The sequence below is a fragment of the Acinetobacter bereziniae LMG 1003 = CIP 70.12 genome, assembly GCF_000368925.1.
Taxonomy (GTDB): Bacteria; Pseudomonadota; Gammaproteobacteria; order Pseudomonadales; family Moraxellaceae; genus Acinetobacter; species Acinetobacter bereziniae.
The window spans coordinates 2,119,350-2,177,020 of the sequence record NZ_KB849756.1; the positions used below are offsets into that span (position 1 = coordinate 2,119,350).

Annotated in this window: 57 protein-coding genes and 1 pseudogene (1 of these 58 only partly in view); 24 read left to right on the forward strand and 34 right to left on the reverse strand. The window is 38.3% G+C overall.

Annotated elements, in window-relative coordinates:
- The 5 genes from F938_RS19725 to F938_RS19745 form a co-directional block, all read left to right on the forward strand.
- On the forward strand, nt 1–287 hold the 3' portion of the coding sequence (locus tag F938_RS19725) for an MFS transporter (protein WP_005034553.1). The gene continues 958 nt to the left of window position 1, outside the view; only the last 287 of its 1,245 coding nucleotides appear in the window; the start codon falls outside the window, past its left edge; the stop codon is at nt 285–287.
- A gap of 11 nt (nt 288–298) precedes the next feature.
- The gene (locus F938_RS19730; RefSeq protein WP_005034555.1) at nt 299–1,045 is read left to right on the forward strand and encodes a helix-turn-helix domain-containing protein; all 747 of its coding nucleotides are present in this window, start codon (nt 299–301) and stop codon (nt 1,043–1,045) included.
- A gap of 183 nt (nt 1,046–1,228) precedes the next feature.
- Nucleotides 1,229–1,753 carry a hypothetical protein gene (locus F938_RS19735; RefSeq protein WP_005034558.1) on the forward strand — a complete coding sequence of 175 codons (525 nt, stop codon included), beginning with the start codon at nt 1,229–1,231 and terminating at the stop codon, nt 1,751–1,753.
- 153 nt (nt 1,754–1,906) lie between these two features.
- On the forward strand, nt 1,907–2,452 hold the full coding sequence (locus F938_RS19740) for a glutathione peroxidase (RefSeq protein WP_004831969.1): 546 nt from the start codon (nt 1,907–1,909) through the stop codon (nt 2,450–2,452).
- A gap of 261 nt (nt 2,453–2,713) precedes the next feature.
- Nucleotides 2,714–3,322: a hypothetical protein gene (locus F938_RS19745; protein ID WP_005034561.1), complete on the forward strand. Its 609-nt coding sequence runs from the start codon at nt 2,714–2,716 to the stop codon at nt 3,320–3,322.
- Between the two features lie 21 nt (nt 3,323–3,343).
- Here the strand turns inward: F938_RS19745 and F938_RS19750 are convergent, their stop codons facing one another.
- Complete coding sequence (locus F938_RS19750) at nt 3,344–3,808, reverse strand: hypothetical protein (protein ID WP_005034564.1); 465 nt, start codon at nt 3,806–3,808, stop codon at nt 3,344–3,346.
- 94 nt (nt 3,809–3,902) lie between these two features.
- Between F938_RS19750 and F938_RS19755 the strand changes: the two genes are divergently transcribed.
- Nucleotides 3,903–4,346 (forward strand): ATP-binding protein, encoded by a 444-nt coding sequence (locus F938_RS19755; RefSeq protein WP_005034566.1) that lies wholly within the window; start codon nt 3,903–3,905, stop codon nt 4,344–4,346.
- 4 nt (nt 4,347–4,350) lie between these two features.
- On the opposite strand, the gene F938_RS19760 is transcribed toward F938_RS19755, so the two are convergent.
- Nucleotides 4,351–4,650 carry a hypothetical protein gene (locus tag F938_RS19760; protein ID WP_005034568.1) on the reverse strand — a complete coding sequence of 100 codons (300 nt, stop codon included), beginning with the start codon at nt 4,648–4,650 and terminating at the stop codon, nt 4,351–4,353.
- A gap of 225 nt (nt 4,651–4,875) precedes the next feature.
- Here F938_RS19760 and F938_RS19765 point away from each other — a divergent pair, with 225 nt between their 5' ends.
- A complete protein-coding gene (locus F938_RS19765; RefSeq protein WP_005034571.1) occupies nt 4,876–5,463 on the forward strand; it encodes a DUF4291 domain-containing protein in 588 nt (195 codons plus the stop codon).
- 66 nt (nt 5,464–5,529) lie between these two features.
- On the opposite strand, the pseudogene F938_RS25050 reads toward F938_RS19765, so the two are convergent.
- From F938_RS25050 to F938_RS19815, 11 genes and pseudogenes are all read right to left on the reverse strand, one after another.
- Nucleotides 5,530–5,799: pseudogene (locus F938_RS25050) on the reverse strand (PIN-like domain-containing protein); the annotation flags it as partial.
- A 180-nt stretch (nt 5,800–5,979) separates the two neighbouring features.
- Nucleotides 5,980–6,399, reverse strand: a complete 420-nt coding sequence (locus F938_RS19770) for a F0F1 ATP synthase subunit epsilon (RefSeq protein ID WP_004831982.1) — start codon at nt 6,397–6,399, stop codon at nt 5,980–5,982.
- A 27-nt stretch (nt 6,400–6,426) separates the two neighbouring features.
- Complete coding sequence (atpD, locus tag F938_RS19775) at nt 6,427–7,821, reverse strand: F0F1 ATP synthase subunit beta (RefSeq protein ID WP_004831984.1); 1,395 nt, start codon at nt 7,819–7,821, stop codon at nt 6,427–6,429.
- Nucleotides 7,822–7,847: 26 nt separating this feature from the next.
- Nucleotides 7,848–8,717 carry a F0F1 ATP synthase subunit gamma gene (gene atpG / locus F938_RS19780; RefSeq protein WP_004831987.1) on the reverse strand — a complete coding sequence of 290 codons (870 nt, stop codon included), beginning with the start codon at nt 8,715–8,717 and terminating at the stop codon, nt 7,848–7,850.
- 88 nt (nt 8,718–8,805) lie between these two features.
- Entirely contained in the window at nt 8,806–10,350 is a 1,545-nt protein-coding gene (atpA, locus tag F938_RS19785; protein WP_004831988.1) for a F0F1 ATP synthase subunit alpha, read from the reverse strand.
- Nucleotides 10,351–10,408: 58 nt separating this feature from the next.
- Nucleotides 10,409–10,945 carry a F0F1 ATP synthase subunit delta gene (locus F938_RS19790; RefSeq protein WP_004831989.1) on the reverse strand — a complete coding sequence of 179 codons (537 nt, stop codon included), beginning with the start codon at nt 10,943–10,945 and terminating at the stop codon, nt 10,409–10,411.
- Nucleotides 10,946–10,956: 11 nt separating this feature from the next.
- Nucleotides 10,957–11,427 carry a F0F1 ATP synthase subunit B gene (locus F938_RS19795; RefSeq protein WP_004831990.1) on the reverse strand — a complete coding sequence of 157 codons (471 nt, stop codon included), beginning with the start codon at nt 11,425–11,427 and terminating at the stop codon, nt 10,957–10,959.
- Nucleotides 11,428–11,466: 39 nt separating this feature from the next.
- On the reverse strand, nt 11,467–11,712 hold the full coding sequence (gene atpE / locus F938_RS19800; protein WP_000424060.1) for a F0F1 ATP synthase subunit C: 246 nt from the start codon (nt 11,710–11,712) through the stop codon (nt 11,467–11,469).
- Nucleotides 11,713–11,795: 83 nt separating this feature from the next.
- The gene (gene atpB, locus F938_RS19805) at nt 11,796–12,671 is read right to left on the reverse strand and encodes a F0F1 ATP synthase subunit A (RefSeq protein WP_004831991.1); all 876 of its coding nucleotides are present in this window, start codon (nt 12,669–12,671) and stop codon (nt 11,796–11,798) included.
- 103 nt (nt 12,672–12,774) lie between these two features.
- Nucleotides 12,775–13,173: an ATP synthase subunit I gene (locus tag F938_RS19810; protein ID WP_005034576.1), complete on the reverse strand. Its 399-nt coding sequence runs from the start codon at nt 13,171–13,173 to the stop codon at nt 12,775–12,777.
- A gap of 171 nt (nt 13,174–13,344) precedes the next feature.
- Nucleotides 13,345–14,187 (reverse strand): metal ABC transporter substrate-binding protein, encoded by an 843-nt coding sequence (locus tag F938_RS19815; protein ID WP_004831993.1) that lies wholly within the window; start codon nt 14,185–14,187, stop codon nt 13,345–13,347.
- Nucleotides 14,188–14,324: 137 nt separating this feature from the next.
- Here F938_RS19815 and F938_RS19820 point away from each other — a divergent pair, with 137 nt between their 5' ends.
- Genes F938_RS19820 through znuB form a run of 3 tightly spaced genes read left to right on the forward strand, consistent with a single transcriptional unit; the run spans nt 14,325 to nt 16,396 of the window.
- A complete protein-coding gene (locus F938_RS19820; protein ID WP_004831994.1) occupies nt 14,325–14,822 on the forward strand; it encodes a transcriptional repressor in 498 nt (165 codons plus the stop codon).
- Nucleotides 14,795–15,595 carry a zinc ABC transporter ATP-binding protein ZnuC gene (gene znuC, locus F938_RS19825; protein ID WP_005034580.1) on the forward strand — a complete coding sequence of 267 codons (801 nt, stop codon included), beginning with the start codon at nt 14,795–14,797 and terminating at the stop codon, nt 15,593–15,595. Before F938_RS19820 ends, znuC begins: the two co-directional genes overlap by 28 nt.
- A 3-nt stretch (nt 15,596–15,598) precedes the next feature.
- A complete protein-coding gene (znuB, locus tag F938_RS19830) occupies nt 15,599–16,396 on the forward strand; it encodes a zinc ABC transporter permease subunit ZnuB (RefSeq protein ID WP_005034582.1) in 798 nt (265 codons plus the stop codon).
- Between the two features lie 50 nt (nt 16,397–16,446).
- Here znuB and F938_RS19835 read toward each other — a convergent pair whose 3' ends face one another.
- Both F938_RS19835 and F938_RS19840 read right to left on the reverse strand, forming a co-directional pair.
- Nucleotides 16,447–17,067, reverse strand: a complete 621-nt coding sequence (locus F938_RS19835; protein ID WP_005034584.1) for a LysE family translocator — start codon at nt 17,065–17,067, stop codon at nt 16,447–16,449.
- Nucleotides 17,068–17,138: 71 nt separating this feature from the next.
- Nucleotides 17,139–17,756, reverse strand: a complete 618-nt coding sequence (locus F938_RS19840; protein WP_005034586.1) for a LysE family transporter — start codon at nt 17,754–17,756, stop codon at nt 17,139–17,141.
- Nucleotides 17,757–17,917: 161 nt separating this feature from the next.
- Here F938_RS19840 and F938_RS19845 point away from each other — a divergent pair, with 161 nt between their 5' ends.
- Nucleotides 17,918–18,838 (forward strand): Dyp-type peroxidase, encoded by a 921-nt coding sequence (locus F938_RS19845; protein WP_005034588.1) that lies wholly within the window; start codon nt 17,918–17,920, stop codon nt 18,836–18,838.
- A gap of 92 nt (nt 18,839–18,930) precedes the next feature.
- Here the strand turns inward: F938_RS19845 and F938_RS19850 are convergent, their stop codons facing one another.
- From F938_RS19850 to F938_RS19890, 9 genes are all read right to left on the reverse strand, one after another.
- Nucleotides 18,931–19,455 carry a hypothetical protein gene (locus tag F938_RS19850; protein WP_005034590.1) on the reverse strand — a complete coding sequence of 175 codons (525 nt, stop codon included), beginning with the start codon at nt 19,453–19,455 and terminating at the stop codon, nt 18,931–18,933.
- Nucleotides 19,456–19,576: 121 nt separating this feature from the next.
- Nucleotides 19,577–19,951 carry a lysozyme inhibitor LprI family protein gene (locus F938_RS19855; protein ID WP_005034592.1) on the reverse strand — a complete coding sequence of 125 codons (375 nt, stop codon included), beginning with the start codon at nt 19,949–19,951 and terminating at the stop codon, nt 19,577–19,579.
- A 144-nt stretch (nt 19,952–20,095) separates the two neighbouring features.
- Nucleotides 20,096–20,371, reverse strand: a complete 276-nt coding sequence (locus tag F938_RS19860) for a hypothetical protein (protein ID WP_010590819.1) — start codon at nt 20,369–20,371, stop codon at nt 20,096–20,098.
- Between the two features lie 388 nt (nt 20,372–20,759).
- Nucleotides 20,760–20,975 (reverse strand): hypothetical protein, encoded by a 216-nt coding sequence (locus F938_RS19865; RefSeq protein WP_005034596.1) that lies wholly within the window; start codon nt 20,973–20,975, stop codon nt 20,760–20,762.
- 397 nt (nt 20,976–21,372) lie between these two features.
- On the reverse strand, nt 21,373–22,011 hold the full coding sequence (locus F938_RS19870) for a hypothetical protein (protein ID WP_005034599.1): 639 nt from the start codon (nt 22,009–22,011) through the stop codon (nt 21,373–21,375).
- Nucleotides 22,012–22,020: 9 nt separating this feature from the next.
- Nucleotides 22,021–24,405 carry a hypothetical protein gene (locus F938_RS19875; RefSeq protein WP_005034600.1) on the reverse strand — a complete coding sequence of 795 codons (2,385 nt, stop codon included), beginning with the start codon at nt 24,403–24,405 and terminating at the stop codon, nt 22,021–22,023.
- On the reverse strand, nt 24,402–24,887 hold the full coding sequence (locus F938_RS19880) for a hypothetical protein (protein WP_005034602.1): 486 nt from the start codon (nt 24,885–24,887) through the stop codon (nt 24,402–24,404). The genes F938_RS19875 and F938_RS19880 overlap by 4 nt, the downstream gene beginning before the upstream one ends.
- Nucleotides 24,888–24,896: 9 nt before the next feature.
- Nucleotides 24,897–28,286: a type VI secretion system Vgr family protein gene (locus F938_RS19885; protein ID WP_005034604.1), complete on the reverse strand. Its 3,390-nt coding sequence runs from the start codon at nt 28,284–28,286 to the stop codon at nt 24,897–24,899.
- Nucleotides 28,287–28,512: 226 nt separating this feature from the next.
- Complete coding sequence (locus F938_RS19890; RefSeq protein ID WP_005034606.1) at nt 28,513–30,210, reverse strand: NAD-dependent malic enzyme; 1,698 nt, start codon at nt 30,208–30,210, stop codon at nt 28,513–28,515.
- 325 nt (nt 30,211–30,535) lie between these two features.
- Between F938_RS19890 and F938_RS19895 the strand changes: the two genes are divergently transcribed.
- Entirely contained in the window at nt 30,536–31,129 is a 594-nt protein-coding gene (locus F938_RS19895; RefSeq protein WP_004832007.1) for a hypothetical protein, read from the forward strand.
- Between the two features lie 13 nt (nt 31,130–31,142).
- On the opposite strand, the gene F938_RS19900 is transcribed toward F938_RS19895, so the two are convergent.
- Together F938_RS19900 and F938_RS24820 are read right to left on the reverse strand one after the other, a co-directional pair.
- Entirely contained in the window at nt 31,143–31,412 is a 270-nt protein-coding gene (locus F938_RS19900; protein ID WP_004832008.1) for a DUF2798 domain-containing protein, read from the reverse strand.
- A 57-nt stretch (nt 31,413–31,469) separates the two neighbouring features.
- Nucleotides 31,470–31,637, reverse strand: a complete 168-nt coding sequence (locus tag F938_RS24820) for a hypothetical protein (RefSeq protein WP_228129522.1) — start codon at nt 31,635–31,637, stop codon at nt 31,470–31,472.
- Between the two features lie 958 nt (nt 31,638–32,595).
- On the opposite strand from F938_RS24820, the gene argS reads away from it, so the two are divergent.
- From argS to F938_RS19940, 7 genes are all read left to right on the forward strand, one after another.
- Nucleotides 32,596–34,386, forward strand: a complete 1,791-nt coding sequence (argS, locus tag F938_RS19910) for an arginine--tRNA ligase (protein ID WP_005034609.1) — start codon at nt 32,596–32,598, stop codon at nt 34,384–34,386.
- Nucleotides 34,387–34,474: 88 nt separating this feature from the next.
- Entirely contained in the window at nt 34,475–35,074 is a 600-nt protein-coding gene (locus F938_RS19915; protein ID WP_005034611.1) for an SPOR domain-containing protein, read from the forward strand.
- Nucleotides 35,075–35,794: 720 nt separating this feature from the next.
- A complete protein-coding gene (gene creB, locus F938_RS19920) occupies nt 35,795–36,514 on the forward strand; it encodes a two-component system response regulator CreB (protein ID WP_005034614.1) in 720 nt (239 codons plus the stop codon).
- A 3-nt stretch (nt 36,515–36,517) separates the two neighbouring features.
- Nucleotides 36,518–37,978: a two-component system sensor histidine kinase CreC gene (gene creC / locus F938_RS19925; protein ID WP_005034617.1), complete on the forward strand. Its 1,461-nt coding sequence runs from the start codon at nt 36,518–36,520 to the stop codon at nt 37,976–37,978.
- A gap of 117 nt (nt 37,979–38,095) precedes the next feature.
- Complete coding sequence (creD, locus tag F938_RS19930; RefSeq protein WP_005034619.1) at nt 38,096–39,508, forward strand: cell envelope integrity protein CreD; 1,413 nt, start codon at nt 38,096–38,098, stop codon at nt 39,506–39,508.
- A 65-nt stretch (nt 39,509–39,573) separates the two neighbouring features.
- The gene (locus F938_RS19935) at nt 39,574–39,783 is read left to right on the forward strand and encodes a hypothetical protein (RefSeq protein WP_004832020.1); all 210 of its coding nucleotides are present in this window, start codon (nt 39,574–39,576) and stop codon (nt 39,781–39,783) included.
- A 68-nt stretch (nt 39,784–39,851) separates the two neighbouring features.
- Nucleotides 39,852–40,214, forward strand: coding sequence for a RidA family protein (locus tag F938_RS19940; RefSeq protein ID WP_004832022.1), 363 nt, complete (start codon nt 39,852–39,854; stop codon nt 40,212–40,214).
- A gap of 48 nt (nt 40,215–40,262) precedes the next feature.
- Here the strand turns inward: F938_RS19940 and F938_RS19945 are convergent, their stop codons facing one another.
- From F938_RS19945 to F938_RS19960, 4 genes are all read right to left on the reverse strand, one after another.
- A complete protein-coding gene (locus tag F938_RS19945; RefSeq protein ID WP_004832023.1) occupies nt 40,263–40,787 on the reverse strand; it encodes a DUF2726 domain-containing protein in 525 nt (174 codons plus the stop codon).
- Nucleotides 40,788–41,207: 420 nt separating this feature from the next.
- Nucleotides 41,208–43,607, reverse strand: a complete 2,400-nt coding sequence (locus F938_RS19950; RefSeq protein WP_005034622.1) for a YgiQ family radical SAM protein — start codon at nt 43,605–43,607, stop codon at nt 41,208–41,210.
- A 216-nt stretch (nt 43,608–43,823) separates the two neighbouring features.
- Complete coding sequence (locus F938_RS19955; protein ID WP_005034625.1) at nt 43,824–45,062, reverse strand: MFS transporter; 1,239 nt, start codon at nt 45,060–45,062, stop codon at nt 43,824–43,826.
- Nucleotides 45,063–45,297: 235 nt separating this feature from the next.
- Nucleotides 45,298–45,951 (reverse strand): response regulator, encoded by a 654-nt coding sequence (locus tag F938_RS19960; RefSeq protein WP_004832028.1) that lies wholly within the window; start codon nt 45,949–45,951, stop codon nt 45,298–45,300.
- Nucleotides 45,952–46,328: 377 nt separating this feature from the next.
- Between F938_RS19960 and msuE the strand changes: the two genes are divergently transcribed.
- The 3 genes from msuE to ampC all read left to right on the forward strand — a co-directional run bounded on the left by msuE (nt 46,329) and on the right by ampC (nt 49,711).
- On the forward strand, nt 46,329–47,066 hold the full coding sequence (gene msuE / locus F938_RS19965; RefSeq protein WP_004832030.1) for an FMN reductase: 738 nt from the start codon (nt 46,329–46,331) through the stop codon (nt 47,064–47,066).
- 45 nt (nt 47,067–47,111) lie between these two features.
- Entirely contained in the window at nt 47,112–48,230 is a 1,119-nt protein-coding gene (gene sfnG / locus F938_RS19970) for a dimethylsulfone monooxygenase SfnG (protein ID WP_005034627.1), read from the forward strand.
- 308 nt (nt 48,231–48,538) lie between these two features.
- Nucleotides 48,539–49,711: a class C beta-lactamase gene (ampC, locus tag F938_RS19975; protein WP_005034629.1), complete on the forward strand. Its 1,173-nt coding sequence runs from the start codon at nt 48,539–48,541 to the stop codon at nt 49,709–49,711.
- 522 nt (nt 49,712–50,233) lie between these two features.
- Here ampC and F938_RS19980 read toward each other — a convergent pair.
- Together F938_RS19980 and acs are read right to left on the reverse strand one after the other, a co-directional pair.
- Nucleotides 50,234–51,418 carry an acyl-CoA dehydrogenase family protein gene (locus F938_RS19980; protein ID WP_005034632.1) on the reverse strand — a complete coding sequence of 395 codons (1,185 nt, stop codon included), beginning with the start codon at nt 51,416–51,418 and terminating at the stop codon, nt 50,234–50,236.
- 169 nt (nt 51,419–51,587) lie between these two features.
- Nucleotides 51,588–53,531, reverse strand: coding sequence for an acetate--CoA ligase (gene acs / locus F938_RS19985; RefSeq protein WP_005034634.1), 1,944 nt, complete (start codon nt 53,529–53,531; stop codon nt 51,588–51,590).
- Nucleotides 53,532–53,824: 293 nt separating this feature from the next.
- Here acs and F938_RS19990 point away from each other — a divergent pair, with 293 nt between their 5' ends.
- Complete coding sequence (locus F938_RS19990; RefSeq protein ID WP_005034635.1) at nt 53,825–54,406, forward strand: DUF805 domain-containing protein; 582 nt, start codon at nt 53,825–53,827, stop codon at nt 54,404–54,406.
- 123 nt (nt 54,407–54,529) lie between these two features.
- Nucleotides 54,530–55,534 (forward strand): mechanosensitive ion channel family protein, encoded by a 1,005-nt coding sequence (locus F938_RS19995; protein WP_005034636.1) that lies wholly within the window; start codon nt 54,530–54,532, stop codon nt 55,532–55,534.
- On the opposite strand, the gene F938_RS20000 is transcribed toward F938_RS19995, so the two are convergent.
- Together F938_RS20000 and F938_RS20005 are read right to left on the reverse strand one after the other, a co-directional pair.
- Nucleotides 55,517–56,230 carry a 16S rRNA (uracil(1498)-N(3))-methyltransferase gene (locus F938_RS20000; RefSeq protein WP_005034639.1) on the reverse strand — a complete coding sequence of 238 codons (714 nt, stop codon included), beginning with the start codon at nt 56,228–56,230 and terminating at the stop codon, nt 55,517–55,519. The two genes, F938_RS19995 and F938_RS20000, sit on opposite strands and share 18 nt — an antisense overlap.
- Nucleotides 56,231–56,300: 70 nt before the next feature.
- Nucleotides 56,301–57,581 (reverse strand): 3-deoxy-D-manno-octulosonic acid transferase, encoded by a 1,281-nt coding sequence (locus F938_RS20005; protein ID WP_010590811.1) that lies wholly within the window; start codon nt 57,579–57,581, stop codon nt 56,301–56,303.
- Nucleotides 57,582–57,671 lie beyond the last annotated feature (90 nt).

The following is a 57,671-nucleotide window of genomic DNA, read 5'->3' on the forward strand; positions in this document are numbered from 1 at the left end:
TGTGGGGTTTTGCATTTGGTGCGTTTCCAACAACAGCCAATATATGGATGTTTTTACATGCGCCTCATGCAGTTGAAAAAGGCATGCCTTTATTTGTTGGTTTTTTCCAAGTAATGATTGCAACAGGTGCTTTGATCGGCGGCTATATTGTTGATCATTTTAATGCCAACATTTTATTGTATAGTGTACTTAGCTTTATTCTTTTAGCCTTTATTTCAATTTTCACTTTGAGTCGAGGCTTAAATAATCCAAAAACTGAAACCAATGCTATGCAATGTGAGAGTTAAAACTTTTAACCATGTATTCCAATCTGATTTCCGTAGAAGAATTTTTCTATCAGAAACATGATGTCGTCACCCCTCATTGTAATTTATGGGGTGACTTCAATTTAAGCCTAAATGGTACTTTAGAGCTGACAGTTGCAGATCAAACTTATTTATCACCGCCCAGTTATGGTTTATGGATTCCCCCGCAAACTGAACATTGCTGTACAGCGGTCGATGATTTATTAACACATTATATTTGTATCCGTCTTCATCCGCAGCTTTGCCAACAGTTGTCAAGCAACACACAAACATTAAGTATTCGACCATTTTTGCGTCATACCATTGAAGAAATTTTGGATCAGCAAAAGCAAGGAATTCCTTCTCCAACATATCATCAACACCTATTACAACTGTTGGTTGATCAAATTCAAAATAGCCCCTGTTATGAACACTATTTACCGCAAACAAATCATCCCATTTTAAAGCCAATTCTTGAACAGCTTTCAGATACCCAACAATTTAACCGCGGCTTACAGGAAATTTTAGATAGCTTTCAAATTACTGAACGACACGCACTTCGACTCAGCCAAGATTCGCTAAAACTGTCTCTGTCTGAATGGCGCAATCGTGCCAAAATCATTCATGCTATTTCACTGATTCAACAAGGTTTTTCAGTGAAAAAAATCAGCCTAGAATTGGGATACCAACACACTTCTAGCTTTATTGAATTTTTTAAACGTTATACACAGCAGACACCTGCTCAGATGCGAAATATTTAGATTAGGACCTCTTTTGAGTGACAATTTTCACTTTATTGCTAAGCTTATGTACAAAAATACTATAGAAAATTGCCTTAAAATTGTGCATTTTGCATCTTATGCTCAAAATTAAGCATATAACTTTATGAATATGTAGACTTAGGGTCAGGTTCTTAAGAATTTTAAATAATGAAGGGTTTTATAATGAAAAAATTACTACTTGCTACGCTATGTGCTTCAGCATTGGCTTTAACTGCGTGTGACAAAAAACCAGCAGATGCTACGTCTGGTACAGACAGCAAACCAGCTGCTGCGGCTGTTTCACTCAGCACCAACAATACTGCGGATATCAAAAGTGACTTAACTGCACTTCAAACAATGTCTACAGCGAAAGCAAAAGAAGCATTAAACTTCCAAACTGAAGTTATGCAAGCTGCTCAAAAAGGTGATAAAGATGCGCTGAAAGGCGTTGTTGATAAAATGAAAACTTATGTTGATGGCTTCAACAAAGACCTTGATGGTTTAGCACTTAAGAGTACTGAAGTTGCATCAGTACGTGACAAAATGAAAGAATCAAACAACCTAGGCGTTGAAATGTCTGAAGCTGGTTTAGCAAGTTCACCAGATCCACAAAAAATTATGGAACTTCAAAAGAAAGGTACTGAGTTACAGCAAAGCCTGTTAACTGAAATGCAAGCGCTTCAAACGAAAGCCAATGCTGCACCATAATCAATTCAATTTGATTCATGCTAAAAGCAGGTCTCTTGATCTGCTTTTTTTATTTGCACTTAGATACAAATGCAACTTGCCGAAATCATGCAATATCGTTAAAACATTAAACATATTTTTCTACTTGAAGACTTAATGTTTAAGGATAAAGCCATGAGCAATTCTGTATACGATATTCCAGTCAATACCATCAAAGGTGAGCCAGTTACCTTGAATCAATATCAAGGTAAAGTCCTGTTAATTGTCAATGTTGCTTCTAAATGTGGGCTAACGCCACAATATGAGGGGCTTGAAAAACTTTATACCGAAAAAAAAGATCAAGGATTTGAAGTTTTAGGCTTTCCTGCAAATAACTTTCTTGCTCAAGAACCCGGTAGCAATGATGAGATCGAGCAATTTTGTTCATTGACCTACAATGTCGACTTCCCACTTTTTGCAAAAATTTCTGTGGCTGGCGATGACAAGCACCCGCTCTATGATACTTTAATTCATTCAATTCCAGAGCGAATTGGTGAAGGTCCATGGTGGAAAGATTTAGTCGATTACGGTTTAACGCCAAATCCTAAACCAGAAGTGCTTTGGAACTTTGAGAAGTTCTTAATTGGAAAAAATGGTGAAATTGTGGCACGTTTTGCACCAGATATTACTGCTGATGACCCACGCATCACTTCAGCAATCGAAGCTGAATTGGCTAAATAACAACACAACTTTAAATAACAGCGCAACTTGATACTAAACATCGTAAATTGATGCTCTAAAGACTTTAGCCTCATTTTATAGAACATTCGATACTCACGATTAAATAAGCGTACGAGTGCAACCATTGCACTCGTATTTGACTCTTTTAAAGAATTGAATGGTTCACGTTACAGTCTGTATGCCCTTTGCAACAATCCTCAATCTCTACATTTTTGCATCCTATATTCACTACATAGCCCATCAAATGAATTTTGGATTTCAATGAAAAAGTTACTACAAGGTGCTGTTTTACCTTTTATTATTTTTACTTCAGGCATTTTACTTTTGGGCTGTAATCAAGCCGCTGAACAATCACATCAACAACAAGACACTCAACAGACTGAATCAACTCAAGCATCTGATTCAGCACTTGAGCAAAAATCAGAAGTGCCCCATAAAAGCGCTGAGGATTTAAAATCGGGTAACCTGTTTTATATCGCTCGCGATGTCGCCGATGTTCAATTAAAAACGGGTGATTATATTGAGAAACTGCAACAGACTCAGTCTGATTTGCAACAAGCTATTCAATCTAAAGATCATGTTGTCTTACAACAAACTGTAAAAGATCTGAGTCGAGAGCTACAGGGCTTTAACACTGCTTTAATTTCCCTAGATCTAAAAAGTCAGGAAATAGATGGCTTACGCCAGCAAGTTTTACAGAGTAATCAGCAACTTCTTAACTCTGCACTTTTAAATGGCGACTTGGATATTTCAAAAGTTGATTTCAAGAAAATTGAACAGCAAATGAATAATATTCAGATGGATATGCTTAAACTTGCCAGTATGATGATTCCCAACTCAAAAGATACAGCTTCTTCTGAACAAAGTTGATCCGACATCTGATTGATTCATTTAGATAGGCTTTGCAACATTACATGACGGATCTTGTCCTAATGCTCGTTTTGCATCAAGTTTAAAACGTGCTTGAGCAGATTTATAACCTACTGGTAAGAATAGTGTTAATCGGGTTCTATTCTTACCAATAGATTCCACCAGAGTTTTTGATAAATAGGCTCCACCCTCTGTACGTGCGAATAAAGTCCCCATTTCCAGATCTTGTTCTAATTTATTGTCAGTAAATACAAACTCATGTTCACCAGTAAAAGCAACACATTGACCATATGCCATTTTTAAGTTTTTAAAGGCAATAATATAATCAATATTCAACTCCGTTTCCAAACCATTATTGACTGAATTTGCCACCAAATTGGCTTCAGTGGGTAGGTTCGGTGTAGTGACAAACTGACTTTGACAAGCACTCAGACTGCCGAAAATAAATACGGAAAATATAGAGCGAAATTGAGTATATTTTTTCATTTTAGATTTATAAGCGTTCTCAACATTGAATCAATTGTAGCAAAATTCATAAACATGGTTTAATACGGAATTCATCGTATTTTTGTAGTGTTTCATGCAACTGATTCTATTCACAGGTGTACAAGCTTCTGGTAAATCAACATTTTATCAACACTATTTTTACCATACGCATTTACGTATCAATTTAGATATGCTGAAAACAAGGCATCGTGAGAATATGATCTTTGAAGCAGAGTTGGCTTCAAAAACCAAAATTGTGATCGACAATACCAACATGCGCCAGATAGATCGCGCCCGTTATATTCAACGTGCCAAAGCTGTAGGTTTTCAAGTTATTTCTTATTATTTTGAAACAGACCTCGACCGTACTTTACAGCGTAATGCTCAACGCTCAGGTAAAGCCAATATTCCCGAAAAGGGAGTAAAAGCGACCTTTTATAAACTTGAAATTCCCAAAATTTCTGAAGGCTTTGATACGTTATTTAAAGTAAAACTCATTCCAAACGATGGTTTTGCAATTCAGCCTGTTGATCTATAAAAATTTAGTCTTGCGCTGTTTTCCATACTTTAAATGCCATTTGCATTTGTTGTTGAATTTGTACAGGGACTTTATTGCGTTCTAAATTGGAAAAATCACCACGATAGGTTTCTGCCACAATTGAATTTGCCAAATCTTCGATTGCAATTCGTCCTTTGTGCTGATATTGCGCAATATCTGCTTCAGTGAGTGCAATATCCCAACAAGATACAACTGAGCTCATATCGACAGCAATACTGAGATAGTATTGGTCTTGGGCTTGGTAGAGTTCCCAAAAGTGTGCTTGTTGGTCAATGAGGTGCATAGTGATTTATTCTAAATACAATGTTTTAACATATAAACTTAGCAATGAATTGAAAATTCGACTTTAGCAAAAAATGTATCAAATCACTTAGCTTTATAATAAATTTTAAAGTGTCATATTGCCAATTAATAAAATTTCATATAGAATAATTCAAGAGACAACAAAAGAACTTAAGCATCTTGCTAAAAAAACAATTTATAAAAACACAATTTCTATTGGAGAAAAATGAATAATTTTAAACAAATACGTGCATTTCAAGCCGAAAATACCATACGCGTTTATCAAGCATACAATCCTCCCCTTGCACAACATGCGGTAAAACATGGTTTCTTAAATAATCCATTTTTTAAAGAAAGCCGTATGACTTGGATTAAACCATCTTATTTATGGATGATGTATCGCTGTGGATGGGGTTATAAAGATGAAGGACAGAAAAGCATACTTGCGATTGATATATCTAAACAAGGTTTCGATTGGGCTTTAGAACATAGTTGTACAAGCCATAAAGCTGAACACATGGACAATGAAACTTGGCAACATTTTAAAGATCAACATCCAGTACGTATTCAATGGGATCCAGAAAGAAATCTATACTTAGAACCTTTGGACTATCGTGCAATTCAAATTGGGTTAACAGGTGAAGCCGTTCAACACTATATTCAGGATTGGATTGTGAATATCACAGACATTACCCAAGAAGCGCAACATGTACATCAGTTGGTTTTTGATGGAAAATTGGATGAAGCAACGGCTTTGTTACCTAAAGAAACTCTGTATCTTCCAAATATTAGTAAAAAAGTGGGTGAACTTTAATAACAATGCATATACTTTGTATCTAATACTTCGTACATTATTAACTTTAATGAACTTTTCGATCTATTAATCCTTTGACTGAGTAAATTTAATTTGATCTTTATATACTTGTTTATCAACTATACTTTTATATATCGAATCCTTTCCATCATTTAAAATACTTTTTAGTTTATTATATTTATTTAAATTATTTGAAATAATATTTAGTCTTCTATTCTCAAATTCTAGTCGTACTTGAAATGGAATGAAGGCTCTATCTTTTACATGTTCAATAGAAGAAAAAATCTTCTCTAATGTTTCTGATTGATAAAAATATAGATTAAGTAATACATTCGTATCAAATACGAAAAAAGTGTTCTCTGCTTAAAGTATAGATTTAATATTCTCTACACTTTCTATCTCGTAACAATTAAACATTTACAAATTACTGCGCTAAATAATTTTATTTAGTAAATATATATTTTTAACCATAAAAAAACCACCCTCTCGGGTGGTTTTTCAATCGCCAACTGCGTCTTATTGAGCGCGGTTTTTGATTTTGCGGATGGTTTCCAACTGAGCAGCAGTTTCTGCAAGCGCAGCCAAAGCAGCAGCAGCGTCCAAATCGCTCTTTTGATTTGCAAGCAACTGTTCAGCATTTTTACGTGCTTCAAGAATTGCAGCTTCATCTAAGTTGTCAGCACGAACTGCAGTATCTGCAAGAACCGTAACGACATGCGGTTGAACTTCTAGAACACCACCAGATACATAGATTAACTCTTCTGTACCGTTTTCAAGCAGAACGCGAATCGCGCCCGGCTTGAGCAAAGTGACTAACGGCGCGTGACCAGGCATAATACCCAATTCACCGCCAGCACCTTTTGCGATAAGCATTGTCACAGTGCCTGAGTACAAAGACTCTTTAACACTTACAACATCACATTGCATAGTCGACATGTGAATCTCCTAAATGAGAGTTGCTAATTAAAGCTTCTCGGCTTTAGCGATCACTTCGTCAATACCACCAACCATATAGAACGCTTGTTCTGGGATGTGATCGTATTCACCAGCTAGAAGACCTTTAAAGCCACGAATTGTTTCTTTAAGTGGTACAAGTTTACCAGGAGCACCAGTAAACACTTCAGCTACGTGGAACGGTTGAGAGAAGAAACGTTGAATCTTACGTGCACGGTACACAGTAAGTTTGTCTTCTTCAGCTAACTCGTCCATACCCAAGATCGCAATGATGTCTTTAAGCTCTTTATAACGTTGCAATACGTTCTGTACAGAACGTGCAATTTCATAATGCTCAGCACCAACAACCAATGGATCTAACTGGCGTGAAGTAGAGTCAAGTGGATCGATCGCTGGATAAATACCAGAAGATGCGATGTCACGGCTCAATACTACAGTTGCATCTAAGTGAGCAAATGTAGTTGCAGGCGATGGATCTGTTAAGTCATCGGCAGGTACATATACCGCTTGGATAGATGTAATCGAACCAGACTTAGTCGATGTAATACGTTCTTGAAGAACACCCATCTCTTCTGCAAGCGTCGGTTGGTAACCTACTGCAGATGGCATACGACCTAAAAGAGCAGATACTTCAGTACCAGCCAATGTGTAACGGTAAATGTTGTCAACGAACAACAATACGTCACGGCCTTTACCGTTTTCATCTTTCTCATCACGGAAGTATTCCGCCATCGTCAAACCAGTTAACGCTACGCGTAAACGGTTACCTGGTGGCTCATTCATCTGACCGTAGACCATTGCTACTTTGTCAAGAACGTTAGAATCTTTCATCTCGTGATAGAAGTCGTTACCTTCACGAGTACGCTCACCAACACCAGCAAACACAGATAAACCTGAGTGTGCTTTCGCGATGTTGTTGATCAATTCCATCATGTTTACAGTTTTACCAACACCGGCACCACCGAATAAACCAACTTTACCACCTTTTGCAAACGGGCAAAGTAAGTCAATGACTTTAATACCTGTTTCTAAAAGGTCAGTAGAAGCTGCTTGTTCAGCATAAGAAGGTGCTTGACGGTGAATCGGTAAACGCTCTTCAGTCGCTACAGGACCAGCTTCGTCGATTGGGCGACCAAGAACGTCCATGATACGACCTAAACATGCAGTACCTACTGGTACAGAAATTGGCGCACCAGTATTAGACACGTTTAGACCACGTTTAAGACCTTCAGTAGATCCCATTGCGATGGTACGAACTACACCATCACCAAGTTGTTGCTGAACTTCTAAAGTAGTTTCAGTACCGTCAACTTGGAGAGCGTCATAGATCTTAGGAACGCTGTTGCGTTCAAACTCGACGTCGATAACCGCGCCGATGATCTGAATGATACGACCGCTACTCATTGCTGTCTCCTCAATTCAAAATAATGTTAAACGGCAGCGGCACCACCAACGATCTCAGAAATTTCCTGAGTAATCGCGGCTTGACGCAGCTTGTTATAAATGAGTTGTAGGCTCTTGATAAGCTCACCTGCGTTATCAGTTGCAGCTTTCATTGCAACCATACGTGCAGATTGCTCACATGCGATGTTTTCAATCACACCTTGATAAACCATAGACTCAATGTAACGAACCAACAAACCATTTAAAAGCTCTTCAGCTTCTGGTTCATATAAGTAATCCCAACCATATTGACGGTTAAGATCTTCGTTCGTATCAGCCGCAGCCAAAGGAACGAGTTGTTCGATTTTTTGGTTTTGAGTCATGGCATTGACAAAGCCGTTTGACACAAGATAAATACGATCTAATTCGCCTTTATCGAATGCATCTAACATCACCTGTACAGAACCAGTTAACTGTTCAAGACTTGGTGCATCACCTACGTTTGTAGTTGCTCCAAGTACTTTACCGCCGTAGTTTTTAAAAAACGAAACCGCTTTTTGACCAATCAAAGCAAATTGAACTTCAATTGACTGCTCTTGTTGCTGTTGGACGTGTTTAACCACTTTTTTGAACAAGTTAATGTTCAAACCACCAGCAAGACCACGATCTGAAGAAACAATGATATAGCCAACGCGTTTTACTGGGCGTTCAACCATATAACGATGTTTGTATTCAGGATTCGCTTGTACCAAATGAGCAATTACACGGTGCATATTTTCGGCATACGGACGGCCCTGAGCCATGCGCTCTTGCGCACGACGCATCTTAGAAGCTGCTACCATCTGCATCGCGCGAGTAATTTTCTGCGTGCTTTTGATACTAGCTACTTTGGCGCGAATTTCTTTTAAATTTGCCATACGCTTAACCTAGTATTCGAAAGCCCTTTCGAGCTTCCGAAGGTTGATCCGTGAACCAAACCTTAACTAGATTCAACATCGTTGAATCTTAGTAAGTTTGAGTCGCTTTAAAGCTTTCAATACCTGCTTTAATTGCAGCTTCGATGTCTTTGTCGTAGTTACCAGTTGCATCGATGTTTTGCATTAACGCAGCATGCTCTGAACGGAAGTAAGAGATCAACGCAGTATCAAAGTCTACGATTTTCTTCACTTCAACGTCAGCCATATAGCCTTCGTTAGATGCATAAATTGAAACTGCTTGGTCAGCAATTGAATATGGAGCATATTGTTTTTGCTTCATTAATTCAGTTACACGTTGACCATGTTCAAGTTGCTTACGAGTTGCTTCGTCAAGGTCTGAAGCGAACTGAGCAAACGCAGCCAATTCACGGTATTGTGCAAGAGCGGTACGGATACCACCTGACAATTTTTTGATGATCTTAGTTTGAGCAGAACCACCAACACGTGATACAGAGATACCCGCGTTCACAGCAGGACGAATACCTGCGTTGAATAATGATGTTTCTAAGAAGATCTGACCGTCAGTAATCGAAATTACGTTTGTTGGTACGAATGCAGATACGTCACCCGCTTGAGTTTCAATAATTGGCAATGCAGTTAATGAACCAGTTTGGCCTTTAACTTCACCATTCGTGAATTTCTCAACATAGTCAGCAGATACACGAGAAGCACGCTCAAGTAGACGTGAATGAAGATAGAACACGTCACCTGGATAAGCTTCACGACCTGGTGGACGACGAAGAAGCAATGAAATTTGACGGTAAGCAACAGCTTGTTTAGACAAGTCATCATAAATGATAAGCGCGTCTTCACCGCGGTCACGGAAGTACTCACCCATTGTACAACCAGCATAAGGTGCTAGATACTGCATCGCTGCAGGATCAGCAGCAGCTGCTGCTACAACAGTCGTGTACGCCATAGCGCCAGTTTCTTCAAGCTTACGTACTACGTTTGCAATTGTTGATTGTTTTTGACCAATCGCAACGTATACACATTTAATGCCTGACTGCTTTTGAGCAATGATCGCATCGATCGCCATTGCTGTTTTACCAGTTTGACGGTCACCGATGATCAACTCACGCTGACCACGACCAACAGGGATCATTGTATCTACTGATTTATAACCAGTTTGTACAGGTTGATCCACTGATTGACGCCAAATAACACCTGGTGCTACTTTTTCAACAGCATCAGTAAGTTTTGCATCAATAGGGCCTTTACCATCAATTGGGTTACCCAAAGCATCTACTACACGGCCTAAAAGTTCTGGACCAACCGGAACTTCTAATACACGACCTGTGCAACGAGCTTTTTGACCTTCTTGAAGGCTTAAGTAGTTACCTAAGACAACGGCACCCACTGAATCCTGTTCTAGGTTCAGTGCCATACCAAATAAGCCGCCGTCGAATTCGATCATTTCACCGTACATTGCATCAGCAAGGCCGTGAATACGCACAATACCGTCGGAAACCATAACAATGGTCCCTTCGTTCTTAGCGGTCGCGCTGGTGTCCAGATCGCCGATACGCTGTTTAATGAGCGCACTGATCTCGGATGGATTCAGTTGTTGCATTGCGCTATACCTCAATCTTTTTAAAGTTCAGTCTTCTGTTCGCAGTTATTTTTAACAATTACGCTAGAAGACGAGTCCGCATTTTTTCAAGCTTGCTAAGCGCAGAATCATCTATCACTTGGTCGCCTGCACGAATAACAACACCAGCAATCAATGCTGGGTTTACTTCAACTGTAATTTTCACAGCGCTGTTCAAACGTTTTTCTAACGCATGAGCCAACTTCTGTTCTTGCACTGAGTCCAGCGGGAAAGCTGACTCAATCACAACATCTACAGTGTTGTTATTTTGCGATTTGAGTTGTTCAAATTCTGTGTCGATTTCAGGTAACAATGCTAAACGACCATTGTCTGCAAGAAGTGTCAAAAAGTTTGACACAGCTTCAGTTTGTTCGTTACCTAAAACTTTCGCAAAAAGACCAACCTGCTCAGCAGGTGTCAACTCAGGGCGATTTAAATAAGCGGAAAATGCTTCATCTTGCACCGCAGCACTGAGCAGTTGTAATGCATTTGACCAAGCGTCAGTTGCATTTTGCTCAGATGCATAAGCAAATGCTGCTTTAGCGTATGGGCGTGCCAACGTCAAGAGTTCAGCCATATTCGCCTCTCTTAAAGTTTAGCAGCCAGCTGATTCAGCATGGCATTATGAGCTTCTGCGTCAACTTGTTGGTTCAGAATTTTCTCTGCACCAGCAACTGCAAGAGCAGCAACTTGTTGACGTAATTCTTCACGAGCAGAATTGATGTCTTGGTCAACAGCATCTTTCGCTTGTTGACGAATACGCTCACCTTCAGCAGATGCTTGAGTACGCGCTTCTTCGATCAATTGTGCCGCACGACGGTTCGCTTGTTCGATCAATTGAGCCGCTTGTGCTTTCGCCGCATCAATTTCTTGCTTAACTTGTGCTTGTGCATCAGCAAGATCAGCTTTCGCTTTCTCCGCAGCGTTTAAGCCATCAGCGATTTTACGCTGACGCTCACTAATCGCATTGATTAGTGGTGGCCATACAAACTTCATGCAGAATGCGACAAATATCGCAAATGCAATCGCTTGGCCAAACAATGTGAGGTTGATATTCATTGCAAATTCCTCAAATAGTGAATTTCGGAATTAAGCTGATTAACCTACAAATGGATTAGCGAAGATGAAGAACAAGCCAATACCAACACCGATCATAGGCACAGCATCAAGAAGACCCGCGATTAAGAACATACGAGTTTGAAGTTGTGGAGCCAATTCTGGTTGACGAGCTACAGCTTCAAGGAAGCGACCGCCTAAAAGACCAAAACCAATCGCAGTACCTAAAGCACCAAAAGCGATCAAGATAGCAGATGCAATTGCAACTAGACCTAAAGTGAGTTCCATGATAATTCCTCAGAGGTTAGGTTTATACCAAATTAAATTAAAAAAATTATACCTAACCACCTGATGACAGTTAGGCAATACCATTAATGTTTTTCGCTTGCCATGCTCAAGTATACGATTGTTAGCATCATGAAAATGAAGGCTTGCAACGTAATAACAAGAATGTGGAAGATAGCCCAAGGCACAGACAACGCCCATTGGATCCAGAAAGGTAACAACGCGATCAAGATGAAGATCAACTCACCCGCATACATGTTACCGAATAGTCGGAGCGCCAATGAAATTGGACGTGCAAGGAATGTTACCAATTCTAGAATCAAGTTCACTGGAATCAATAACGCTTTTGCAACTGGGTTACTTGGATTAAATGGGTTAAGTGCTAATTCACCAACGAAACCGCCGATGCCTTTTTCACGGATACTATAGAACAAGATCAACGCAAATACAGACAATGACATACCAAGGGTAATGTTAGGATCTGTAGATGGAACAACCTTGAAGTAAACGTGGTGAGGGTCCATGCCAAATACACTTGCACCAATTTGTTGTGCTAGATAAGGAATCCAGTCAACAGGAATTAAGTCCATCGCATTCATGAGGAAAATCCACACAAAAATGGTCAAGGCTAAAGGTGCAATTAAACGTGATTTACCATGAAACGTATCACGAACACTTGAGTCAACAAACTCGATAATCATTTCGATTGCAGACTGGAACTTGGTAGGAACACCAGAGTTTGCAGCTTTCGCCACACACCAGAATATCAAACAGAAAATCAAACCAAGGCCAATTGACCAACCCATTGAATCCAAGTGAATAGCAGTGAACCCCATCTGTTGAGCTTCTGCACCATTCTCAGCCAATTTCCAAGTACCATCTGGCATTTTGCCATAGGTCATATTGGTCAAGTGATGCTTGATATACTCGGTCGAAGTCAGGGCATGTTCTTCAGCAGCCATAAATCACACCTGGTCAATGTCAAATAATAAATAGGGTTAACGAATATCGCGTGCTGCATGATATCTCGTTAATCCCCAAAAAAATTTTCAATTTCTGCTGCGCTTATACTCGTTTTTGTTGCCGTGCTACCCAAAATGGAGCAACCCACGACATCGCCTGCACGAGAATAAAACCACAAAACAATGCTACCGGGGATAACGGTTTAACATTGCTTAAAATTAAAATGAAACCAACGATCACAATTGCAAATTTGCCCATCAAGCCTCGATACATGTTCGAAAGAACCTGTTTTGAAGCACGTGCACCAGCGGCTCGAAACGACTGCCAAGAAAAATAACAACTGGCAAGCCAACATAACAGTGCACCTAATGCTGCACTTAAAGCCGCAGTCGAGTCTTTCAAGACCCACGCTACCAAGGCTGAAACAGGTATCATTAATGCTTGTAAATAGACCAAAGCTTTTGCTAATCGTCGGTCAATCAAGCGACTAGTTTGGCTCATTTTTTATCCACTCACAGCATAAATGCTTGACAAGTTTAGCTGATGATCGTTTTTAATCGCAGGCATTATAGAGTTACACCCCTGAACATGCAATCTTTTCCCGACCTTAGTCGTGTTTTTTTCGATATACAGGCTGCTTTTCATATGAGCATTTGTTGATTAATTTTTGCATCATTTTCGTGCATTAAGTACGCAGGCTTGTGTCTGTTGTGCCAAAGCTTGCCATGCAACCACAAAATCTTGTTGTTTTGCTAAAGTCTCATCAACGGATTGAAAAGAAATTTCTCCCAATTTTCGATATTGACTTGGACTCGCACTGGCTTCTGCAAGTAAACACATTTTTTTGTAAGGACGCGTATCGTTTAAAAACTTGATTTGTGTAACAGTCGGTGCCACATGTGGGTCATCCGTCATTGCACCTGCAAATTTTAAATTGAGTGAACGCTCAAGATATTGGTAAGCATCGTGATATGCCCAATAAGGACGTGCGGCACCCGCTGTGGTAATTTTTTGTGAAGCGAGCAACATTTCATTGGCAAATTTTTTCGCGTTGTTCCAATAAGCAGTTTTATTTTCAGGATGCTGTTGTGATCTCAAGGCAGCAATAAAGAAGCCTATACGTACTGCATTGTTTGGATCTAACCAAACATGAGTATCTATCGTGTCTTTAAGTGCAATGCCTTTAGGATTTCTAAGTGGAAGCGCCTGAATAATACCTGAGTCAAGAATCGAGATGGCTTTAGCATTGTCTCCAAGAACTTTTTCTAAAGGTGCTTCGTGTGCTTTACCCAACCAAACCACCAATGAAGCATCCATAATCGTCTTTCGATTATCTGGTGTTAACTGTACATCATGCCCGGTCTGATTCCCTAACAGCAAAACAGGTTCTTCTACTCCTTGGGTGATTTCTTTTGCAATCAGATAAATAGGATGAGTAGAGACCACTAAAGGCGCTTGAGCCCAAGTGACACTAGCAAATAATGCACATAAGCAAAAAGCGATCATGCGATTCATGGGAGTGTATTACCAAAAAAAATTTATGTTATAGTATAACAAAAGTTAAAAAATACCTACGCCATTCGTAAGTTGATAGAGCTTCATGTTAATATTTATGATTCTCTTCATTCAAATAAGAAGTTTTGAGGTCTGATATGAGCTTATGTTCACACGAACACCATGATACTTTGCATGGTGTACACGATCATCTCAATGTACAAGAGCGTTTATCAGAAGCAGAAAACCTTTGTGCAACCTCAGGCGCGCGTCTTACTCCCTTACGTAAAGAAGTACTGGAGTTGATTTTGAATGCATCAGGACCCGTTGGTGCATATGACCTTTTAGCCAAGATGAAAGGTGCTGCGGAACGACCAGCAGCCCCTCCAACGGTATATAGAACACTCGACTTCCTTTTAGAAAAAGGATTTATTCATCGTTTAACCTCTATTAATGCCTATATCCCTTGCTGTCACCCACGTGAAGGACATCAAGCTGCTTTTTTGATCTGTACTGAATGCCATACAGTGAAAGAAGCTTCAGCAATAGGTTTGATTCAACAATTGAATCATTTGGCAGAGTCCGACCAGTTCAAAGCACATCATAGTATTATTGAGATTTCAGGAATATGTCAGCAGTGCTCAAGCAAAGCGTGAACACCCCGCTTGTTCAGCTAAAGCAGATCAATGTCCAGATTGATGATCGTGACATTTTAAAAAATGTAGATTTTTCGCTACAAAAACAAGAAATTGTCACGCTTATTGGTCCCAATGGTGCGGGTAAATCCACATTGATCAAAGTACTGTTGGGTATTTTAAAACCCAATTCAGGGAGTATTGTCAGTTCATCAAAACTGAAACTCGCCTATGTACCTCAAAAATTCAACCCCTCCCATAGCCTTCCATTAAGAGTAAAAGATCTTCTTGATCTGGAAAAATGTGATAAAGCCATTAAAGCAGAAATCATTCGCGATACAGGCATAGCAAAACTCGAAAACTCTAAAGTACAACAACTTTCCGGTGGCGAACGTCAACGCGTTTTATTAGCACGGGCATTATTACGCCAACCTGATATTTTAGTCTTAGATGAGCCTATGCAAGGTTTAGATATCCAGTCTGAGGCAGAGTTATATGGCTATGTTCGAAGTTTACCTGAACGTTATGGTTGTGCCATCTTGATTGTCTCTCATGATTTACAATGGGTGATGCAAGGAACACAACGCGTTGTATGTTTAAACAAGCATATATGTTGCAGCGGCTTACCAGACAGCATTCAACAACATCCTGAGTATCAGGCTTTATTTGGTGACACTTTTGGCAAGCAACATGCCTTTTATCAACATCACCATGATCATTGTGCGCATGGTGACTCTGCCAAAACCTGTGAACACGGTCCACATCCTCACATTCACCCTGAACCGGAAGCTTAAACCATGATGGAATGGTTAGAATTACTCTTACCTGCTTGGATCATGGGCACACTGTTGGTGTTTCTAACTGCACCACTGGGCTGTTTGATGTTATGGCGCAGAATGTCTTTCTTTGCAGATACCATGGCTCATGGTACTTTGCTGGGTGTGGCTTTGGCAGCAGTATTAAGTTTGCCGCTCTGGGTCGGTGTTACTTTTACCGCAGTACTTTTGGTTGCTGTGCTGTGGGTTCTACACGACCCTCGCCTGCCAAATGATGCTTTACTTGCTTTATGCGCAGCCACCCTACTCTGTTCAGGTTTATTGCTGATCCAGCACTTACCTGCTTTACGCCCAGAACTATTGAGCTATTTATTCGGTGACTTACTAACGATTGAATGGTCTGACTTAGCTGTTTTCGCGGCTGTTATTATTGGCGCTTTGGCAATTTTGTATTCTCACTGGCAGGCGCAAATTCAAATTGCGATTGATCCTGATATTGCAGTCAGTGAAGGTGTCAATGCCAAATGGCAACGTTTAATTTTTATGTTGTTATTGGCATTGTTCACGGTACTGGCTTTACGTGCGGTCGGCTCGTTGCTGATGGGTGCTCTTCTGGTTATTCCTGCTTTAGCTGCACGTTTGATTTCGCACTCACCTAAACAAATGGTGATCGGTGCTTTTGTGATTGCACAAATTGGTGTCACTGTAGGCTTATGGTCAAGTGCAGCATTAAATATTTCAACAGGTCTAAGCATTGTTTTGACCATGTCTTTATTGTTTACACTGATCTTCTGCACGATGAAAATTAAAAAAGGATGATTTCAATTAAACCCTAGCATTGCTTATAGGGTTCATTGAACATCCAATACTTAAAATAGACTTTGAGCTGAAATATATAAGCCATAAAGCGCGATTGTGACTAAAATTAAACCGCAAAGCCCTAATATTTTGGGATAAATTCGACTTTTAGACAACTGATTAAAAGACAAATAAACTATAGATAAGGTGAGGAAATCCAAGATAATCCATGTGATCACAAGGATAACTAAACTTACATTCAGATCTGAATGAACATGGATAAATTGTGGAAAAAACGAAGAGAAAAAAATAATATCTTTAGGGTTTGAAATACCGACCAGAAAACCTTTCGTTAAACCACCCTCTACTGGCGAAAGTACAGTAGTCAACGGCTGGTCTTGCTGAAACCACACCTCTTTGAGAATGCCATAACCTAAATAAGCAATATAAAGACATCCAAGGATTTTGATGATCAGGAAAAGTGTTTCATTAACACTCAACATTCCCTTTAAAATTAAAATGGAAATTGCAATCAGTACCAAAGATGCGAGATTTGTTCCGACGATGGTTTGTAATGATTTGCGATAACCGCCTTTTAAGCCTGCACTTGCCACCAAAATCATGACTGGTCCTGGTGTTGCAATCATGATAATTACACTGATGGCATACAGATAAAATTCTAAATAATTCAAATGACCCTCGGCTTAACAGATATTCTATTGGATTTATTTTTAATTGTTCAATAACTCAAACCATGAGACTTTTACTGATGTACTAAACTCAACAAACCAGCAGCACAACTAAATAACACTGCGAAAGTACGATTCATATACTTTTGTTGCTTGGGGGATTTAAGCAATCTCAAGACTTTTGCAGCCAACCCTGTGTAGCCAGCCATCACAATTAAATCGATCGTAATCATCGTGATCGCCATAATCACATATTGAATCCATTGTGGTTTAGACAGATCTAAAAATTGCGGCAATACTGCAAGTAAGAATACGATCGCTTTTGGATTACTGATATTGACCACAAAGCCGTATAGAATCAACTTGGGAATGGATTTAGTCGGTTGTTCAGTTGGGATATCTATAGATTGTGTTTTAGCTGTCCATTGCACATAGGCCAAGTAGAGTAAATAGCACACACCGAACCATTTCACTACAAGAAAAGCCATCGGTGTAGTGGCAAATAATACCCCTACTCCAGCAACAATTATAATTTGTACCAGTAAAGCCAGCTGTAAACCAATAGCATTCCAGTAACCACGGCGAAAACCATAATTTAGACCACTTGACATTGACGCAATAGCGCCAGCACCAGGTGATATACTAATCACCCAACACGCCAACATATATGCAAACCAAACTTGATAGGACATAACAAAAAATAAAATATTTTGAACAAAGCATTATAGCGGTTTTAAAACGACACATTTCGATTAATTTAATTGGTAAAAAGTATAAGACTTTACTACCCAGCTGTTGCCAGTTCATGCACAATAGCTAGATTGATAAATAAAAATTGAGGAGCCATCTCGATATGACAGCCCAATCTGTAATTTTACCTTTACCCTCTGACCATGCGCGTTTCATCGTTTTAAATTTAAAAAATCTGTCTATTGATGGCTTAAAAAAGCGTCTCAATGCCTTATTGAGCACTCGTGATCGCCTGATCACGCAACACCCCGAAGCTGAGATTAAAACTGCAATCGCTTTTGGTCCTGAACTATGGTCAAAGCTTTATCATACTTCGCCTGAAGGGTTTAAGCAGTTAGAACCGATTCAAGGTGCATTTCAAATGCCTGTTGTTCCGGCTGATGTTCTGATTCACATTGCTTCTGCACGCACGGACATTTGTTTTGCACTGAGCCAATCCTTTTTTGATGGTATTCAAGATCAAGTTGAAGTTTTAGATGAACGTGTATGTTTCCGTTATCTCGATGGTCGTGACCTAACGGGATTTATTGATGGTACCGAAAATCCTCAATTTCCAGATGATCGTGCGGAGACTGCTTTATTGGGTGAAGATTCAGGTATTTTCGAAGATGGATCTTTTATTTTTGCGCAGCGTTATGTCCATGAACTTGAAAAATGGAAACGCTTAAAAGTAGATGCACAGGAAAATGTGATTGGTCGTTCTAAATTAGAAAGTATTGAGATGGACGATGAACACAAACCTGAAAATGCCCATATTGCTCGTGTTGTTATCGAAGATAATGAAGGTGAGGAATTAGAAATTCTGCGTCACTCTCTTCCTTATGGCGATGGACAAGGTGAGCAAGGCTTATTTTTTATTGCTTATACCAAAGATTTAACCCGTATTGATCGTATGTTAGTCAATATGTTTGGTACTCAAGGCGATGGAATTCATGACCGTTTATTACACTTTGTGACTCCTGTCGATGGTGCGTACTTCTTTGCACCGAATGAAGAAGTATTGGAAGAGATTTTGGAAGATTAAAATAGATAAGGAATAGTTAAATATGACTATTCCTTATCATCAGCAATTAAATTTCATTTATTCTTAAACGTAATATCTAATATTTTTAAATGTTAATTCAGAGGACTTTCAATTTTCATAATAATGCCATCATCAGAAATTTTATAATAATTTATTTTAGCTAACTTACCATCATAACTTTTAACCTTAATATTATATTTTTTATCAATCCAGAACTCTGAACCTGTGCCAAAATTTACTGAATGCCCCTTACCATCTTTAAATACATTAAGACTATAATTTTCCAACTCTCCTTCATCAGTAAAATAAGCAATAAAAACCGTTTTATTACAAATATCTGGTAATCTTATCGCTCCTCCAAATGGCACAAAATCACCATGATTTTCTGAAAGTTTTTGTAAAAAACTATTAGAAAATTGAGAGAATAAAATCGTATTTTCTTTTTTTAATTTACTCTTTGATGAAATAGGCAACATCACTGGGAATGTCTTTTTAAAATTATTTGCTACTATGTTATTTGTATTACATGATTCCTCACTATCATTTGGCTTAGCTAGCGAATTAGTCATATAAATCGAATTCAAAACAACAAGAAATATAATAAATATTTTTTTCATTTTATACTCCAAAATTAATATTAAAGTCCAGTTAACAAAACCCTTAAAAAGATATAACAGTCATAAATAAAAAGGCAAAAGACATCTAACCTCTTTGGTTTATACATCTTATAAAATTCATTTATTGAGCTAAATAAACTTTATTTAATCGTTTAAGTTCATCTAGTCTTGCTTTATCAATATCGAGCAAACATGATTCAATTATTATGGTTGCACCATCGCCTTGAGCATTGCTTGCTTCTTCACCCATAAAATCTTTACAGTATGCATTTTTATAAGCTAACCACTTCGATTGAGATATTTGAAATTTTTTCAGATTATCAGTCGATTCCTCAATATTAAGAATCACTTTTTTCATTTCATTAGTGACAGCCTTTGAACTGCTTCTAATACATATAAGGCTTTCATCATCATTTTTACAGGAAGTGTTAGGTTGAGCAAATGCAAGACCACCCATACTGAATAACAATAAGAATATTAAGATTAATTTTTTCATAGACACTCATTATAGCAATTAAAGATAGAAAGCCTTCAGCTTAAATTTTATATGATCGAAATCGAAAGTTTCTCCATATTTTAAATGAAAAAGCAACTTTATGAAGCTGCTTTTCATCCAGAAATTAACTATAAACATTATAGATTAATTTAATTTTATATTTTTATTATTCCCCGCAGAATATTTATAGCTTAAGTTATATTTACCATCAATAGCATAGCTTTCTCCAAGATTATAAACTTCTATCTTTGGCTTTATTTTAATCAAATAGAATAAAGTCGTCGATCCATTATCTGTGTCATGATATTTTTCACCAATCACAAACTGTGAACCTCCTATATCTGGTATAAATTTAACTCCATCCAAATTTAAATGATTAATTTTATTCTGGCTTAAGATCGTATAAATTTCTGGCGACATATTTTTCACATCGTTCAAACTATATACATGATTTTCCAAATCACTTAGCTTCTCACATTTACTTTCAGAGTTGCTTTTTAAACACTTCAAGAAGTAATTTGAGGCATTAGGAATTAATATCTTTTTTAAATTGCTTTCTTTATTAATTTTGGGTAAATTTTCAGAAATATTTTTTTTACAAAACTTCCATTTATCACCTTAAAACACAACTTTGAATGACTGTAATCATCTCTATATGCATAAAAATCGCCTGTAACACACAAGCTATCATTATTCACCGAATAATCAAATTTAGACTTATAATCTATTTGATAATTTAAAGGATAAGCCTTTAAATCTTTTTGGTTGAGTGCAACTATTCGATAATATTTTCCATCATTTATTTTAATTATCGTATAATTTTTATTAAAATCTGCCTTATTCCCAATATTTTCTTATATAAATTTAATTTATCTGCTTTGCAATAATAATTATCTATATCATAATCGAAACCACAAGGTTCAACTTTTAATTTTAATACCGCATCCTTTTCAACTGATTTTGCACTACAACCTGTAATACAAAATAAACTTAAAAACATTAATATACCAAACTGTTTTTTCACTTGCCATCTCACTTTTTTGCTGTTGATTATATCGATAGATTTTTTCTAGAATTTGGATTTGAATGATTAGGAGTACTTTCTAAAAATAATTTTTTAACCATGACAATAGAATCTACGCACGATGCTTATTTTTGTTTAAAAAATGAAGTTTAATAAATATAAGGAATAGTTAAATATGACTATTCCTTAAATTAATTTATGCAATTTACATATCTTATAAAGCTTAATTATTGAGCTAAATAAGCTTTATCTAAGTGTTTAAGTTCATCTATCCTAGCTTTATCAATAACGAACAGAAATGATTTAAAGTTGATTAAAAGAGTAATTTTGTCAATAATATTTACTCTCTATCAACCCATAGATACCATGAAATATCTACAGCCAATAAAACACAGCTTTAAAACTCATCATACCCAGGTCGATTAATATTTAATCTAAAATTCTTTTTTTCTATACTTGGTTCATTTCCCACACATTTCATTTCTTCATTTTTACTAAAATCATTATTAATAACAAAAGATTGGATGCAATAATTTTTCAATTTATTTTCATTTATATCATCAAATCTTTTGACTTGGTGATCCAAGATTGGAAACTTACCTCCCATCGTTATAAACAAAGTATTTTTATAATTATTCTTGTTGTTTTCACCACCTGATAAAAATATTACTTGCGCAGGTCCGGAACCTTCATAATTATTAAAATTTACAGCAATCAAACCTAATAAATATTCTTTGCTTCCAATTTTTTTAACCGCAGTCATCAAAATTCGAGCTTGATCCTCTCCAGAATAAAATAGTTTTAAATCCTTTTGATTAACTGGATATTTATCTAATTGGATGAATTTATCATTGATCATTAATGCTTTAGAATCTAATGGTAATTTAACTTGTTTATATTCATTAGTTAAAAGGTCACTATTGACTTTCGATTCACTCATCTTTGGTGAATCTGAGTTTAACATCTTATTTTCTGCCTTTTGACAGGCTACAAGTGAAAATAAAATCAACAATGGGATAAATTTTTTAATGTACATAAGATGCCTTTATATATCCTGAATATTCGGTTGATAACCCTGTAAATGTAAATGGTTATCGTGATCACCATTTGTAAAAGTGACATGGGGCAAAGTTCTGTTTGGCTGACCTTTTCTCTTCATCACTTGCGATCCAAATGATTTATAACCAAAAAGATATAGTGCATTTACAAATCTTACATTCGCATCCCAGTCAAATCTATCGACGTGGCTCACAAGAACCGGACCATCTTTATGGCAACCATTAATTCCTAGATAGCGAAAATCTCCATTAATCCCGTTGAAGTGTGAATCACTACCTACCGATCGACCATCTCGAGCACTAAATCCAGAACCATGATAATAACCGTATCCTAAAGAGCACATAGCACCAATAACTGCTGCAAACGCATCTCCCTTAAGATAATATCTTGATCGACCTGGTAAATAAATATCCCACAAATATCCGACTTTACCATCCGGACTCTTGTAGGATTTGAGCGTCCTTTGGTCTACCAAATAAACATTTCCACCTACGACCCCGTTACCTTTTTTACGTTTAGGCGCAACGATAAATTCAGTTTTGCCAATATGATGTGATTGTCCATTTTTATCATAATAAATATATTCAGCAAAACCTGTTGCAGCCGCATTCTCTCTTTTGATTTTACCATCAGAGTAAATATGATAACGCGTCGTATCACTTGTCGCGGGTGTTTGATTAGAAACAGTTGTTAAAGGTTTACCCCCATTCTCTGTATGAGTATTTTGTTGAGACACTTTGGGGGGCTCTTGTTTAACTTCGGGTACTTTAGCAGGAGCTGGTGGATTAGGCTTACTTTGGGACGGCGCATTAGTAACAGGGTTTTGTTGTGGAACTTTTTGCCCTGATTCTAATCGTCTCGATTCCTTGATAAAACCTTCATTTATTCTAAATATCCTATACGGACTTCCATTAATTACCCGAGCTTTTACCAATGAATTCGAACCAACACCAAAACCATATACAAAACCAACTAACATTTTTAAGTTAATTACACCTGCAGCATTGGTTTTTTTTGAAATTTGCCGCCCTCGATAAAAAATGGTTACAGCGGTATTTGGAACTACTTGATCATCTTTTTTGACAATCATCTGAAAGCTATGAACAGGAAGTCTCACTTTTATTGTCTGATTAGAGAGTGATTCTTCAACCTTGAAGTGATGAATCTTTTGGTATTTTCCATCCCCTGAAACAGAAACCTCTATATCTTGACCGACTTCTGCTGAAATATTATGTTTTATGCCACTCCCATCTGCAGAATGCTTTTTAATATTATTTTTATAGGTAAGAAAAAAGCCCATATTTGAGATTGGTTTTCCAGTATCAGCTTCAACAATCTGTATATTGAAGTTCACATCTTTCGTTTCAACTGCTTTAGATTCTTCTGAAATACTTGGAGCTTGCTCATTTCTAACTTCTTGAGGCGTTTTATTCGCCTGTGGTTTGGGTTGAGGAGCACTATTCTGTTCTAAAACAACAGGGACTGATATTTGTTTGGTTAATTTGATTGTATAACTTTCCTTCTTATCTTTTTGCTGCGTAATCTCAAGTGCTTTTCCATCAACAATTATTTTTATTTTAGTACCAGGATGCCTAACAATTACAGGAATTTTTCCTTCTTCACTTGTTTTATAATCATTAGAAATCTTTCCAATTTTGCTATAATATTTTCCTTCTTTGTACTCGGACTCTACTATAATTTTTTTACCTGAAACGGCATTCCCTTGTTCGTCCACAACATTGATATAAATCTTACGATTACAACAGCTTTCTAAATCATAATGAGCAAATAATGATATATATTCACCCACTTTTGTTCCAAAAGCATCAGCTTGGTTACCTAAACCCTGTACAAACTCTAAAACATATTTAGGACCTTTTAAGTGTGCTCCTGCAATGCATCCTGACTCTGTAATTTCAACCCCATTAATACGAACGCCATAAAATTCATTTACATTTCGATTGTTCAGCCGAGTGCAGAGTGTATTGATCCATTTATTAAATGCTTTTATTTGAACCGTTCGATCTTTGAGAAAAACACTTTTCGAAGTTACATCATCTAAGCCCGTCCAACTTCCACTCCAGTCATTCACCGAAAATGATTTCTGAAAAAGGCTATTAGGATCATTACTAAAAGTATATGGTGGCTTAAAATACCCCAAATCATAAAGCGCACTTTCGCCAAATTGAAAATAACCAATAAATCCATAACCTGCAGTTTTACCATTATGTACTTTTCTAGCAGTCAAATTAGGATCGACAAGGTCAGATAAACTCAAATCCGATGAAGACTCTCGACGAGATACTGCATATATATATGCTTGCCTATCCTCACCAAATGACTTTCCGTTTACTGGAGAAACAAAACTCATAATGCCCCCTTAGATTCTTGATCAATTTGTTTAAATAAAATTAGAACTTTATTTTTTGTTTTATCACTCATATTTGTAGAAAATTTCATTTTATTTTTATCAAAATTGAAACTCAGATCTTCATTTAGGTTGAGCATTACATCACCTAAACTCTTACCGTCATCAATAATATAAAATTTCTGAGGTTTATTTTTATTTGTTAATGAGATAAGTAAAATATTTTGATCTGAACTTTTGATATTCCAACACTCATCAGGAATATGTAACCAATGACCTGTATTTAGATCTATCTTATTTTGCTTTAAAAGCTTAGAGACAGGCTCTTTAATATCTTTACGCTGAAAGCTACATTTATCAGACTCTATATAATTAAAGCTTACGACTTCATTATCAATGTTCCGTTTTGGAAATTCCTTGATAACTTCTGCATTACACCAAGTCACAAATAATAAAATGAATAAGAAAGAAAATATTGTTTTCATGATCAAGCCTTACTTTCCAAAATTACAAAAATCTGCTTCTAAATCTTCACTACAAGATTCATTTTGATCTTCTATTGCATCATGATCATCTGCAGCGCCACAACAGCCCTCACCCTCACAACTACTATGATCTGAAGTGTCATCAATATCGTTCTTTATAACTATTAATTCTTTTAAATCTTCACTATCATGCCCAAGAATAATTGCTTCGACATCGTCAGCACTATCACTGAAAAACCGTTGTGTGCGTCCAAGTTCATCCAAAACACCAATAAATTCAGTTTTTCGTGAATGATTTACGAACTTAAATCTGACCTGCTGTTTTAATTCATCTTTACTAAAAATATTACTAAAATCAAAACGTCGGCTAAAAATTCCACTCTCAGGCATTTTCGGCAACTGCGCATTCACTGTTGCCCCACTGGTAAACAACTGTTGTCCAGATTTCACCTCAAACTTTCCACCAGTTTTAATAAAGACACCACTACCATTAACCACCAGCTGAGTACCACCCGCTTTTAGATCAATCTCTTTAGAACTGGTTAGCTCAATCTTGTCTTCAGTTGCAATCAACTTAATGACTTTCTTCGCAATGATTTCAATCAAATCATCCTGAGCCTGTACTTTTATCGGTCCTTTTGCAGCAAAAGCACTTAAACCTTTCTGTGCGGCAAACAAACTAATTTTATCTTGTGCATGACCCACAATATTCTTCTGAGCGCTCATGTTAATCGAACCATTTGCACTTTCAGCTATATCTTGGGAAGCTTGAAGAATAATATCTTCTGGTGTGGTTAATGCAATCCCATTTGGCGAAGCCAATAGCATCAATGCTTGACGGAAAATTTTACCTTGTTCTTGTTTGGCGTTGTCGCTGCTATCTTCCAGACCTTGTGTATAACCCTCCATAAAGCCCTGCAAACTACTCAAAGCCTCCAACGGTTTAATTTCAAGTTTGTTCCCCTTATTGAATGTTCCACAAGTACTCATGATGTCAAAATCTTTGATTTCGACATTGGATAAAACCTTACCCACATTACTAATGGATTCAAAAGGATTAGATTTAATATTATCTTTTAAGCTTGCCAGCTTGCCTTTAATAATATCTGTACCGTGTTCTTCAACATTTTCAATAAACGCTTTTAAGTTTTCAACCGCTTCTTTTGCATCAGAAAAATATTCATTAAATTCATCTACAATGCCTTTTGCATTACCACCTAAAGCACCAATGTCTTTAATAAATCCACCACAATCTTTTAAAGCATTCAAAGGATCACTACTCACCCCTTCTTTAAATAGATTCAAAGTTGTGTTGAGCGCCTGCCCTGTACTTTTTAACTCAAGTGATTGAATGAACTTAGGCAAACGATTGATGACATTCAATGCATCGGTTTGTTGCTTTACAGCAATCTCACTTAGCACTTTCATACTTTCAGCCCCTTGATTCAACAAGGACTGTGCTTGGGCTGCTTCTAAATGATCTGCAATTGCATTTTCTTGGGCATAGGTTGTGATAAGCATGCCTTTTCCTGCACGTACCGCCCCATAAGCATCTGTTCTTAATTCAAAACCTTCGCCACGCCCATTGCTGGTTTCTTTATCTTTCGGATGACTTAAATTTCCCAAGTTTAGTTGAGTGGCTGCGTGACTACTTTGCAGTTGGGCACTGATTTGCCCAGTCGTGTCATCAAATCGGAGTTGGTTAAAGCCTGAACCACCGACTTCAGATGAGCGGATACCACTGAGTTTCTTGGTATCAGGAAGCTGACCTTTGACATCAAACATGGTTTGATGACGTTCTGCTTCATGTAAACGCCCCATCACAAACGGACGATCTACATTACCATCAAAGAAATCAATCACCACGATTTCACCAATCCGAGGATGAAAACGTGTACCGTAACCTTCTCCTGCCCATGAGGTTAATACATCCACCCATGCTGAGTCGGTATCGTTATCATTGGAACCTGCACCACCATCATGACTATTATCGTCGCTACGGGTAAACAAGAAACGAACTTTAATGCGTCCCCATTGGTCCACATAAATTGTTTCGCCTTGCGGACCTACCACTTTAGCGCGTTGCGGGAATGCAGAAGGTCTGTGTGTTAATGGATTGTATTCTGGAACGACTGGAATTCTGCGTCGCACCAATGACAGCTCATTGGCTTGACGCTGATCTTTAATTAAATGATTCCAATAGTTTAAATTAAGCAGTTTAGAAAGTTGATCTTGCAGTTCTTTCGGTAAGTTATTCTGATTGTAGAAGGTTTTACCGAGAATCAAAAACTCGCGATCTGAACCTTCATGCTGATCAATTTCCGGATGCTCTCTCAACTCAAACCAATAACCAACTTGTGCATCACGAACTGAACTGATTGCGGTAAAATATTTGGCTTGTAGTTCTTGGTATTGTGAAAGTTGAGTATTGAGTTTATCCACTTGAGCTGAGCTAGAAGCTGTGGTTTGATCTTCACCCTTGAGATCACTGGTCCACGCTGGGCTAATGGTCCAAGCCTGTTCTAAACTCAACGTTTCATTGTCTTGTTGTTCGCTATGCTGATGATTGCTGAGTTGACTATCACCCTGATCTTGTGCGAGATTGTCAGCTTGCCAGCGTTGCACTTGTACAGCTGTGGATTGGATTGATCGTTGTGCAATTAAGCTGGTAATGGTATCAAATCGTTCTGTTGCATGACTACGATGGAAGCGTATACTGCGCCTAGGCATTGCTTCATATTGACTATTGTCATCAATCAATCTTAATTTCTGGGTTTGAATTTGTGTAGCAGAAACTGGAACTATGCGTTCAGATTCATCAACCAACCAGTTAATTCCCTCACTGCGCCATAATCTTGTTAAAAATTCGTAATCTGTTTCGTTTGACTGCATCACAAAAGGACGCACATCATATTGTTTTTTTAAACCACGACTATCCAAACTCAAACTAGATGCAAATAATGCACTTTTGGTTTGCCATTCCTTGAATAAAACTTCAGATATTTCCAAAATACTTTTATTCATGAAAACGCGACTATTACGGCGTTTATGCCAAAGACTGGTCGCATCTTCAAGCGTGAGCTTGTAAATACTTAATGCACCGTCACTTTGTCCTTGACTTGCACCAGTAATGATTCCTGTGGTTCGATAGAGTTCCCCAAAGTCAGTGACTTGGTCAACAGCGACCTGACAACCTATAAATTGTTTTAAAGCAATATGTGCATTGGTTGAAAGGCAAAGTAATTCTGCCTTCAATCCTTGATTAATATATTGTTGTCCCTGAATGCACTGTAGAAATACACTGCCATTTAAGGCTTGATTTGAGAATTGGACATGGACAGCCCTTGTCTGCAACCCTAACCCAAAACTTTCAAGTAAAGTATTAATATTTTTCAACATTTTAGTTATTGATATTCAATGACATGTTGGCTTATTGTAAATAAAAACTCACAGAAAGACATACAGAAATTGTTAAAATTTTTATTTTTGTAACTGACATACTCAAAATTCATCTTCTTTTAATGAGAAAAATACAGATATTTAAATCAATCTAAATCTCCAATTTTATCCGTTTATCCTATTACAAAAGGGGCAATTTGCCCCTTCTATAAAAAATTGAAAATACTTAGAAAGGAACGCGCTTATAATCACGATAAGTTGGTTTCCAAAAGTTCTGTTCAATACTTTCGAGTAATTGCTCATCACTCATTACCGTCGCAACACCATCTTGCATTGCTGCTTGAGCAACTTTAAATGCAATAATTTTAGAAACTTTCTGCAATTCGTTTAAATCAGGTAATAAGTCCGCATGGATATCGTTTAACTTCGGTGAGCAATCTGCCAAAGCGGAACTTGATGCCATCAGCATATTGTCTGTCACACGCGTTGCTTGAACAGCCACAACACCTAAACCAATACCTGGGAAAATATAAGAGTTATTGCATTGTGAAATATTAAAGGTTTCTCCATGATAATTCACTGGCGCAAACGGGCTACCTGTTGCAATTAATGCTTTACCTTCTGTCCATTGGATAATATCAGCAGGCACAGCTTCTACACGTGAAGTTGGGTTCGATAAAGGCAACACAATTGGATATTCACAATTTTCAGCCATGGTTTTAATGATTTCTTCTGTAAATAAGCCCGGTTGACCTGATACACCAATCAATACCGTTGGTTTGGCATTTTTAACGACATCCAGTAGAGAAATAATTTCTTCTGGATTGCCCCAATGTGCAACATCATCAGGCTTTTGCGCAAGCTTACGCTGGAAGTCAAGTAGGTTTGGCTGATTTTCTGTGATGAGACCAAAACGATCGACCATAAATACTTGTGCACGCGCTTCAGCATCAGTTAAACCTTCCGCCACCATTTGCGCAATGATCTGTTCTGCAATACCACAACCTGCTGAACCTGCACCCAAGAAAGTCACTTTTTGATCTTTCAATTGTTTGCCTGCCGCACGGCTTGCCGCAATCAGTGTTCCTACACATACTGCTGCTGTACCTTGAATATCGTCATTAAAGCAACAAATCTTATCACGATATTTTTCTAATAAAGGCATGGCATTTTTTTGTGCAAAATCTTCAAACTGAATCAAAGCTTTTGGCCAACGACGTTTTACCGCAGCAATGACTTCATCGACAAACTCATAGTATTCGTCACCACTGACACGTGGTTGTGACCATCCCATATAGATTGGATCATTGAGTAATTGTTGATTATTGGTTCCCACATCTATTGTAATTGGCAAAGTATATGCAGGGCTAATACCACCACAAGCGGTATAAAGTGATAATTTTCCGATTGGAATCCCCATACCACCAATACCTTGGTCACCTAAACCAAGAATACGTTCACCATCTGTTATCACAATCACTTTAACATTCTTACGATTGACGTTATGGATGATCTCATCAATATATTTACGATCAGGGTATGAAATAAATACGCCACGATGACGTCGATAAATATCCGAAAAACGCTGACATGCCTCACCCACTGTTGGGGTATAAATAATCGGCATCATTTCACTTAAATGATTTTCAATCAGGTGGTAAAAAAGTGTTTCGTTGGTGTCTTGGATATTTCGTAAATAAATATGCTTATTGATTGCTTCACTGAAAGAACAATACTGCTGATAGGAACGTTGACTTTGTTCCTCGATACTTTCAATCACATGAGGAATCAAACCATGTAAGTTAAACTGGGTTCTTTCTTCCTCTGTGAAAGCTGAACCTTTGTTGAGTAATGGCAGTTCTAGTAAGGCATTGCCTGCGTAATGAATATATAGAGGATATTTTTTCAAGGTTTCCGTTGGCATTTCCATTCTCATTGAAGCAGTCATTCTGCTTCTATCTTTTGCTAAGCTACGACTTTGGTCGCATACAAGCTTAAGCCTATTTTACGCTAAATGGGTATTTAGATACGTGATAGTGATATTCAAAGTATTTTACAGAATGATAAATTATTCTCATTTTTTACAAATTCTTTAAATATTTAATACAATCTATTGTTTTTTATATCAATAACAAAGAATTAATCCAAATTTTAAAATCTATCGATTTCCAATGTCATTGAGCTACGATTGATTTTTTTCGTATTTCAATTTATGTTGTCCTTAATTGAATGAAGCAAAACCAATAACAATGAACACAAATATTTTTATACTTCTACTAAGCACTGCAGTCATCTGCACAGGTTGTCAAACAGCCAAAAAAGTATCTTCTGGTGTTTCCAAAACCACTGAAAAAGTGAAAAGCTTGGTTGGTCTAGGCGAAGCAAAAGTTCCAGAAGTCGATAAACAAGGCGTAGTCGATGTCAGTAAAGCAACCTTAGAAAAGCTTGAACAAATGAAACTCAATATGCCCACTGGACAATGGGTCTATATTGAAAACGATTTACAAGGAATTTATACCCTACAAAACAAATCTGCTGACGGCAATATTTTGTATTTACGTCTAAACTGCAAAATTCCTTCGCAAAAATCTGGATTTAGTATTGAAGATAAAGATGCTAAGGAATTACTTAAAGCACATGATCCCCAAGCAGGACAAGTTCAGTTTTTAATCGACAATAAAAATTATGGCAATCCTTTTGATCTGGTCAATGCGAAAAAAATGCCAAGTTTCCAAGCTGCGCTCAGTAAGGCTAAAGTGATTAAGATTTTTAATAATTCTAAACTTTACACCTTTAACAATGGTCATGCTGAATTGCTCAGCAAACCTGTTAGTTGCATGTAAGCATCCGACTAAATTATTTAGGCATATCCACAAAAACAGCTGTGAGTCGACGCACTAACGGCAAAACAACCAATACCACTGGATATGCCACGGCCCACGAAACCATCCATGCCGAAAACCATTTTGCCAAAAAACCATCCACTAGACCCACATTAATGAACATATTGATCAATGACACCATGCCACTCATTAAACAGGATAAGAAAAAAGGCATGATCCATGCAGCAAATTTTGCAGGGAGTTTCGGAATATTTCCGATAATCGTGGGAGGAATATTTGACATGAGAACTCAAAATTGAATTAGCACGGCAATTTTATGCTTTTCAGCTGAGTGAAACAATCAATCATTCCACATTACATCCAACACATTTTGCCACTTTGTTTCATTAGGTAAGCGCATTGGTTCATCGTAGAACATGGCTATGCTATTTAAAGCAAGCTCCAATGTAATGATTGTGTTTAAAGGCAGCCAAGTATCGTCGCCAATATCAAAAAATTTCGAATTCATTTGTTCATTACAAGTTAACCAAGATTCGCCTTGTTGTGCGGTAGGGATATTTTTGTCGTAGCGCAAGATCAAGTGTTTGCTGTCAACAAACCAAAATAACAGAATGATTTGTCCTTAATTTGGAATATCCAGTTCAAAATAGCCTGTGTTTGAAAATTCAAGATCTTGGACTTAACTAAACAACCGAATAATTTGTTCTTTTTTCATTTCCTGATGATCAAATTGATCCAAAAAGCTCACCAACATCATTTGTTATCCTTTTTTGAAAGAAGATCTATCTAACGTGAATTCGATGCAATCAAATCTTCAACTCATTGAAAGATAATAAATCTATGTGGATTTTTGCTGGATTTTTGCTGGATTTTCATCCGATTTTGGATGAGGAGCGGAGCTCCGCAAGGGCTCGCCATACTTGTTTTGACATGAGGAGCGAAGCTTCGTAAGCGCAATCATCAATATAGTTTCATTTCTCTGATCAATAAAATGAAGGCGATCAATAGATTGTTTGATGATCTAAAGCTTGCACTGCCACGCTTTAGTGCTAAAGTTTAAATTCTTTTGCGTAAGCGATGCCTCACTTTTCAGAGATGAAAAGTGACAAAAATCTTTCGTTGAGCGAGGGGTACATCCTTTACCCCCGCTCAACATGGCGACATCCATGTCGCCTGAAGATAGCAAGACCATCAATAATTCAAAAAGTACAAAATAAATGAATCATCCAAATCACTTGTATGAATAATCAGGCGGTTTGGATGTATCATCTTTCATCAAGGATTTTTATCGAACTCAGGTTATCTAGGCTGTCAGTTGATCATATAAAGGGCGAGAATAGATCAAATATCTCAGACTAAGATCTTTCTGATTGAATAAGTTTTATTCTATACAAATGCATTCACCTAAAAGGCTCAAAATTTGCTATATTTAGCGTTTTTCTGCGACATTTATTTCTCTATAGATTATGAATACGGCCATACAAGCAGCTCTTGATCATGCAGTGCAATCCCTACAAGCTGAAGGGACTCTTCCATCTGACTGGAAAAACACAAGTGTTTTAACGCGAACCAAGGACCGAAGCCACGGTGATTTCGCATCAAACATTGCCATGATGGGTGCAAAAGTTGCGGGTATGAAACCACGTGATCTTGCTGAGAAAATTTTAGCAAACCTCCCAGAAGTGGTTGATATTGCAAAAGCTGAAATTGCTGGACCTGGTTTTATTAACTTCTTTCTCAATGCTGACCAACGCTTTGCTGTACTTGATCAAATTCAAGCACAAAAAGATCTGTTTGGTAAAACCCAAGCCAATGCAGCTAAAAAGATTCAAGTTGAATTCGTTTCTGCCAACCCAACCTCTAGCCTACATGTCGGTCATGGTCGTGGTGCAGCTTACGGGATGACTGTTGCTACATTACTCGAAGCAACAGGTGCTAAAGTTGATCGTGAATATTATGTCAACGATGCAGGACGTCAAATGGACATCCTTGCGACCTCTACTTATTTACGTTACTTAGAATTGACTGGGCAAACTTTAGTTTTCCCAAAAAATGCCTACCAAGGTGATTACGTTAAAGAAATTGCTCAAAGCATTATCGATAAAGATGGTGATGCTTATGTGCGTGCTGTTGCTGATATCTATAAAGATGTTCCAGAAGACGTTCAATACGCTGAGGAATTGGATGCAGATGGCAATAAAGTTGTGCTTTCAGGCGATAAAGAAAAGCATATCGATGGCTTGATTCAAAATTCACAAACATTGGTTGGTGAAGGCTATCGTGTGTTCCATCAAGCTGCATTACATGCCATTTTAGATGACATTAAAGATGACCTTGGTGAGTTCGGCGTAACTTTCAACCAATGGTTTAGTGAAGCATCGTTGACTGATAAAATTGACGAAGCCCTACAAACTTTAGATCAACGTGGCTATCTTTATGAAAAAGATGGCAACATCTGGTTTAAATCGACTGAATTTGGTGATGAAAAAGATCGTGTTGTAAAACGTCGTAATGGGCAAACCACGTATTTTGCTTCTGACATTGCTTACCATTTGAATAAGTTACAACGTGGTTATACTGACCTGATTGATATTTGGGGCTCAGACCACCACGGTTACATTTCACGTGTAAAAGCAGCTATTGATGCAATGGGTTATGACTCATCAAAACTCACCGTGTTATTGGTCCAGTTTGTAAGCTTATGGCGCGGTGGTGAGATGGTACAAATGTCATCTCGCTCTGGTCAATTTGTGACTTTACGAGATCTTCGTAAAGAAGTTGGAAATGATGCAGCACGTTTCTATTATGTTATGCGCAAATCTGAACAACACATTGATTTTGACTTAGATTTGGCTGTATCACAAAGTAAAGACAATGCGGTGTATTATATTCAATATGCGCATGCACGTATTTGCCGTATGTTAGAAAAAGCAGCAACAACAAATATTCAATTTGATCCTGAAAGTGCGCGTCAATTTGCTGCAAAATTAGAACTTGAAGCAGAGGCTGAGATTTTAGCGAAACTTGCGGCATACCCTGAAGTGATTATTCGTGCAGCAAACAATTATGAACCGCATCAAGTAGGTAACTACTTGAAAGAACTTGCAGCTTTATTCCATGGTTGGTACAACGAGAATAAAGTTTTAGGTGATGATGCTGAATTGACGCAAGCACGTTTATTGCTTTCTGCCAATGTTCAGCAAGTTCTTCGTAATGGTTTAGAACTGCTTGGTGTTTCTGCACCTGAAAGCATGTAAGTCAGCAATAAATCATTACTTTACATCGTGCTCAAGCGAAACTATGCTTGAACGCGATGTTAAACAATAAATAATAAGAGGATTTCTCGTGTTTGGAAAAACGCAACGCGGTGTGTCTGAAAGACCAACCAAACCTAAACAACCATTGATTCCTAAATGGTTAGGGATGCTTGTGGTCATTTTAATCGTGTTAAGTTTTGGTGTCGCTCTGATGCTCTGGAAACCGTGGGCGCCTGTTCAACCTCGAAATGAAATTACGTCTGAACATTATCAAGAAGATACCAACAAAGACTATCGCTTTTATGATTTGTTGCCACAACAACAAGTGACGCCGATTCCTGAACAAGCGGTTCCAGAGAATAAAAATCAGCAGCAACCCGTTATTGTTGAAGCACCTTCTCAAACTCAAACTGACAATGTTGATGTCGGTATCAATGCTGAACGAACAGCACCTGCTCAACCTGAATACATCTTACAAGTTCGTAGTTATGATGATCCCGATGCCGCAGATGCTCGACGTGCCGAAATCATTTTAAATGGTTTATCTGCTGATGTTGTACAAAGTACTGAGGGTGGCAAAACTTGGTATCGTGTGATTTCTGGTCCATATGAATCACAGAATGCCGCAGTCATCGCTCAGCAAACCTTACAACATAGTGGAATTGATTCGATTGTGGTTAAACGTTAATTGTTTTCTCTATTATTGAACTAAGCTATTTATTAAAAACAGGATGCATTGACATCCTGTTTTTAAATTCAAATTTTATCTATTCAATCTGTTTAAGTTATTCGTCTATTTTTTACTCAAAAAAATATAATTCGACTAAATATTTACCCAAGTTAATCAAAATTAGAGTAATCTACCTCCCGCAATACATTACCCATGTATCCGCAGAGAGATCAAAAGTCACCAATACTTTTGATTTGCTGTCCTGTAGTTGGCGTGACGATCAAATCCGAATATTACAGGGCGCTTCGAGCTTAACATGGGTAAACGTCTATTTTTCTCATGAACTTATCTAACGATCATCATTCCTCTCTTTCAATAAAAAATCTTCATCTTAGGGTCTGTTTACATTTCATAAATGGCTTGCGTTGTAGGTTAAAATTGAGCAGGCAAGGCATGAAACGAAGAGAATAGCGAGTCTATTTTCAAGTTTCATAACGAAGCCTGAGATAATTTTAGCCACAACCCTTCGGGACTAATGTGTTTTTTGTCGCTTCTTCGTTCCGAACTACTCATTTAGAATGACTAAATTTCGTATTTCGCGCCTAGAATCGCCTAAAAAACATACTTAGTCGCAAGCATAGACGAATTGTTAACAGACCCTAACTTCACTTAAAATTCATTCGCCTAAATATTTCAATTTCAGTACACTCAACACGAGATGATAAATATTTAATTGCAATGAATCATAAAAAGCAGATTTTATGCGTTGAAGATGATGCGGCGATACTTATGCCATTACGCTATGCACTTGAGCGTGAAGAGTGGCAAGTCACTTGGGCAAATTCTGGTCTACAAGCTATTGATTATATTCAACAAAAATCCTTCGACTTTATTATTTTAGATATTGGTTTACCAGATTTAAATGGCTTTGATGTGTGTAAAAGAATTCGCCATTTCAACCACACACCGCTGTTGTTTTTGACAGCACGTGATGACGAAATTGATCGAATTATTGGTTTAGAGATTGGCGCAGATGACTATTGCACTAAACCGTTTAGCTCAAGAGAAATTGTCTCCAGAATTAAAGCCATTTGGCGCAGAATGGAGATTCAAAATCAGCTCCAACAAAATACCCCAATAACGCCACATTTAATATCTAAACATTCCCAAACATGGCAATGCAATGATGAGTCTTTCCAGATTCAATACTTAGGCACCCTACTGCAATTAACACGTTATGAATATCGTTTACTCAAACTGTTGATTCAACATCCTGAACAAGTATTTAGCCGACAACAATTGATGGATCAAGTTTGGGAACATCCAGAGCATAGCTTAGATCGAACTGTTGACACTCATATCAAGAGTATACGCAATAAACTCAAACAAATATCTGCTGAACAAGATCCAATTGAAACTCACCGTGGCTTCGGCTATAGCCTGAAAAGGCTGGACTAAAGCATGTCGATATTTATCCGTATTTGGTTCTTCTTCGGGTTAATTATCTTGCTCGGTTTATGGTTTATGTCTTATACCTTTAATCAGCAAGTAAAGCCCAATGTACGACAGGTTGTCGAAGATACACTTGCGGAAAATACCAATATTATTGCCATGCTGGTTGCAGAAGATGTCTATGAAAATAAGGTTGGAACTGCCCAGTTTGATGAGAAAATTCAAAATGCGCTCAATCGAAAAATCAACGCCAATATTTGGCAACATAATAAGAATGAAATCAATCAACAAATTTATATCACTGATCAAAAAGGCATAGTGATTTATGATTCACAAGGCATTGCAACAGGACAGGACTATTCCAAATGGAATGATGTCTATCTCACATTAAGAGGCAAATATGGTGTTCGTTCAACCCGAAGTTATGAGGAAGATAGTAACAGTAGCACCATGTTTATTGCTGCACCTATCTATTATCAAATTGATCAACAACAGAAGTTGATTGGAGTGGTCAGTATAGGCAAGCCCAATATATCCGTACAACCTTACATTCAACGTGCTGAAAATCAACTGATCCGCCAAGCCATATGGATTACGTTGTTGAGTTTATTTTTAGCCAGCCTAGTGGCTTATTGGCTTAAACATAGTATTGATCGCGTGCGTAAGTATGCTCAAGCGCTGGCACCTGTCAACCAAACTCCGCATTTTCGATCCGCCAAAGAACTCAATCAAGTTGCTCAAGCCGTGGAAGATATGCGAGAAAAACTGGAAGATCGCGCTTATGTCGAACACTATGTCAACACCCTGACACATGAGCTAAAAAGCCCTTTAACTGCGATCCAAGCCAGTGCTGAGTTGCTTAAAGAAGATTTGCCTTTAACTGATCAACAAAATTTTGCCACACATATTCATGAACAAAGCCAGCGTTTGCAGAGCTTGATTGATCGTATGCTGTTACTAACTCGCTTGGAAAAATCGAGGCATCAAATTGAGATTCAAAATTTTAATTTGTCTGAATTAATCCATCAGACTTTAGATCGGCACGCCAGTCAAATGCAGGCTAAAAAAATTCAATGTTTATTAGATATTGAAGCCGATTGTATGATTCATGCAGATCGTTTTTGGCTTCAACAAACGCTTGGCAATATTTTAGACAATGCTTTGGATTTTTCTCAGGATTCGGCAAAGATTCTGATTCAGCTACATCGGCAAGCACATCAACATATTGAATTAAATATCTTTAATGAAGGTGTATGGATTCCTGACTATGCGCTTACACAGGTGTTTGATACATACTTTTCACTTCCTCGACCAATCAGCCAACAACGTAGTTCGGGTATTGGACTCAGTATTGTTCAGCAAGTCATTGAACAACATCATGGTCAGATTAACATTTTAAATATCGAGGAAAATCAGATTCCAATTCTGCAATCTCATCAACAAGGCGTATTGGTCAAGATTTTGCTTTAACCACAAAGATTTGAATATTCACCTAAACTTCACATAAAACACAAAGTCAGCTCAAACAAAACACATTTCGGCTTCGCATACTGAACCTAACAAAAACAACGGCTCAGGAACACCGTGATGCGATCCAATTTTCTCACCTTTAAAATTATTGCAATTGCCATTTTGATTGCGCTGTTTTGGATAGGTCTACTCTTCATTAGCACTTTGGTGTCAGAACGACAGGGATACCAACAAGCTTTTCTCAGAGAAATCTCACAAAACAACATCAGCCCACAAACTGTTATTTCACCTTATATTCGTGTGCCCTATACCGAAATCAAAACCTGTTTGGACGACAAAAAAGTCGCATATTCCTGTACAGAAGAACAATGGGTATACATCAGTGCAGACAGCACACAATGGACTGCTGATTTTAAGGTTTCTGATGATGCCTATAAACGCACCATCTACCGAGCAATTAGCTATACTGCAAATTTAACCGCTAAAGGCATTTTTCAAAAGCCCACACTGGAGAATAAAGACTATCAATGGAATCGTGCTGAGATTATGTTTCCTGTGCATGATCCACGAGGTTTAGACACGCAACCCACGTTAAAAATACTCAATAAGAATTATATTTTTGAAATGAGTCCCAAAGGCAGTGATGCTTCTGGTTTTGACTTTATGCGTATTTCTACAAAAAATTATCCTGAATTAATCAATGCGATTCAAAATGGTTTTTCTTTTGATTTAGCCACCAATATCACAGGTCTTGGCAAGTTTAGCTTGGTTCCCACCAGCCGTAGTGTCAGTTATCAAGCCAAAGGCAACTGGGCGGACATCAAGTATTCAGGACAAAATTTACCCTTTGCTAAAACCAGTACCCATCAACAATTTACAGCACAATGGAAAAACATTGCACTGGGTCAGCAAAACATCAGCAAACTGATTGAATGTGACACCAGTGATTGCATTCGCCAATTCAGCCAAGGCTATTACACTCAAGAAAATGCCTATGACGTTGAGCAAAGTCAACGAATTGGCTTATCAACCGAATTTTTAGAATCCGTCAATGTTTATACTCAAACAGATCGAGCAATTAAATATGGTGTCGTGATTATCATCATTACCTTTGGTTGTTTCTTCTTATTTGAGGTGCTTAAAAGCCTTCGTATTCATCCAATTCAATATTCTTTGGTGGCAATCGCACAAGGTCTTTTCTTTGTCCTACTGCTTTCTATCAGTGAATACTATGCCTTTGCATGGGCTTACTTTGTCGCAGGAGTTGCCTGTGTTGGTCTCATGACATGGTATTTGTTCTATGTGATGAAAGGTTTTAAAGCTGCTGCCTTATTCGGTGTGATCCTCAGTTCACTCTACGCTGTGATGTATCTGTTATTGCAGTCCTCAGGCAAGACCTTCTTGATCGGTTCGATCATTTCATTTGTATTACTCGCGGTCGTCATGTTCCTTACACGTCACATCGATTGGTATCAAATCAACAATAAGCCTGAGCGAGCGCTTAAATCCTACATCCCTCCTCAATCTTAATTGCCATGCAGTGAATGTCTATTCATTCACTGCTTAATCATCGTTTTAAATTCATCGAGATGGTCATGAATCTTTTTATTAAACAAAAAGCGCCAGAACAACTACAGCAACTTTGCCCTTTACAATCCTCAGTTGCGTTTTGCTTAAATCAATTACGCATCGCAAAAATTCAGTTTTTAAACTTAGGTAGCCTGATCATTTGCCCTGAATACGATTGTTTTATCGTTTTTAAACATAAAACTTTAATTCGCATAGATGCATTTACGCACTCATAACAAAGTTGGTTTGCAGATGCATCTTGATCACGTAAAATTTAGCCCATAAACAAGATTTGAGAGTAATCATGACTGTACAACGTTTGCATGTAGAAAAGCGCTTTTCTGAAATTGCGATTTCAGGCAATTTAGTCCATTTGGCAGGTCAATTGGCAACAGATTTAACCTTAGATATTAAAGGACAGACTCAGCAAACTTTAGATATGATTGACCGTTTTCTTGCAGATGCAGGAACAGACAAAAGCCACATCATGTCTGTGATGATCTTTTTGAAAGATATTGAAAATGATTATGCAGCAATGAATGAAGTTTGGGATGCTTGGTGTTCTGATATTGAAGCACTTCCAAGAACTTGTGTGGAAGCAAAACTTTATCGACCTGATGTTTTGGTCGAGATGACGGTAGTTGCGGTAAAACCTGAATCATTGTAGAAATTAATTTGAACATTTAAAAATGCATGCTGAGACATGCATTTTTTATTAACCATATACACGATTAGAATAAAGATCAAACTTCCCCAACAGTTGTTCCTCGAGCACGTGTGAATGACTCATTTCAGCGAACTCACTTAAAAAATCTTCACGCAAATCCTGATATTCAGGAATACCGAGATAACGAATCACTCTGTAGCCCGCAGATTGTAACAATGCATCTTTATAGGTATTTTGGTGAGCACGTTTAATTGCATTGATATCTTCTAAAGCAATCACAGCCAAAACTTTACAGTCTTTGTCCAATACAACAAAATCTGCAAACATTTGCTGATATTTACGACGTGTGTGTAAATATTTTGTTGTTAACAATGCATCAAAAGACACATGAGCCAAAATATTAGCTTCAGGTAAAATTTCTTTTAGTCGAGTAAAAGTAATCTGTTCATGTGAATTAAATACTGCTCTTCTACGCAGAGCACTATCAACTTGCTGCTTATTTTTCAATCCTTTATAAGCAATCGCAATCACAGCGGCAAATAGTATCAAACTCGCAACAATCAATATGTCCATATTTCATTTCCTAATTCTTTATTATAATTTGGTCAAATAAGACCAGTTCTTGTGTATCTAAAGATACTTTTTTACTGTCAGTTCAACGTCACATATGAGATATAAATTTGCTTAATTTAAAAAATAACAACTCATATCACAGTTTTAAAATATTTGTTGAACTATTATTTATTTTCCTCATTTATTCCTACAAATAAATGAATTGATTTATGGCTTTTATACCTTGTATCTATTACGAATACAACTAAATCCGATAAAACTTTAGTTTGATTGTAGGACAATTAAAACCAGAATTTGTGTACTTTTCGTACACTAAATTTTTCAACAGTTTAAGCAGAGTTATCCACAGTTTTGTATTTTAATTATTCAATTCGAATTTAAAGAGGGTGCTTTCGCACCCTCTTGAACACTCACTAAAACTTAAGCTCTACTTTTCGGCTTAGATTTTCCTTTACTGTTACCACCAAACGGTTTTTTACGATCCCCTGTTTCACGCGGTGGCAAACCTGTATGTTGTGTCAACACTTGCCCTTTTTGTGGGCGATTTGGCTGATTGGCATGTCGTGACTGAGTACGTGCAGTATTTTCACCCGTACGCTTTTGTGAATCACCTGCCAATGTTGAGTTCTTCTTACGTGCAGATTGATACTGACCATCCGTACCTTGCGGTTGATAGGTTGGGATCAAATGCTGTTTAGAGTTGCCAATCAAATCAGCACGCCCCATTTCACGTAAGGCATCACGTAATAAAGGCCAGTTATTTGGATCATGATAACGTAAGAATGCTTTATGTAAGCGACGACGCTTTTCACCTTTGACAATATCGACATTTTCAGTATAACGCGCCACCTTCGCCAACGGATTTTTGTTGGTATGGTACATAGTGGTCGCTGTTGCCATTGGTGATGGATAGAAAGTCTGAACCTGATCGGCACGGAAACCATTTTTCTTGAGCCAGATCGCCAGATTCATCATGTCATAATCTGTAGTTCCTGGATGCGCAGCAATAAAATAAGGAATAAGATATTGTTCTTTACCCGCTTCCTTACTAAAACGATCAAACATCTGCTTAAAGCGGTCATAAGTTCCTATTCCGGGTTTCATCATCTTCGACAATGGACCTTTTTCGGTATGCTCAGGGGCAATTTTCAAATACCCGCCCACATGATGTTGAACCAGCTCTTTGACATATTCAGGATTTAATACAGCAAGATCATAGCGCAAGCCAGAACCGATCAGAATTTTTTTAATACCTTTGATTGCACGGGCTTTACGGTACAACTGTGTTAGAGGCGCATGATCAGTATGTAAATTTTGACATACACCCGGATAAACACAGGAAGGTTTACGACAATTTTTTTCAATTTCTGGATCTTTACAATGCAAACGGTACATATTTGCCGTTGGACCACCGAGATCAGAAATAATGCCTGTGAAGCCAGGTGCTGTATCACGAATCTTTTCGACTTCACGCAAAATTGATTCTTCTGAACGGTTTTGAATAATTCGCCCTTCATGCTCAGTAATTGAACAGAAAGTACAACCGCCAAAACAGCCACGCATAATATTCACGGAGAATTTAATCATGTCGAAGGCTGGGAAGCGTGCATTGCCATAAGCAGGATGTGGTAAACGTGCATAAGGTAAATCAAACACATAGTCCATTTCTTCAGTGGTCAATGGAATCGGTGGCGCATTCAGCCAAACATCACGTTCACCATGTTTTTGCACCAATGCTCGCGCATTTCCCGGATTGGTTTCCAAGTGTAAAATACGGTTTGCGTGTGCATACAACACAGGATCTTCTGCCACTTCTTCAAAAGCAGGTAAACGAATTACCGCCAGCTCGCGCGGTGGTAATTTATGTTTAATCGCCTTTGAAGCAGGCTGTAAACGTACAATTTGAGTATTTTCATCCAGATGATCGCCTTCACGTACCACAGGATTGGCAACCAATTCTTTTTGGAAATTTTGATATTGGCTCAAAGAATTGCCTTTATTCTGCTCAATCTCACATCCATCCAAATCTTCGGTCATCACATACGGGTTAATGATCGGATCAACTCGCCCGATTGAATCCACATCATTGGATGCAATTTCAACAAATTTGGCTTTTGAAGCACGATTGCTCTTATTGACGATGAATGCTGTGCCACGAACATCGGTAATTTCATGAATTTTTTGACCTTTGGCAAGGCGATGCATCACTTCAACAATAGAGCGTTCACCATTACCATACATCAATAAATCTGCTTTAGAATCCATCAACACTGAACGACGGACTTTATCTGACCAATAATCATAATGGGCGATACGGCGTAAAGACGCTTCGATGCCGCCCAACAATACAGGTACATCCGGAAATGCTTCACGACAACGTTGGCAATACACCGTTGCAGCACGATCGGGACGTTTATTCGGCACATTGTCTGGAGAATAAGCATCATCTGAACGAATCTTACGATCTGCTGTATAGCGATTGATCATCGAGTCCATATTGCCTGCTGTAACACCCCAAGCAATATTTGGTTTACCTAGAACTTTAAAGGCTTCGGCAGATGTCCAATCGGGTTGAGCAATAATGCCAACACGGAAACCTTGCGCTTCAAGTGTTCGACCAATAATCCCTGAGCAGAATGAAGGATGGTCAATATATGCATCCCCACACACTAAAATAAAGTCACAACTGTCCCAACCGAGTTGATCCATTTCTTCGCGAGACATAGGCAAAAAAGGTGCTGGTTCAAAGCACGATGCCCAATATTTGTCATAATCAAACAACGCAACAGGCGCTGTCTGAGCAGTATAAGCGGTCGACATGGTAAGTTTTCTCGATTGGCGGTTGGCGATCGGAAGAGATCTAAGATGAAAGCCAATCATTTTACCATGAATTTTGCTCATGTTGCTTGATTAAAAAGTAAACATTTTATTTTTAGCAGTGATTTCTCTATTTTCATTTCATTCAAATGTCGAAATGAAATGAATAAACTGTTTTAAATGAGGATCGTGAATCAATCAATAAAAGCTCAGGGCAATTTAGTTCGATTCAAGCTTTGTCGAATCTGAGTCAGTTTGCTTCTGCATTTGATTTAATTTTAGCGCGACCAATAACCCAATACCCAGTACAACAGTTATGCTTACGGTTAAACCCGACCAGCCATATTTTTCCCAAATCAAGCCACTACCACTGCCCAACAGGCTTGAACCGAGATAGTAGCAGAACAAATACAGCGAAGAACCGACTGCACGATATTGTAAAGACTGTATAGATACCCAACTGCTTGAGGTGGAATGTGCCGCAAAAAATGAAAAGGTGAAAATAAATAACCCAATTAACACAGTCCATAAAGATGGAATAAACATTATCCACAAACCTAGCGCCATACTACAAAACATCGCAATCAAGACTTTTGCACGTCCAAATCGACGACTCCAGCCAGCTGCACGTGGTGAGCTATAAATACCTGATAAATAGGCGATCGAAATCAAGCCAATCCACGTCTGAGACAACTCAAAAGGTTTTTCTAAAAGATGATAGCTCATGTAATTAAACACAGTGACAAAGCAACCCATCAAAATAAAACCTTCGATGAATAGGAATCTTAATTTTGCATCAGAGAGGTTTTTCTTGAACGATTCGATAAAGCGAGAGAATTGAATCGGATAAGATTTAAAGTGTTTGGACACAGGGAGTGCAACATAGAAAGTGATGGCGATCAATAAATTGAGTATGCCAATAATCATAGTAGCTGTTTGCCATGAAATATAATCCAGTAAAACGCCTGCGATTAAGCGCCCACTCATACCGCCAATCGCAGTACCTGAAATATACAAACCCATTGCAAAGCCAACATCTTTTTGTGCGATTTCTTCGCCAATATAGGTCATCGCTACTGATGCAACTCCACTCACCGCCAGACCAATCAGCATTCGTGTGGCAAGGAAGATTTCCCAATAGGGTAGTAATGAGCTAATTAATAATAAAGTGGCTGTTGAAAACAAAGAAATCGTCATGATCTGTTTACGACCATAACGATCTGAGATTAACCCTGCAAACAAAAGCCCCAAAGCCAATGTAATGGTGGAAAATGAAAGTGGGAAACTGCTATGTGTAGGGGTCACATGAAAGAATTTTGCCAGAAAAGGCATCATCGGCTGAACACAATACAATGATGAAAATACCGCAAACCCTGCTAGAAATAGTGACAGCAAAATCGCCAGAAAGGGACGAGTACCATACTCAATATACGCTGTAGATTCAGATGCATCAGACATAGTTTTTCCTCATGTCTGATCAGTATACGCCTATTTTGAATAATTGATAAAAGTGAAAAAATTATCGGAGATTCATTCCTTGCTTAGCAAAGAATAAAATACCGATAACAAACTAAATTTTATAAAAATAAAACTTAAAAATGAATTTTAAAATATAAAAAAGAGCATATTTTTAATACACTCTTCTCATAATTTTAGAAACTTTTCTAATGTTCACTGAATCATCAGAACAACCTTAAACTTTTTTCTCTTCGATGTTCAGTGCATTGATTGCCAAGACAGCTTGAGTACGATTTTGTACACCCAACTTACGGAATATTGCAGTCACATGCGCTTTAATCGTCGCTTCAGAAACATCCAGTTCATATGCGATTTGTTTATTCAGCAAACCTTCGGCAACCATCATTAAGACACGGAATTGCTGTGGCGTTAGAGATTGGATACGCTCTGCCAAAGCTGTTTCATCTGCAGCACGAGGGTCAAAATTCATATTCGCAGTCGGTAAATTTGGCGGCAACCAAATTTCGCCTTCTAATACTTGGCGAATTGCTTCCCCAATATGGCTTGGATGCGCAGACTTCGGAATATAACCCATTGCACCGTGCGCAATCGCACGCTGAATAATCGATGCTTCTTCGTGGGCTGATACCACAATAATTGGAATCGCAGGATACTGTGCACGAACATGGACCAATGCAGAGAAACCCGATGCGCCAGGTAAATTTAAATCCAATAAGACTAAATCTGGTTCAGGACCATTTTCCAAACGCTCGTAGAACTCATTAACAGCCGCAGTTTCACTGATTTGAGCTTGTGGCAAACTATAACGAACCGCCTGAATTAACGCATGGCGAAACAGTGGATGATCATCAACGATTAAAATATTCATAAGCGAAGTGAGAGATCTCTAGCACAGTTCTTTTATTCTAACCGCACTATTGCTATTTAAGATACGTTAATATTAACGAATTTTTGAATTATTTGTGTGCTTTAATGAGAATTCCCTACTCTTTTTCGGTTATTTCTCAAAATACAGATTTAAATATCACTTTTAAATATAAAATAAACATCTAAAAATGAATTGCTTATCCAAATAAATAATATCAAATAAGTTCAGCAATTTAGACTATATCTTCTCCTTAAAATGAAGCATTTTCCTGTATATCTCAAAAATTGATAACCAATCTGTTTTTCATTATTTTACCAATCTCACTGAATATAGATAAATGAATGGCATTCCGAGATTCAATTTATTAGGTTGCCAACATGTCTATTTATACTCAACAAAAACCCTTAAATATTGTTGCTGTATCAGGGGGCTTAAATAACCCTTCAAAAACAGAAAGTTTAGTTCAAGCCATTTTAGATGAGCTCGGTCAAGCAACTCCGATCAATGTGCATTTTATTAAATTCAGTGAAATTGGTCATTTACTGGGTGGTGCAATTTACCGTAATCAGCTTCCACAACGTGTACAAGATGATTTAGCAGCCGTCGAAGCAGCAGATGCCTTGATCGTCGGCACACCAGTTTATCGTGCATCTTTCACGGGTTTATTTAAACATTTCTTTGACTTTGTTGAACAAACAGCACTGGTGGATGTGCCGGTATTACTGGCTGCTTCAGGCGGAAGCGATCGCCATGCATTGGTATTGGAACATCAGCTTCGTCCATTATTTAGCTTTTTCCAAGCCCAAACCCTACCGATTGGTGTCTATGCAACCGATCGTGATTTTACACCTGAATACACCATCAAGAGTGAACATATTCAAGATCGTATTACTTTGGCTGTTGCACGCGCATTGCCAATTTTGGAATGGGCTCCTGCAAAAGGGCAACGTGCTGAGGTTGTCAAAGCTAAGACGGAACAAGCCAATCAAAACTTAGGGATTAACAAACAAATCGAGCAAGATGAGGTACTGCCTTCAGCTGCAATCCCAAACTTGGATGCAGCAGAAAACCGTCTTCATGCAAAATCCAAATCACCACAATCACAGGTTGCTTAATTGCAACCTCGTAGCCGCAGATAATAAAAAATAGAGGGTCATGTTATGTCACAGTTTTCATCACACCATAATCCAGCCATTAAGTTTGCATATTGGGTGCCCAATGTCAGCGGTGGTTTAGTGGTCAGTAATATTGAACAACGTACCGACTGGAGCTATGACTATAATGTCCGCTTAGCACAAGCGGCTGAAAAAAGTGGTTTCGAATATGCCCTCACCCAAATTCGTTTCACCGCAGGCTATGGCGCTGAAAATCAACATGAGTCTGTAAGTTTTAGCCATGCTTTATTGGCGAAGACGGACAAATTAAAAGTGATTGCAGCCATTTTGCCTGGTCCATGGAAACCTGTTTTAGCGGCCAAACAATTGGCAACGATCGACTATCTGACTAATGGTCGTATTGCCATTAATGTGGTGAGCGGTTGGTTTCGTGGTGAGTTTGATGCCATCGGTGAACCATGGCCTGAACATGATGAGCGCTATGTCCGTTCTGAAGAATTTATTCGAACTTTAAAAGGAATATGGACTACAGATAACTATAGTTTCGATGGCAAATATTATCAGTTTAAAGACTACACCCTAAAACCAAAACCTTTGCAAAAACCGCATATTGAAGTGTTTCAGGGAGGAAGTTCTCGTGCAGCACGTGATATGGCATCTCGTGTATCTGATTGGTATTTTACCAATGGCAATACTCCTGAAGAATTAAAAAAGCAAATTGATGATATTCGAGAAAAAGCCAAGCTGAATGGTCATTCAGTAAAAATTGGGGTCAATGCTTTTATTATTGCCCGTGATACAGAGCAAGAAGCCAAAGCAGTATTACAGGAAATTATTGATCAAGCCAATGTTGAAGCAGTCAATGCTTTTGGTGATGCAACCCGTGAAGCAGGTGCTGCCTCTAAAGAGGGCGAAGGCAACTGGGCAAAATCAACTTTTGAAGACTTGGTGCAATATAACGATGGCTTTAAGACCAATTTGATTGGCACACCGCAACAGATTGCTGAACGAATCGTTGAGTTAAAAAGTGTGGGCGTCGACCTCGTTCTTTCGGGCTTCTTACATTTTATTGAGGAAGTTGAATATTTTGGAGAAAAAGTGCTGCCTTTGGTACGTCAACTTGAAGAAACTCAAAAAGCGCAAATTACTGCGAAATCAGCCTGATCATTTCTAGTGCCAGAGTTTGTGCCGTAGAAAACAACAATAAACAACTAAAACAAAATTTGCAGCTTATCCCTCATGACTCGGCTTGAGGGATTTTTTTTGACACCGCTAAAGTTTCATGGTCGTTCAGTATGAACAGCCCAATCAGCTATAAAATATCGTTCTTCACCGATTGATTTGTTTTAATCATCTATTTTGCTTCAAGTATCTATATCGACATACATATACTCAACAAGCTTGATCTTGGAAAATCTCTAATCCACATTAAAATAATCTCTTTTTGCCTGTATAGATTGGAATAAGTGGTTATGGCTCTTTTAAAGAAAACAAAAACGATCTTTTACGTCTTGATCAGTAGCATGGGACTGACGACTTATGTAAATGCCAATCAGCAAATAACCACAGCGAAGGTTGAAAATGCAATGACTCAGGCATTTCAGCCCTTAATGCAAAAATATGCAGTACCCGGGATGGCAATTGGAGTACTGTACCAAGGCAAAAGTTATGAAAAATACTATGGTGTACAATCACTTGCTGACAAGAAATCAGTCAATAAAAATACCCTGTTTGAATTAGGCTCTGTGAGTAAACTGTTTACTGCAACGGCGGGCAGTTATGCGCAAAGTGTATCTAAACTATCACTTCAAGACCATCCAGGAAAATATTTACCTGCATTAAAAAATTCAGAAATTAATCAAGTCACACTTTTGCAGTTGGCAACCTACACCACGGGTAATCTGCCATTACAATTTCCTGATCAAATCGAAACCGATGCACAAACGCTTAAATACTTTCAAGATTGGAAAGTCAATCAACCCGTTGGTCAATTTAGACAATATTCAAACCCTAGTATAGGGCTATTTGGCGAAGCTACAGCAAAAGCCATGAACATGCCGTTTAGCACATTATTAGAGCGAGTTATCTTTCCACAACTTCAGCTCCAACATAGTTATGTCAATGTCCCAAAAGCACAACAAGCCCAGTATGCTTTTGGCTATGATCAAAACAATCGCCCAATTCGAGTTAATCCGGGACCTTTCGATGCTCAAGCCTATGGGGTGAAATCAAACCTTCCTGATCTTCTACAGTTCTTAAAATTGAACTTAAATCCAGATCAAGCGAAGGCATCCATTCGACCTGCAATCGAAGGAACGCATATCGGTTACTTTAAAATGGGAGGGATGACCCAAGCACTTGGATGGGAAACTTTCGACTATCCAGTAAGCTTAGAAACATTATTAGAAAGCAACTCTGACCGTGTGGTGATGCAATCAAACCCAGTTGAAAAAACACTGGTCAAATCAGGGGCAAGAGTATTCCATAAAACAGGATCAACAAATGGTTTTGGAACCTATCTGATTTATATTCCTGCGGAAAAATTTGGCTTGGTCATGCTGATGAATAAAAGAATTGCAAATGCCGAACGTATTCAAGCCGCTTATGAAGTATTGAATACCTTGAAACAGACATCTCATCCTTAACCTTTGTTGATTGTCGAAGTGAGGTACGCCATGTACCTCTCAGCGATTCAAAGCTTATGCTGTCTCAGCTTCTTACCTGTAGTCAATTTTTTGAAAAAAAATACAGTAAATATAATTTTTAGACCAATAAATTCAATATGATAAATATATTGTTTGATAATCTAAAGCTTGCAATGCCACGCTTTAGATCTATAGTTTAAATCGGTTTGCGTAGGCGATGCTTCACTTTTCAGAGATAAAAAGATGACAAAAATCTTTCGTTTAAAAGGGTTCTTGCGCTGCAAACAAAGCAGTGCTTTGTTTTTGCTCATATACCCCCGCTCAACATGGCGACATCCATGTCGCCTCACGATAGCAAGACTGTCTGAGAATCAAAAATACAAAAAACTGTTTATACAAAACTTTCAAAAATCCATATAAAAAGCATATGCTTGTTTGAAGATAAATCACTTGTATGAATAATCAGGTGGTTTGACTATATCTAAGTTTGGTCACATAGACAAATGAAATGGCTGAGCTTGCTCAAGAATAAAAACTAGGATTAGGGACTTTTCCTGTCAACACCCAGTCCCCAACCTCTTGATATTTATAGTCGATTGGATCATGTAAAGTTTGTGTGCGTACATTTCGCCAAAAACGGTCTAAATTCAATTGTGCTGTGGTTGCACGCGCACCCAAAACTTGAAAAATATTTTGGGTCACGAATAGTGAGCTATTCGTAGCAGCAATTTTTGCAGTCGCAATCGCGATTGACACCTGACCCCGTTGCTGTTCAGTTAAATCTTCACCAATATTCCAAGCCGCTTGCAATGCTTCAACTGCCTGCTCTATCAGTAAGCGTACGCTTTGTAGCTGGACATAAAAATCAGCAAAATGCTTTTGGATATACGGATCATGTATCGCTTGCTCAGCCAAAGATTTTGACCATGCTTTTTGTGTTTGTATCGATTGTCGAGCGACTTCAAATGCACCTTCTGCGACACCTAGGAAAAGATGCACAAAAATCAATTGAGCAATCAGTGGGCGTAAACTTGAATACGGCGTACTTAATGGTCCAGGATTTAAAAGCAACTCATCTTTATATACTTTCACTTGTTCAAAATGGCTAGTTCCACTGTCTGTCTGACGTTGTCCCATATTGTTCCAATCCCCTAAAAAGCTTACTCCTTCTCGTTGGGTTGGAATCACAGCAATCAGTAACTGATCAGCAGCATTAAAACCAGAACACAGTAAAATATCTGAATCTATAGAACCTGAACAGAAACTTTTATCACCATGAAAAATAAATTCCTGTTCAGACACTTGTTGAACAGTGGTTCGTTTATCTAAAGGATTGAGCGTGTTACCCCAAAACAAATGCTGCTGCGCAGTTTGCTCAAACCATTGCTGATATTGCTCAGGTTGGGCAAAGAGTTGAACGGTGGCGATTAATAAATGATGAAAAGCATAGACATGTGCTAAGGAACTATCGACTTGTGCGATGGTTTGAACCGTCTGAAAAATTGTCTTCCAATCTGCGCCTTGCCCACCATATTGTTGTGGAATAGCCAGGCTCAATAAACCACTTTTGCGGATCAAATCACGTTCAAACTTCGGATTGCCTCCTGCTTTGTCTCGCTCAGCTGCTGTTTGTGCAAATTGCTTTGCCAGTTCTTTTGCAATATCCAAAGCCGAAAGATTTAAAGCAGATTGTGGTGCATTCATCATTTTAACTCTTATATCCAATTTATTGAGCTTAGCAGATCAAGCAAGATGACCTTATCACAATGCTTGCGTTACTTATTCGATCCTTTGAAAATAACACTTAAAAAATACCGCCAGTATTGAGCTGACGGTATCAAACTTTAGCCTAACCAAAAGCTACTCGCGAGCTTGATCAAGTGTGAGCTTTGACTTCTGTAATCAATTGATCCACTACACTTGGATCCGCCAAAGTCGAAGTATCGCCTAAACTGTCTAATTCATTGGCAGCAATTTTTCTTAAAATCCGACGCATAATCTTACCTGAACGGGTCTTTGGTAAAGCCGGTGCCCAATAAATGGCATCTGGTGTTGCGACAGGTCCCAATACTTTACGAACCCAATTGACCAGTTCTTTACGCAATTCTTCTGTTTCAGCCTCGCCCGCTTGTAAGGTGACGTAAGCTGCAATTCCTTGCCCCTTGATCTCATGAGGCATACCCACTACGGCAGATTCAGCAACTTTTTCATGCGCTACCAACGCACTTTCAATTTCAGCCGTACCTAAACGATGACCTGAAACATTCAATACATCATCGACGCGCCCAGTAATCCAGTAATAACCATCTTTATCCCGTCGTGCACCATCACCTGTGAAATAACTTCCAGGATAGGTTGAGAAATAGGCTTCAATAAATCGCTCAGGATCTCCCCAAATGGTGCGCATTTGCCCCGGCCAAGAACCTTTGATAATCAAGTTCCCTTCAGCCGCTCCTTGCAGTTCCTGACCTTCTGCATCAACCAGCGCAGGTTGTATTCCAAATAAAGGACGTGTTGCAGAACCTGGTTTTAGTGCAGTTGCGCCTGGCAATGGTGAAATTAAAATTCCGCCTGTTTCGGTTTGCCACCATGTATCGACAATCGGACAACGGCTTTCACCCACTACGGTATAATACCAATTCCAAGCTTCAGGATTTATTGGTTCACCTACTGAGCCCAATAAACGCAAACTACTGCGGTCACTCTCACGAACGAATGCATCACCCTCACGCATCATGGCGCGAATTGCTGTCGGTGCGGTATAGAGAATCGTAATATTATGCTTATCGACTATATGTCCAGTACGTGCCCAAGTTGGATATTGTGGAATTCCCTCAGACATTACTGTGGTAGTACCGTTAGAGAGTGGTCCATAAAGCACATAAGAATGACCTGTAATCCATCCGACATCAGCAGTACACCAGAACACATCATCTTGCTTAATATCAAATACTTCTCTAAAGGTTGAATTCACATAAGTCAGGTAACCCCCTGTAGTATGTAAAACACCTTTCGGTTTTCCTGTGGAACCTGAAGTATATAAGATAAATAAAGGATCTTCGGCGTTCATGGCTTCTGGCGGGCAGATGTCTGTCACCGTCATAATTTCCATGTGATACCACAAATCACGTCCCTCTTTCATCTGAATAGGGTGCCCAGTACGATGGACGACAATCATTTTTTCAACAGAACTGGTCCCCGCAAAAGTCAAGGCAGCATCCACATTTTCTTTCAATGGAATAGTTTTTCCGCCACGCATTCCCTGATCAGCGGTAATGACTAATTTGGCTTGACTGTCATCAATTCGGCTGGCAAGAGAGTCAGGAGAGAATCCTCCAAAAACCACACAATGCACCGCCCCTATACGTGCACATGCCAACATCGCGATTGCAGCTTCGGGAATCATCGGCATATACAAAATGACCCGATCACCTTTGGTTATCCCATTTTTTTTCAATACATTGGCAAAACGACAGACTTCATCATGCAGCTCTTCAAAAGAAATAATTTTATGTCGTGATGGATGATCACCTTCCCAGATGATTGCAGGTTTAAGTGGATGCTCTTTGAGGTGACGATCTAAACAGTTGGCACTGACATTCAATTCACCATCCGCAAACCATTCAATCTTAAAATGATCTTTGTCAAAATTGGTATTTTTAACTTGAGTAAATGGTTTGATCCAATCCAGTTTTTTTGCTGCTTCTGCCCAAAACTCGTCTGGATGCTCCACTGACTGTTGATAACGGTCAAAATACTCTTGTTCATTGGTTCTTGCGGTTTTTACAAATTGTTCTGGAACTGGATATATTTCGTTCATATTCTGCTTCCTTGATCTGTCATCTCATCACGAGATGTATGCCTACGTTATTGATTTTATTTGCTGCATGTGTTCAGTATTACGATAGCGCATTTTGATTAACAATTGTGCTTTGGTCGTAGACACAGGGGTCACTTTAACCATCGGAAAATGTTAAGTCATTTGCCAAAACATTCGAATTTTCAATATCTATGTCGCTTTTTTGATCTTATAATTTGTGGTGATAAGTGCATATGGTTTTTTTCAGAAAAAAACATTTCCTTACTGAATTTCTTCAACTGGACACAATCATCATGCAAACACAACAATCCTCTTCATTTTTCTCAAAACAGGTCATACCACAAACTGATCATCCACTATCGATACACGGTCGTTTTAATCGTTTGAGTTATATTGCTTGGTTCGGGATCTTACAGCTGTTTTTTACTTTTGCACTGTTGAGTCTAAGTGTGATGCTGGGAATTTTGAATTTGGATTCAATGCATTTCAGCCAAAATGCCATCCATTCTCTTTCTACACTCAGTCAAATGAGTTATATCTTATTGAGCTGCACATATTTATATTTCATGTTCGTGGTGGTGATTCGTCGACTTCATGATCGCAATAAATCAGGTTGGTGGATAGTGCTGTGTTTGATTCCAATCATACAGTTTTTTATGGCATTTTATTTGCTCTTTGCACGTGGTTGCAGCAAAGCCAACCGTTTCGGTCATCCCCGCCCATCTGCATTCATTGAAAAATTACTCGCTTGGTTGATGATCATTAGTTTTGTGATTGGATTATTTGCATCCACCAGTATCGTGTCTTTTATGGTAGGTACAGGAGAAATTGGCAGTCCCACTACGATCATTCAAAAGAGTACTGAATATTTTTAAAGCGGATTGACTTTGCAATCAACTTTATCAATGCTGGTAAAATTCTCATCAATATTATTTTATTTTTCGGTTATACGAAAAACTGTAATCAAGGCTTAACTTCTTTAAAATTTCAGGCAAAATATGCCAATTATTTTATTGGACATCATTGTGGCTGAAGATGCAAATGCATTGAGTACCGTTGCGCAAGACACGACTCAATTGATTAGTTCTGCAGGTGAAAAAACTGCGCAAACGGTAATTCAACATACCGAAAAATATAAAGATGCATACACAACCATTGATAAATTTGTAGATGGTTTTTGGGAGCGTATGCCTTATTTATGTATTGCGTTGATTGTCATCACCATTTTTTGGTTATTGTCTAAGCTGTTTAAATTCTTTGTTCGTCGAACACTCGAAAATCGTACCTATACACGCCAAAATTTAGTTTTAGTATTGAACCGTGTAGGCAGTACAGCGATTATATTTTTTGGTTTTTTAATTGCCATGGTCATCGCAATTCCAGGTTTTACGCCCGGTCAATTGATGAGTGCCTTGGGGATTGGTTCGGTTGCGATTGGTTTTGCCTTTAAAGATATTTTCCAAAATCTACTTTCAGGTATTTTAATTCTTTTAGGTGAACCGTTCAAAATTGGCGATGACATCATCGTGAATAACATGGAGGGTACGGTTGAAGATATTCAAATCCGTGCGACCTTTTTACGTTCACCAGACGGTCGCCGTATTGTGATTCCAAACGCAACGGTTTATACCAGCGCAGTCACGGTCAATACGGCTTATCAGCGTCGTCGCTGTGAATTTGTAGTCGGTATTGGCTATGAAGATGATGTACAAAAGGCGAAGGATATTATCCTTAAATTACTGGATAAAGATCAGCGTATCCTGAGCCAACCGGGCTTTACAGTTAATGTATCTGCTTTAGCTGATTTCTCAGTCAATTTAACCGTTCGTTGGTGGGTAGATACCACTCAAGTTGTCACTGCTGCATCGATCAGTCAAATTCAAGAAAATGTACTTGAAGCCTTTGCAGAAAATAATATTTCCATCCCTTACCCAGTTCAGGAAGTCAAAGTATATCGTGGTGATCCATCTAGCGACGATCTTGAATCAGCTCGTGCTAAATAAGCGTCCAATGACATAAGGAATCGCAGTTTCAGTACGTAGAATACGGTTGCCTAAGCTGACAGCTTGGCAGCCGTTTTTAATGAGTAAATCAATTTCATAGGGAATAAAACCGCCCTCTGGACCAATAATTACAGTACATGCATGTTCAATCGCAAAAGGCATCTGCTGTTCGATATAAGGATGTGCCACATAAGCTGGGCTGTGTGCGTGAATCAACTGTGGTAAAACATCTTCCACAAAGGGCTTAAAGCGTTTATATAATTCTATTTTTGGGGCAATGGTATCCCCAGCTTGCTCCAACCCCAACGTTATGTAGTGTTCAAGTTGTTGTAAAAAAGGCGTTTGCCAATAGCTTTTATCGACGCGATAACTATGTATAAGTATCATTTGCTGCACGCCCATTGTGACTGCATCCATGATCAAACGCCGCAATACTTTCGGACGTGGTAGAGCGACAATCAAAGTCATGGGTAATTTTGCAGGAATGACTTCTTTTTGAATCGGTCTAATTAAAATCTCTTGTTCAGAAACAGCAATGATTTCCGTTAAATAGCGATCTCCATCTCGAACACCTACTTTCAATGTATCACCAACCTTGACTGCGAGATGGCGATGTAAATGTTCAAGTTGTCGATTGGAACTAATTTTCCAAATATCGGACTGCGTTTGACGAGGGTCGAGAAGAACAATGTTCATAATAAAGTCTGGTTCATTTGGCTTGATGCATTGCAGCTTTTACAACAGCGGATTTCACAACAATATCGAATTATAGATAGCGATCAATCACGGCAATATGTTTCTGTAAAGAACCTTTATTACGGTTCAATACTTCAACCGCATGCTGACTCAACAGTTGGGCAAAATCCTGATCTTCCAAGCAGCGAACCAATAGCGCAACAACCTCATCGACTGTTTGTCCAACCTTTACAGCATTCGCTTGTAAAAACTCATCTACGATCGCCTGAAAATTAAAATAACGTGGTCCAATCACAGTAGGAACATCTAAAACCATTGGTTCCAAAATATTATGACCACCCCCCGGTTCATTTAATGAGCCACCAACAAAACACGCTTGGCTCAAGGCATACCACAACCACATTTCGCCCATGCTATCGGCTAAATAAACTTGCGTATCCGTTTGGATTGTCTGTTCTAAACTACGACGGTGAGTGATTAAATCTAAGTTTTGCGCTGTCGAAAAAACATCATCAAAGCGTTCGGGATGACGGGGTACAACGATCAATACCCAGTCTGGATAACGTTCTAAGTATGGCTTAAATGCCATCAGTAGTTTTTCTTCTTCAGGCGCATGCGTACTGGCAATAGTTATAATTTTTCTATTACTCAAATGCCAATCATGTTGAAGCTGCTCAGCCTGCTGTAAAAATTGCACTGGTGCAGAAATATCGAATTTAATGCTTCCAACCACTTCTGTTTTAACTTGCTGAATACCTAAATCAACAAAACGCTGTTGAGTTGCCCGATCCTGTGCCAATAAATAATCCAGTTTTTGTAGCATCGGTAAAGTCAGACTGGGTGCTTTGGCATAACCTTTGGCTGACTTTTCTGAAAGTCTGGCATTGACCAAAATGCACGGTACTTTAAATTGTTGGCTTTGATCAATCAGATTAGGCCAAAGTTCTGTTTCAACTAAAATCAGCAGTTTTGGCTGGTATTTTTGATAAAAATCAGTAATCAGATGCTTCTGATCCGCAGGTAAATATACCGCTTGAAAAAGCGACTGATACGGTGCTTTTAAAAATAATGATTTTGAGCGCGCTTGTCCTGTTTTTGTTGTATTGGTCACTAAAACAGCATGACCTGCCTTTAGATAATGCTCAATTAACGGTTGTGCTGCATTGGTTTCACCTACAGAGACACAGTGAAACCAAATCGTATGTTGATTCTTGACTACTTCAAATGGACCAAAACGTTCGAGACATTCTTGTTGGTATTCCGCCATATTTTGTGCACGTTTTTTAATTCGCCAACGATACAAAGGTTTGACGATTGCAAGTGCTGCGTTATACCAGAAAGGAGTAGCCAAACAGAATGCCTCTATACAAATCAATGGGCAAATATAACAGAGCATTATTCAGTTGTTAATGAATAATATTGAATGATTTGTTGTCACGGC

Excerpts from the sequence above, each read along its gene's own strand:
- F938_RS19730 (WP_005034555.1), top strand. The coding sequence starts at position 299 with ATGTATTCCAATCTGATTTCCGTAGAAGAATTTTTCTATCAGAAACAT.
- F938_RS19735 (WP_005034558.1), top strand. The coding sequence starts at position 1,229 with ATGAAAAAATTACTACTTGCTACGCTATGTGCTTCAGCATTGGCTTTA.
- F938_RS19740 (WP_004831969.1), top strand. The coding sequence starts at position 1,907 with ATGAGCAATTCTGTATACGATATTCCAGTCAATACCATCAAAGGTGAG.
- F938_RS19745 (WP_005034561.1), top strand. The coding sequence starts at position 2,714 with ATGAAAAAGTTACTACAAGGTGCTGTTTTACCTTTTATTATTTTTACT.
- F938_RS19750 (WP_005034564.1), bottom strand. The coding sequence starts at position 3,808 with ATGAAAAAATATACTCAATTTCGCTCTATATTTTCCGTATTTATTTTC.
- F938_RS19755 (WP_005034566.1), top strand. The coding sequence starts at position 3,903 with ATGCAACTGATTCTATTCACAGGTGTACAAGCTTCTGGTAAATCAACA.
- F938_RS19760 (WP_005034568.1), bottom strand. The coding sequence starts at position 4,650 with ATGCACCTCATTGACCAACAAGCACACTTTTGGGAACTCTACCAAGCC.
- F938_RS19765 (WP_005034571.1), top strand. The coding sequence starts at position 4,876 with ATGAATAATTTTAAACAAATACGTGCATTTCAAGCCGAAAATACCATA.
- F938_RS19770 (WP_004831982.1), bottom strand. The coding sequence starts at position 6,399 with ATGTCGACTATGCAATGTGATGTTGTAAGTGTTAAAGAGTCTTTGTAC.
- atpD (WP_004831984.1), bottom strand. The coding sequence starts at position 7,821 with ATGAGTAGCGGTCGTATCATTCAGATCATCGGCGCGGTTATCGACGTC.
- atpG (WP_004831987.1), bottom strand. The coding sequence starts at position 8,717 with ATGGCAAATTTAAAAGAAATTCGCGCCAAAGTAGCTAGTATCAAAAGC.
- atpA (WP_004831988.1), bottom strand. The coding sequence starts at position 10,350 with ATGCAACAACTGAATCCATCCGAGATCAGTGCGCTCATTAAACAGCGT.
- F938_RS19790 (WP_004831989.1), bottom strand. The coding sequence starts at position 10,945 with ATGGCTGAACTCTTGACGTTGGCACGCCCATACGCTAAAGCAGCATTT.
- F938_RS19795 (WP_004831990.1), bottom strand. The coding sequence starts at position 11,427 with ATGAATATCAACCTCACATTGTTTGGCCAAGCGATTGCATTTGCGATA.
- atpE (WP_000424060.1), bottom strand. The coding sequence starts at position 11,712 with ATGGAACTCACTTTAGGTCTAGTTGCAATTGCATCTGCTATCTTGATC.
- atpB (WP_004831991.1), bottom strand. The coding sequence starts at position 12,671 with ATGGCTGCTGAAGAACATGCCCTGACTTCGACCGAGTATATCAAGCAT.
- F938_RS19810 (WP_005034576.1), bottom strand. The coding sequence starts at position 13,173 with ATGAGCCAAACTAGTCGCTTGATTGACCGACGATTAGCAAAAGCTTTG.
- F938_RS19815 (WP_004831993.1), bottom strand. The coding sequence starts at position 14,187 with ATGAATCGCATGATCGCTTTTTGCTTATGTGCATTATTTGCTAGTGTC.
- F938_RS19820 (WP_004831994.1), top strand. The coding sequence starts at position 14,325 with ATGAGCTTATGTTCACACGAACACCATGATACTTTGCATGGTGTACAC.
- znuC (WP_005034580.1), top strand. The coding sequence starts at position 14,795 with ATGTCAGCAGTGCTCAAGCAAAGCGTGAACACCCCGCTTGTTCAGCTA.
- znuB (WP_005034582.1), top strand. The coding sequence starts at position 15,599 with ATGATGGAATGGTTAGAATTACTCTTACCTGCTTGGATCATGGGCACA.
- F938_RS19840 (WP_005034586.1), bottom strand. The coding sequence starts at position 17,756 with ATGTCCTATCAAGTTTGGTTTGCATATATGTTGGCGTGTTGGGTGATT.
- F938_RS19845 (WP_005034588.1), top strand. The coding sequence starts at position 17,918 with ATGACAGCCCAATCTGTAATTTTACCTTTACCCTCTGACCATGCGCGT.
- F938_RS19850 (WP_005034590.1), bottom strand. The coding sequence starts at position 19,455 with ATGAAAAAAATATTTATTATATTTCTTGTTGTTTTGAATTCGATTTAT.
- F938_RS19855 (WP_005034592.1), bottom strand. The coding sequence starts at position 19,951 with ATGAAAAAATTAATCTTAATATTCTTATTGTTATTCAGTATGGGTGGT.
- F938_RS19860 (WP_010590819.1), bottom strand. The coding sequence starts at position 20,371 with ATGTCGCCAGAAATTTATACGATCTTAAGCCAGAATAAAATTAATCAT.
- F938_RS19870 (WP_005034599.1), bottom strand. The coding sequence starts at position 22,011 with ATGTACATTAAAAAATTTATCCCATTGTTGATTTTATTTTCACTTGTA.
- F938_RS19875 (WP_005034600.1), bottom strand. The coding sequence starts at position 24,405 with ATGAGTTTTGTTTCTCCAGTAAACGGAAAGTCATTTGGTGAGGATAGG.
- F938_RS19880 (WP_005034602.1), bottom strand. The coding sequence starts at position 24,887 with ATGAAAACAATATTTTCTTTCTTATTCATTTTATTATTTGTGACTTGG.
- F938_RS19885 (WP_005034604.1), bottom strand. The coding sequence starts at position 28,286 with ATGTTGAAAAATATTAATACTTTACTTGAAAGTTTTGGGTTAGGGTTG.
- F938_RS19890 (WP_005034606.1), bottom strand. The coding sequence starts at position 30,210 with ATGCCAACGGAAACCTTGAAAAAATATCCTCTATATATTCATTACGCA.
- F938_RS19895 (WP_004832007.1), top strand. The coding sequence starts at position 30,536 with ATGAACACAAATATTTTTATACTTCTACTAAGCACTGCAGTCATCTGC.
- F938_RS19900 (WP_004832008.1), bottom strand. The coding sequence starts at position 31,412 with ATGTCAAATATTCCTCCCACGATTATCGGAAATATTCCGAAACTCCCT.
- F938_RS24820 (WP_228129522.1), bottom strand. The coding sequence starts at position 31,637 with ATGAATTCGAAATTTTTTGATATTGGCGACGATACTTGGCTGCCTTTA.
- argS (WP_005034609.1), top strand. The coding sequence starts at position 32,596 with ATGAATACGGCCATACAAGCAGCTCTTGATCATGCAGTGCAATCCCTA.
- creB (WP_005034614.1), top strand. The coding sequence starts at position 35,795 with ATGAATCATAAAAAGCAGATTTTATGCGTTGAAGATGATGCGGCGATA.
- creC (WP_005034617.1), top strand. The coding sequence starts at position 36,518 with ATGTCGATATTTATCCGTATTTGGTTCTTCTTCGGGTTAATTATCTTG.
- creD (WP_005034619.1), top strand. The coding sequence starts at position 38,096 with ATGCGATCCAATTTTCTCACCTTTAAAATTATTGCAATTGCCATTTTG.
- F938_RS19935 (WP_004832020.1), top strand. The coding sequence starts at position 39,574 with ATGAATCTTTTTATTAAACAAAAAGCGCCAGAACAACTACAGCAACTT.
- F938_RS19940 (WP_004832022.1), top strand. The coding sequence starts at position 39,852 with ATGACTGTACAACGTTTGCATGTAGAAAAGCGCTTTTCTGAAATTGCG.
- F938_RS19945 (WP_004832023.1), bottom strand. The coding sequence starts at position 40,787 with ATGGACATATTGATTGTTGCGAGTTTGATACTATTTGCCGCTGTGATT.
- F938_RS19950 (WP_005034622.1), bottom strand. The coding sequence starts at position 43,607 with ATGTCGACCGCTTATACTGCTCAGACAGCGCCTGTTGCGTTGTTTGAT.
- F938_RS19955 (WP_005034625.1), bottom strand. The coding sequence starts at position 45,062 with ATGTCTGATGCATCTGAATCTACAGCGTATATTGAGTATGGTACTCGT.
- F938_RS19960 (WP_004832028.1), bottom strand. The coding sequence starts at position 45,951 with ATGAATATTTTAATCGTTGATGATCATCCACTGTTTCGCCATGCGTTA.
- msuE (WP_004832030.1), top strand. The coding sequence starts at position 46,329 with ATGTCTATTTATACTCAACAAAAACCCTTAAATATTGTTGCTGTATCA.
- sfnG (WP_005034627.1), top strand. The coding sequence starts at position 47,112 with ATGTCACAGTTTTCATCACACCATAATCCAGCCATTAAGTTTGCATAT.
- ampC (WP_005034629.1), top strand. The coding sequence starts at position 48,539 with ATGGCTCTTTTAAAGAAAACAAAAACGATCTTTTACGTCTTGATCAGT.
- F938_RS19980 (WP_005034632.1), bottom strand. The coding sequence starts at position 51,418 with ATGATGAATGCACCACAATCTGCTTTAAATCTTTCGGCTTTGGATATT.
- acs (WP_005034634.1), bottom strand. The coding sequence starts at position 53,531 with ATGAACGAAATATATCCAGTTCCAGAACAATTTGTAAAAACCGCAAGA.
- F938_RS19990 (WP_005034635.1), top strand. The coding sequence starts at position 53,825 with ATGCAAACACAACAATCCTCTTCATTTTTCTCAAAACAGGTCATACCA.
- F938_RS19995 (WP_005034636.1), top strand. The coding sequence starts at position 54,530 with ATGCCAATTATTTTATTGGACATCATTGTGGCTGAAGATGCAAATGCA.
- F938_RS20000 (WP_005034639.1), bottom strand. The coding sequence starts at position 56,230 with ATGAACATTGTTCTTCTCGACCCTCGTCAAACGCAGTCCGATATTTGG.